52 protein-coding genes are annotated in these 55,243 nt (G+C 72.5%); 28 read left to right on the top strand and 24 right to left on the bottom strand.

The window, feature by feature from the left end; translation table 11 throughout:
* Nucleotides 1-77: 77 nt before the first annotated feature.
* From ACFWTE_RS15165 to ACFWTE_RS15150, 4 genes are all read right to left on the bottom strand, one after another.
* Nucleotides 78-635 (bottom strand): NUDIX hydrolase, encoded by a 558-nt coding sequence (locus ACFWTE_RS15165; RefSeq protein ID WP_378779991.1) that lies wholly within the window; start codon nucleotides 633-635, stop codon nucleotides 78-80.
* On the bottom strand, nucleotides 632-1,762 hold the full coding sequence (locus ACFWTE_RS15160) for an NAD(P)-binding domain-containing protein (protein WP_378779990.1): 1,131 nt from the start codon (nucleotides 1,760-1,762) through the stop codon (nucleotides 632-634). The genes ACFWTE_RS15165 and ACFWTE_RS15160 overlap by 4 nt, the downstream gene beginning before the upstream one ends.
* A gap of 121 nt (nucleotides 1,763-1,883) precedes the next feature.
* On the bottom strand, nucleotides 1,884-2,645 hold the full coding sequence (locus ACFWTE_RS15155) for a GntR family transcriptional regulator (RefSeq protein WP_378779989.1): 762 nt from the start codon (nucleotides 2,643-2,645) through the stop codon (nucleotides 1,884-1,886).
* Nucleotides 2,646-2,647: 2 nt separating this feature from the next.
* Nucleotides 2,648-3,175 (bottom strand): GntR family transcriptional regulator, encoded by a 528-nt coding sequence (locus ACFWTE_RS15150; RefSeq protein ID WP_378779988.1) that lies wholly within the window; start codon nucleotides 3,173-3,175, stop codon nucleotides 2,648-2,650.
* Between the two features lie 444 nt (nucleotides 3,176-3,619).
* Between ACFWTE_RS15150 and ACFWTE_RS15145 the strand changes: the two genes are divergently transcribed.
* From ACFWTE_RS15145 to ACFWTE_RS15135, 3 genes are read left to right on the top strand one after another with little or no spacing between them, the layout of a single operon-like run.
* The gene (locus ACFWTE_RS15145) at nucleotides 3,620-4,558 is read left to right on the top strand and encodes an ABC-three component system protein (RefSeq protein ID WP_378779987.1); all 939 of its coding nucleotides are present in this window, start codon (nucleotides 3,620-3,622) and stop codon (nucleotides 4,556-4,558) included.
* A complete protein-coding gene (locus ACFWTE_RS15140) occupies nucleotides 4,555-4,815 on the top strand; it encodes an ABC-three component system middle component 6 (RefSeq protein WP_378779986.1) in 261 nt (86 codons plus the stop codon). The genes ACFWTE_RS15145 and ACFWTE_RS15140 overlap by 4 nt, the downstream gene beginning before the upstream one ends.
* Nucleotides 4,805-6,538, top strand: a complete 1,734-nt coding sequence (locus ACFWTE_RS15135) for an ABC-three component system protein (RefSeq protein WP_378779985.1) — start codon at nucleotides 4,805-4,807, stop codon at nucleotides 6,536-6,538. Before ACFWTE_RS15140 ends, ACFWTE_RS15135 begins: the two co-directional genes overlap by 11 nt.
* Before the next feature lie 78 nt (nucleotides 6,539-6,616).
* Here ACFWTE_RS15135 and ACFWTE_RS15130 read toward each other — a convergent pair whose 3' ends face one another.
* Nucleotides 6,617-6,979, bottom strand: a complete 363-nt coding sequence (locus ACFWTE_RS15130; protein WP_378779984.1) for a DUF3140 domain-containing protein — start codon at nucleotides 6,977-6,979, stop codon at nucleotides 6,617-6,619.
* Between the two features lie 276 nt (nucleotides 6,980-7,255).
* On the opposite strand from ACFWTE_RS15130, the gene ACFWTE_RS15125 reads away from it, so the two are divergent.
* Entirely contained in the window at nucleotides 7,256-9,130 is a 1,875-nt protein-coding gene (locus ACFWTE_RS15125; RefSeq protein WP_378779982.1) for a glycoside hydrolase family 15 protein, read from the top strand.
* 153 nt (nucleotides 9,131-9,283) lie between these two features.
* On the opposite strand, the gene ACFWTE_RS15120 is transcribed toward ACFWTE_RS15125, so the two are convergent.
* Nucleotides 9,284-9,778, bottom strand: a complete 495-nt coding sequence (locus ACFWTE_RS15120; RefSeq protein ID WP_378779993.1) for a hypothetical protein — start codon at nucleotides 9,776-9,778, stop codon at nucleotides 9,284-9,286.
* A gap of 435 nt (nucleotides 9,779-10,213) precedes the next feature.
* Between ACFWTE_RS15120 and ACFWTE_RS15115 the strand changes: the two genes are divergently transcribed.
* The 4 genes from ACFWTE_RS15115 to ACFWTE_RS15100 all read left to right on the top strand — a co-directional run bounded on the left by ACFWTE_RS15115 (nucleotide 10,214) and on the right by ACFWTE_RS15100 (nucleotide 14,411).
* Nucleotides 10,214-10,957 carry a spermidine synthase gene (locus tag ACFWTE_RS15115; protein ID WP_378779981.1) on the top strand — a complete coding sequence of 248 codons (744 nt, stop codon included), beginning with the start codon at nucleotides 10,214-10,216 and terminating at the stop codon, nucleotides 10,955-10,957.
* A 148-nt stretch (nucleotides 10,958-11,105) separates the two neighbouring features.
* On the top strand, nucleotides 11,106-12,266 hold the full coding sequence (locus ACFWTE_RS15110) for an aromatic acid exporter family protein (protein ID WP_378779980.1): 1,161 nt from the start codon (nucleotides 11,106-11,108) through the stop codon (nucleotides 12,264-12,266).
* A gap of 39 nt (nucleotides 12,267-12,305) precedes the next feature.
* Nucleotides 12,306-13,415, top strand: a complete 1,110-nt coding sequence (locus tag ACFWTE_RS15105) for a PQQ-dependent sugar dehydrogenase (protein WP_378779979.1) — start codon at nucleotides 12,306-12,308, stop codon at nucleotides 13,413-13,415.
* A 225-nt stretch (nucleotides 13,416-13,640) separates the two neighbouring features.
* The gene (locus ACFWTE_RS15100; protein WP_378779978.1) at nucleotides 13,641-14,411 is read left to right on the top strand and encodes a DUF1206 domain-containing protein; all 771 of its coding nucleotides are present in this window, start codon (nucleotides 13,641-13,643) and stop codon (nucleotides 14,409-14,411) included.
* A 148-nt stretch (nucleotides 14,412-14,559) separates the two neighbouring features.
* Here ACFWTE_RS15100 and ACFWTE_RS15095 read toward each other — a convergent pair whose 3' ends face one another.
* Entirely contained in the window at nucleotides 14,560-15,453 is an 894-nt protein-coding gene (locus ACFWTE_RS15095; RefSeq protein ID WP_378779977.1) for a hypothetical protein, read from the bottom strand.
* Between the two features lie 148 nt (nucleotides 15,454-15,601).
* Nucleotides 15,602-16,354, bottom strand: coding sequence for a hypothetical protein (locus ACFWTE_RS15090; RefSeq protein WP_378779976.1), 753 nt, complete (start codon nucleotides 16,352-16,354; stop codon nucleotides 15,602-15,604).
* Between the two features lie 220 nt (nucleotides 16,355-16,574).
* Here ACFWTE_RS15090 and ACFWTE_RS15085 point away from each other — a divergent pair, with 220 nt between their 5' ends.
* From ACFWTE_RS15085 to ACFWTE_RS15050, 8 genes are all read left to right on the top strand, one after another.
* Nucleotides 16,575-17,684, top strand: a complete 1,110-nt coding sequence (locus ACFWTE_RS15085) for a DegT/DnrJ/EryC1/StrS family aminotransferase (RefSeq protein WP_378779975.1) — start codon at nucleotides 16,575-16,577, stop codon at nucleotides 17,682-17,684.
* A gap of 80 nt (nucleotides 17,685-17,764) precedes the next feature.
* The gene (locus ACFWTE_RS15080) at nucleotides 17,765-18,760 is read left to right on the top strand and encodes an ABC transporter ATP-binding protein (RefSeq protein WP_378779974.1); all 996 of its coding nucleotides are present in this window, start codon (nucleotides 17,765-17,767) and stop codon (nucleotides 18,758-18,760) included.
* Entirely contained in the window at nucleotides 18,757-19,575 is an 819-nt protein-coding gene (locus ACFWTE_RS15075; RefSeq protein ID WP_378779973.1) for an ABC transporter permease, read from the top strand. Before ACFWTE_RS15080 ends, ACFWTE_RS15075 begins: the two co-directional genes overlap by 4 nt.
* Nucleotides 19,576-19,620: 45 nt before the next feature.
* Entirely contained in the window at nucleotides 19,621-19,851 is a 231-nt protein-coding gene (locus ACFWTE_RS15070; RefSeq protein ID WP_378779972.1) for a hypothetical protein, read from the top strand.
* 19 nt (nucleotides 19,852-19,870) lie between these two features.
* Complete coding sequence (locus tag ACFWTE_RS15065; RefSeq protein WP_378779971.1) at nucleotides 19,871-21,142, top strand: aminotransferase class I/II-fold pyridoxal phosphate-dependent enzyme; 1,272 nt, start codon at nucleotides 19,871-19,873, stop codon at nucleotides 21,140-21,142.
* Nucleotides 21,139-22,602 (top strand): dTDP-4-amino-4,6-dideoxy-D-glucose ammonia-lyase, encoded by a 1,464-nt coding sequence (gene desII / locus ACFWTE_RS15060; RefSeq protein WP_378779970.1) that lies wholly within the window; start codon nucleotides 21,139-21,141, stop codon nucleotides 22,600-22,602. The genes ACFWTE_RS15065 and desII overlap by 4 nt, the downstream gene beginning before the upstream one ends.
* A 47-nt stretch (nucleotides 22,603-22,649) precedes the next feature.
* Entirely contained in the window at nucleotides 22,650-22,913 is a 264-nt protein-coding gene (locus tag ACFWTE_RS15055; protein ID WP_378779969.1) for a hypothetical protein, read from the top strand.
* A 136-nt stretch (nucleotides 22,914-23,049) separates the two neighbouring features.
* Nucleotides 23,050-24,351 carry an activator-dependent family glycosyltransferase gene (locus ACFWTE_RS15050; protein ID WP_378779968.1) on the top strand — a complete coding sequence of 434 codons (1,302 nt, stop codon included), beginning with the start codon at nucleotides 23,050-23,052 and terminating at the stop codon, nucleotides 24,349-24,351.
* Between the two features lie 80 nt (nucleotides 24,352-24,431).
* Here the strand turns inward: ACFWTE_RS15050 and ACFWTE_RS15045 are convergent, their stop codons facing one another.
* Together ACFWTE_RS15045 and rfbB are read right to left on the bottom strand one after the other, a co-directional pair.
* The gene (locus ACFWTE_RS15045; protein WP_378779967.1) at nucleotides 24,432-25,148 is read right to left on the bottom strand and encodes a class I SAM-dependent DNA methyltransferase; all 717 of its coding nucleotides are present in this window, start codon (nucleotides 25,146-25,148) and stop codon (nucleotides 24,432-24,434) included.
* Nucleotides 25,149-25,276: 128 nt separating this feature from the next.
* Nucleotides 25,277-26,311, bottom strand: coding sequence for a dTDP-glucose 4,6-dehydratase (gene rfbB / locus ACFWTE_RS15040; RefSeq protein ID WP_378779966.1), 1,035 nt, complete (start codon nucleotides 26,309-26,311; stop codon nucleotides 25,277-25,279).
* A gap of 1,825 nt (nucleotides 26,312-28,136) precedes the next feature.
* Here rfbB and ACFWTE_RS15035 point away from each other — a divergent pair.
* The 6 genes from ACFWTE_RS15035 to ACFWTE_RS15010 are packed head-to-tail and all read left to right on the top strand — an operon-like array spanning nucleotide 28,137 to nucleotide 34,596.
* The gene (locus tag ACFWTE_RS15035; protein WP_378779964.1) at nucleotides 28,137-28,751 is read left to right on the top strand and encodes a hypothetical protein; all 615 of its coding nucleotides are present in this window, start codon (nucleotides 28,137-28,139) and stop codon (nucleotides 28,749-28,751) included.
* Nucleotides 28,748-29,788, top strand: coding sequence for a phosphotransferase (locus tag ACFWTE_RS15030; RefSeq protein ID WP_378779963.1), 1,041 nt, complete (start codon nucleotides 28,748-28,750; stop codon nucleotides 29,786-29,788). The genes ACFWTE_RS15035 and ACFWTE_RS15030 overlap by 4 nt, the downstream gene beginning before the upstream one ends.
* A complete protein-coding gene (locus tag ACFWTE_RS15025; RefSeq protein WP_378779962.1) occupies nucleotides 29,785-30,780 on the top strand; it encodes a T3SS effector HopA1 family protein in 996 nt (331 codons plus the stop codon). The genes ACFWTE_RS15030 and ACFWTE_RS15025 overlap by 4 nt, the downstream gene beginning before the upstream one ends.
* Entirely contained in the window at nucleotides 30,777-31,781 is a 1,005-nt protein-coding gene (locus ACFWTE_RS15020) for a hypothetical protein (RefSeq protein WP_378779961.1), read from the top strand. Before ACFWTE_RS15025 ends, ACFWTE_RS15020 begins: the two co-directional genes overlap by 4 nt.
* Nucleotides 31,778-32,428 carry a flavoprotein gene (locus tag ACFWTE_RS15015; protein ID WP_378779960.1) on the top strand — a complete coding sequence of 217 codons (651 nt, stop codon included), beginning with the start codon at nucleotides 31,778-31,780 and terminating at the stop codon, nucleotides 32,426-32,428. Before ACFWTE_RS15020 ends, ACFWTE_RS15015 begins: the two co-directional genes overlap by 4 nt.
* Nucleotides 32,425-34,596 (top strand): prolyl oligopeptidase family serine peptidase, encoded by a 2,172-nt coding sequence (locus tag ACFWTE_RS15010; protein WP_378779959.1) that lies wholly within the window; start codon nucleotides 32,425-32,427, stop codon nucleotides 34,594-34,596. Before ACFWTE_RS15015 ends, ACFWTE_RS15010 begins: the two co-directional genes overlap by 4 nt.
* A 29-nt stretch (nucleotides 34,597-34,625) precedes the next feature.
* On the opposite strand, the gene ACFWTE_RS15005 is transcribed toward ACFWTE_RS15010, so the two are convergent.
* A complete protein-coding gene (locus ACFWTE_RS15005; RefSeq protein ID WP_378779958.1) occupies nucleotides 34,626-35,819 on the bottom strand; it encodes a sensor histidine kinase in 1,194 nt (397 codons plus the stop codon).
* Nucleotides 35,820-35,905: 86 nt separating this feature from the next.
* Here ACFWTE_RS15005 and rfbA point away from each other — a divergent pair, with 86 nt between their 5' ends.
* From rfbA to ACFWTE_RS14990, 3 genes are all read left to right on the top strand, one after another.
* Nucleotides 35,906-36,796, top strand: coding sequence for a glucose-1-phosphate thymidylyltransferase RfbA (rfbA, locus tag ACFWTE_RS15000; protein WP_378779957.1), 891 nt, complete (start codon nucleotides 35,906-35,908; stop codon nucleotides 36,794-36,796).
* Between the two features lie 111 nt (nucleotides 36,797-36,907).
* Nucleotides 36,908-37,540 carry a response regulator gene (locus ACFWTE_RS14995; RefSeq protein WP_378779955.1) on the top strand — a complete coding sequence of 211 codons (633 nt, stop codon included), beginning with the start codon at nucleotides 36,908-36,910 and terminating at the stop codon, nucleotides 37,538-37,540.
* A 171-nt stretch (nucleotides 37,541-37,711) separates the two neighbouring features.
* The gene (locus ACFWTE_RS14990; protein WP_378779953.1) at nucleotides 37,712-37,870 is read left to right on the top strand and encodes a hypothetical protein; all 159 of its coding nucleotides are present in this window, start codon (nucleotides 37,712-37,714) and stop codon (nucleotides 37,868-37,870) included.
* A gap of 260 nt (nucleotides 37,871-38,130) precedes the next feature.
* Here the strand turns inward: ACFWTE_RS14990 and ACFWTE_RS14985 are convergent, their stop codons facing one another.
* The 6 genes from ACFWTE_RS14985 to ACFWTE_RS14960 all read right to left on the bottom strand — a co-directional run bounded on the left by ACFWTE_RS14985 (nucleotide 38,131) and on the right by ACFWTE_RS14960 (nucleotide 44,622).
* A complete protein-coding gene (locus tag ACFWTE_RS14985; RefSeq protein ID WP_378779952.1) occupies nucleotides 38,131-39,840 on the bottom strand; it encodes a dihydroxyacetone kinase family protein in 1,710 nt (569 codons plus the stop codon).
* A gap of 112 nt (nucleotides 39,841-39,952) precedes the next feature.
* A complete protein-coding gene (locus ACFWTE_RS14980; RefSeq protein ID WP_378779951.1) occupies nucleotides 39,953-40,822 on the bottom strand; it encodes a dihydrodipicolinate synthase family protein in 870 nt (289 codons plus the stop codon).
* Nucleotides 40,823-40,872: 50 nt separating this feature from the next.
* Nucleotides 40,873-42,384 carry a tripartite tricarboxylate transporter permease gene (locus tag ACFWTE_RS14975; RefSeq protein WP_378779950.1) on the bottom strand — a complete coding sequence of 504 codons (1,512 nt, stop codon included), beginning with the start codon at nucleotides 42,382-42,384 and terminating at the stop codon, nucleotides 40,873-40,875.
* Nucleotides 42,381-42,884, bottom strand: a complete 504-nt coding sequence (locus ACFWTE_RS14970) for a tripartite tricarboxylate transporter TctB family protein (RefSeq protein WP_378779949.1) — start codon at nucleotides 42,882-42,884, stop codon at nucleotides 42,381-42,383. Before ACFWTE_RS14970 ends, ACFWTE_RS14975 begins: the two co-directional genes overlap by 4 nt.
* 5 nt (nucleotides 42,885-42,889) lie before the next feature.
* Entirely contained in the window at nucleotides 42,890-43,861 is a 972-nt protein-coding gene (locus ACFWTE_RS14965) for a tripartite tricarboxylate transporter substrate binding protein (protein WP_378779948.1), read from the bottom strand.
* A gap of 92 nt (nucleotides 43,862-43,953) precedes the next feature.
* A complete protein-coding gene (locus ACFWTE_RS14960) occupies nucleotides 43,954-44,622 on the bottom strand; it encodes a GntR family transcriptional regulator (RefSeq protein WP_378779947.1) in 669 nt (222 codons plus the stop codon).
* 427 nt (nucleotides 44,623-45,049) lie between these two features.
* Between ACFWTE_RS14960 and ACFWTE_RS14955 the strand changes: the two genes are divergently transcribed.
* Nucleotides 45,050-45,685 (top strand): DNA-3-methyladenine glycosylase I, encoded by a 636-nt coding sequence (locus ACFWTE_RS14955; protein WP_378779946.1) that lies wholly within the window; start codon nucleotides 45,050-45,052, stop codon nucleotides 45,683-45,685.
* Nucleotides 45,686-45,691: 6 nt separating this feature from the next.
* Here ACFWTE_RS14955 and ACFWTE_RS14950 read toward each other — a convergent pair whose 3' ends face one another.
* The 7 genes from ACFWTE_RS14950 to ACFWTE_RS14920 all read right to left on the bottom strand — a co-directional run bounded on the left by ACFWTE_RS14950 (nucleotide 45,692) and on the right by ACFWTE_RS14920 (nucleotide 53,133).
* Nucleotides 45,692-47,527, bottom strand: a complete 1,836-nt coding sequence (locus ACFWTE_RS14950; protein WP_378779945.1) for an alpha/beta fold hydrolase — start codon at nucleotides 47,525-47,527, stop codon at nucleotides 45,692-45,694.
* A gap of 95 nt (nucleotides 47,528-47,622) precedes the next feature.
* Nucleotides 47,623-48,198 carry a TetR/AcrR family transcriptional regulator gene (locus ACFWTE_RS14945; RefSeq protein ID WP_378779944.1) on the bottom strand — a complete coding sequence of 192 codons (576 nt, stop codon included), beginning with the start codon at nucleotides 48,196-48,198 and terminating at the stop codon, nucleotides 47,623-47,625.
* Nucleotides 48,199-48,422: 224 nt separating this feature from the next.
* Nucleotides 48,423-49,190: a hypothetical protein gene (locus ACFWTE_RS14940; RefSeq protein ID WP_378779943.1), complete on the bottom strand. Its 768-nt coding sequence runs from the start codon at nucleotides 49,188-49,190 to the stop codon at nucleotides 48,423-48,425.
* The gene (locus tag ACFWTE_RS14935; RefSeq protein WP_378779942.1) at nucleotides 49,187-49,840 is read right to left on the bottom strand and encodes a hypothetical protein; all 654 of its coding nucleotides are present in this window, start codon (nucleotides 49,838-49,840) and stop codon (nucleotides 49,187-49,189) included. Before ACFWTE_RS14935 ends, ACFWTE_RS14940 begins: the two co-directional genes overlap by 4 nt.
* 207 nt (nucleotides 49,841-50,047) lie before the next feature.
* The gene (gene lanL, locus ACFWTE_RS14930; protein WP_378779941.1) at nucleotides 50,048-52,657 is read right to left on the bottom strand and encodes a class IV lanthionine synthetase LanL; all 2,610 of its coding nucleotides are present in this window, start codon (nucleotides 52,655-52,657) and stop codon (nucleotides 50,048-50,050) included.
* A gap of 84 nt (nucleotides 52,658-52,741) precedes the next feature.
* Nucleotides 52,742-52,906, bottom strand: a complete 165-nt coding sequence (locus ACFWTE_RS14925) for a hypothetical protein (RefSeq protein ID WP_378779940.1) — start codon at nucleotides 52,904-52,906, stop codon at nucleotides 52,742-52,744.
* Nucleotides 52,907-52,971: 65 nt separating this feature from the next.
* The gene (locus tag ACFWTE_RS14920; protein ID WP_330093495.1) at nucleotides 52,972-53,133 is read right to left on the bottom strand and encodes a cinnamycin family lantibiotic; all 162 of its coding nucleotides are present in this window, start codon (nucleotides 53,131-53,133) and stop codon (nucleotides 52,972-52,974) included.
* A gap of 195 nt (nucleotides 53,134-53,328) precedes the next feature.
* On the opposite strand from ACFWTE_RS14920, the gene ACFWTE_RS14915 reads away from it, so the two are divergent.
* The gene (locus tag ACFWTE_RS14915) at nucleotides 53,329-54,315 is read left to right on the top strand and encodes an ATP-binding cassette domain-containing protein (RefSeq protein WP_378779992.1); all 987 of its coding nucleotides are present in this window, start codon (nucleotides 53,329-53,331) and stop codon (nucleotides 54,313-54,315) included.
* Nucleotides 54,312-55,154, top strand: coding sequence for an ABC transporter permease (locus ACFWTE_RS14910; protein ID WP_378779938.1), 843 nt, complete (start codon nucleotides 54,312-54,314; stop codon nucleotides 55,152-55,154). The genes ACFWTE_RS14915 and ACFWTE_RS14910 overlap by 4 nt, the downstream gene beginning before the upstream one ends.
* Nucleotides 55,155-55,243: the final 89 nt, after the last annotated feature.

The following is a 55,243-nucleotide window of genomic DNA, read 5'->3' as shown; positions in this document are numbered from 1 at the left end:
CCACCACCGGGTTCCTGTAGGCCCCACCGGCGTCGGCCGCGCTGGAACGTGGGGCCCAGCGCGGCCGTCGCGGCGACTCAGCTGCCGAGAACGCGGGCAACTTTCTCCGCCAGCCGTGCTGAGGGCACGTCGGTGGGCGGACGCCAGGCGTGGTCGCTGACCTCCTCGGCCTGGAGCCGTACCGAAGGTTCCTGTGCGCGGTACAGGTAGCGGAAGTCGAAGTGCCAGTGCTCGGGCTCGCCCTTCACCGGGTTGGCCGGAATCCGGTGGATGTCCAGGTCGATCGGCAGGGCGTCCGTGATGCCCTCGGCTTCCACCTGATCGGCCGAGATCCCCGTCTCCTCCGCCAACTCCCGTAGAGATGCCTCCTGGAGATCGCTGTCCTCGGTTTCCAGATGTCCGCCGGGCAGCAACCAGGTGTCGAGCGCGTTGTGGTGGATCATCAGCACCGACCCCTGGGGATCGAGGACGACCGCCCCGGCGGTGGCGTGTCCGACGCGGAACTCTTTGCGTGAGGACAGCTCATGACCGGACTCCAGGGCTCGCTCCAGGAGCCCGACCGTGTCGGCCTCACGGGGGAACCGGCACAGATAGCCGTCCAGCACGGTGCGGAGGTGGGTGTTGGGGATGCTCATGGTGCTCCAGTGAAGTGTTCGAGCCAGGTCGCCGCAATCGATTCGCGGATATCAGTGGGAAGTTCGTGATGAGCCGTCTCGTGTTCCTGATCGGCCAACAGGGCGACGGCTGCGAGGATCTCGGCCTGGACGAGGAAGATGAACGCCCCCACGCTGGCTCCGTGCAGAAAGTTCACGGCGTTGCCGCCGTTGAGGACGTAGAAGTAGTGGCCCGTCCGCGAGTAGCGGGTGATGTTCGGTCCGAGATGTTCGCGAGCGTAGGCGCCCCTGATCTCGTCCAGTTCCATCTCGTCGTCGGAGGAGGTGACCGAGGCGACGTAGGCCCCGTTGGGCACACGCTCGAAGTCTGAGCGCCTCAGAGCCAGGTTTCCGGTCGCACCGACGATGATCCCCGCCCCCTGCAGGGCTTCGCGCAGGGAAGACGCGGTGTGGAAACCCTGAGCCATCGCGTGGGTGAGCTTGATCGGATCGGTGTCGTAGACGGTCACACGGACGTTGCGTGAGTGGAGCATGCTCGCCACGGACGACCCGAGCTTTCCGAAACCGATGACGGTGGCGCCCCGTCCGTAGAGGATGTCACCACGCGAGCGGATGAGCGCCTCCGTGGAGAAGACGATGGACTGGCCGACCAGGAAGTCCTCGGGGATCTTCAGCGGGGAGCGGGCAACGCTGTAGACCGGGCAGGGAGGCTTTCCGTGGGAGAGGTAGCGGCGGTGGCCGTTCTCCGTGTCCTCGACGATCCCGAGGATGCGTCCGGAGAACCGGTCGCACACTTGCGGTAGGGCGGGAGCGAAGTAACCGCCGATGTCGAGCAGCACCACCCGTTCCCCGGGAACGGTGTCCTCCAGGTAGGCCAGCAGGTCCCCCGCCGTCGTGAACCTGGCTCGGTCGAGTTCGTCGCACCGCCAGTGACGGGACGCCTCGGAACGCGCTGCCTCGTCGATGCTCTTGGGTTTGGGCAGTACGGCACGCAGATCGGCTATATCAGCCAAGGCGTGCAGGAAAACGGGACGTTCAGGCAGGAGGTGGGTTATGGCGATGGCGGAGGCCCGGCGTCCGTTCGGCAGGCTTGCGGAGATACGGGTGAAGTAGTCGGCGATCCTGGCGCGTTCGAAATCTTCCAGCACGGGTGCGCTCCTGGGAGAAGGGGGTTTGTTCCCAGTGAACTTGTACCTCTCTACCTTGCTACTTAAACCATCAAGGTGATGGTGTGGTTGCGCGGACTCGGATGGCAAGAAGTGGGGGGTCTCAGCCGATCGTGCTCTGGTAGACCAGCTCGTACCGGTGCCCGCCCTTGACCAGTATGGAGACCTCCACCGGAAGAGCGTCGTCGCTGTAGACGGTGCGGAGTGTGCGCAGGACCGGAACATCGTCCGGCAGCTCCAGGGCCTTGAACTCCTCAGGTGTGGCGAGGCGGACGCACACGCGGTCGACGTGTTCGCGTGGCGGGTACCCGAGGCCGGTCAGCAGGGCAGGGGAGCCGCCTCGGATACGTGTTCTGCGCTCCAGAGGGGTGCCGTCGGCAATGTGCAGAGGGTAGTAGTTCCACACCAGTTCAACGGGTTCGTCGTCCAGCAGCAGGACCTGGTGGCGCAGCACCACCTCTTCGCCGGGGTCGGTGCCGAGCGCCTCCTCCACCTGCTTCGGTGGCTCCACCCGCATGACCGCGAGGAGTTTCGCCGCCCCCTGTTGACCGCGTTGGCCGGCGCGGGACATCCACGGGTGGGCTCCATCCCCAAGGGGCGGGGCGAGGTAGGAGGCGACCTGGATCGCCAGCGGAGCCTCGGCCCGGACGAACACGCCCACCCCGGCCCTACCGAAGACGAAGCCTTCCTTCTTGAGGACCTGGAGGGTGCGCTGCACGGTTTGGCCGGTGACCTCGTAACGCTCCATGAGCTGTTGCGTCGTGGGGAGGCGTTCTCCGGGCGCCAGGTCCCCGGACATGATCGACGCGCGCAGGGACGCCGCGATCTGTTGGTGCCGGGGGCGTGTGTCCGCTCTTCGCGCCACGTCTAACCGACCACCCATCGGTAACGCAGGTGGCGCCCTTCGGGTCTCATCACCATGCGGGACACCTCGAAAGGGGAACCGTCCGCTGCTCGTGTGGTTCTCAACAACACGAGGACGCTGTTCCCGTCGCGCAGGTCGAGTGAGGCTGCCTCGACCGCCGTGGCGGGGCGCGCTGACACGTCCTCCGCGACTTCGTGCGCAACGTACCCGAGCTCGGCGAGCAGGGTGGGCGTGCCTCCGCGTACCTTGCGCTTCTCCGCCAGAGCAGTGCCCGAAGCCACGGAGAGCGGATAGTACGAATCAGTGAGTTCCACGGGCACACCGTCGAAGAGCATCACGCGGCGGCGCACCACGAGCCTGCCCTGGCAGTCCAGTGCTTCGGAGACCTCCGCCGGTGCGTCGGTTTCGCCGACCTCCAGGAGCCGCTGTGAGGCCCGGTCGCCCTGCGCGGTCCATGGGTCGGAGGTGGCTGCGGGACGCGCGGTCACATAGGAAACCGAGTCGTCGTTCAGCCCGGATGGTTGACCCATTTCGCCTCCAGGAAAGTCCGGAACCTTGGTGCCTGTGGTGGCAAGGTCGTACGCACTGCCACTGTACGCACCCCGGGGCCGGCGCTTCACTACCCATCCGCATTCCCGCTGTGCCCCGCCCCGGGAAGGAGCCACCGGCGCCCGCTCGGCCCGCTCCGCCGCCGCTTCCACGCAGGTCGGACCGCCCACGCCGTCCGGCGAGCCACCGCAGGCCCCGCCGCCGCGTCGGCTGGACGGCGGCCTGCTACGCCCTCGCCGTCGGCGCCGGGGCCCTCGCCCACCACCTCACCGGGTTGCTGGGCTGAACCGCCGGGTCGTGAGGGTCGCACCGGGGCGGGTGGCCCGGTGCGACCACAAACGGCCAAAGCCCGGCGGCAGAAGACATACGGGTGATACATACGAAGCACAGGACGGGAAAAGGAACCACGCGACGGAGAAGCACGCATGGAGCCCTGGAAACGCTGGTGCGCGCGCACGATGCTGGGCAACACGATCGCCAACCTGCACGGGGAAGGGTTCGAGGACTTCTTCCACCGCCTCATGCAGTTGGGTGAGCCGGGCTTCTTCCCCGTCCGCACGACACGAGGTGACCTGGGTGCGGACGGGCTGGTGATCAGCAAACGCAAGCTCTACGCCTGCTACGGCCCCCAGGTGGTGCGTGAGGACGAGGTCCGCCGCAAGTTTCGCTCGGACCTGGCCAAGGCCGTCGTCAACCGCGGGGACGACTTCGGTGCTTTCGTGTTCGTCCACAACAATCTGCGCGGTGTGGGACCCCAGGTCACCAGGGAGATCTCGTCGGCCAAGGCAGAGCATCCTTCGCTCGATTTCGAGCACTTCGGTCTCGACCAGATGTTCCGCGTCCTCAAGAGGCTCGATGAGGACGAGATCGAGGACCTCATCGGTTCCTTCCCGGTGAGAGAGATGGTCACCGGCATCGGGATGGCCGAACTGGCTCCACTCCTGGCACACCTGTCCACGCGAAGGAAGCAGAGTCCTCTACCCGGTAACATCCCCGTGCCTCCGAGCCGCAAGTTGGAGTACAACCGGTTCAGCGACGAGATGAGGGGCTTCCTCCTGCTGAGCCTGCCCCACGTGCCGCTGGTCCAGGACTACTACGACGGAATGGCCGACCCCGTCGAGCGCGACGAGGTGGCCGCCGCTTTCCGGCAGGAGTACCTGGAACTCGCGGCGACCTACGAGGACCCCGATGCCGTGGTGGCACGACTCCAGTGGTACATCCTTGGCAACGAGGCCAAGGAACTGAAGGATCAGATCGAGGCCAACGTCGTACTCATGCACTTCTTCGGGGAGTGCGAGATCTTCAGGGTGCCGCCGAAGGACTGGCGGGCCGACGACGAAGTTCTGGAAGGAGGGGCCGCGTGATCGCACCGACCAAGGGCATCGCGCCGCAGAGGGCGCTGCTGACCGTGGGCGCCCAGATCCTCATTTCCAGCGAGCGGCAGATGCTCACCGTCGATCAGACCTGGCGCAGACTCCAGACCTGGCGTGCCGACAACCACCACAACGCTCCTGTGCCGTTCTGGTGGTTCGTCCTCGCCCTCGACGTGCTGTACGCACTGGGGGCCGTCGAACTCCGAAACGACGTCCTCGTCTTCCGGGAGGCCCCACGTGCTGCGTGAGTTGAAGGCCAGTGACTCCCGTTTCCGCGCGATCCGCTTCCGTCCCGGCCTCAATCTCCTCGTCGCGGACCGCACCGCCGCATCCACGGACGAGCAGAGCCGCAACGCCGTCGGCAAGACCAGCATGGTGGAGCTGCTCCACTTCCTCCTGGGCGCGGACAAGACAACGTTGGTCACCCGCAGGGAGAACAAGGCGACGGCGTTCGAGCTCGTCATGGACTGGCCCGTACCCAGCGGACACATCAGTGTGCGGCGCTCCGGCAAGGATCCGGCGAAGGTCCACCTCGACCCGGGCATCTTCGACCACGACCCCGGCGCGCTCATCCAGAGGGGAGGGACAGTCAGCGCCAAGGAGTGGAAGAGCGCACTGGAACGCCAACTGTTCGGCATCCGGGAAGCCGACAAGGCGCTCAGCGGAAGGCTCCTCCTCGGCTTCTACCTCCGCAGGACCGAGAAGAACGGCTTCGCCGACGCACTCAAGCCGAATCCGCAGACCTCCCGCCACCTGGCCACCGCCAACCTCTGCTACCTGCTGGGGATGGACTGGGCCCTGGCCGCGCGCTACGGCGATCTGTCCGACAGGGAGCAGACCCGCAGAAAGCTCAGGCAGGCGGCCGACGACCCGGTCTGGAAGGACATCGTCGGCACGTCCGGTGATCTCCGTGGACAGCTCACGGTCGTCGAACGCCGCATCTTCGAACTCAAGGAGCAGATCGCCGACTTCCAGGTCGTTCCCGAGTACGAGGAGATCCGACGCGACGCGGAGCGGGTCAACGCCAGTATCCGTGCGCTGCGCGAGGCGGACGTCATCGCCCAACGCAACCTCGCGGACATCGAGCGGTCGATCGGGGAAGCGAGCGACCCCGGTCATTCCTACCTGGAACGGGCGTACTCGGAGGTGGGGGTGCTTCTCGGTGACCAGGTGAAAGCCCGTTTCGACCAGGTGGAGGAGTTTCACCGGGCGGTCGTGCGGAACCGCAGGCAGTACCTGGACGAGGAAGCCGTCGCCCTGCGCGAGAAGCTCGCCGAGAGCGAGCGCGAACGCAAGGAACTGGGCAACCGGCAGGCCGCTCTTCTGCGCACCCTCAACGAGGGCGGGGCGCTGGACACGCTGACCGTCATGCAGGGGGCACTGGCCAAGGAGGAGGCGCACCGGGAGTACCTCCACCGGAGGCTCGACGCAGCACGGACCCTGGAGCAGAGCCGCCGTCAGATCGACCAGGAGAAGGCCGCCCTGGAGGACGAGGTCCACAGGGACATCGAAGCCAGGCGCGAACAGGAACGGCAGGCCAGCCTGCTGTTCAACCAGTTCGCCGAGCACCTCTACGGCGATGCCCGTGCTCCCTACCTGACCTTCCAGGCGAGGAGGAGCCATCTGGAGATCGAACTCAAACTCGAAGCCGACGACAGCACCGGTATCTCCAACATGAAGCTGTTCTGCTTCGACCTGACGTGGGCGGTCATCGCGCATCGTGCCGGGCGTGGCCCCGACTTCCTCGTACACGACAGCAAGCTCTATGACGGCGTGGACGAACGCCAGGTCGCCCGCGCCCTGGAGCTGGCCGATCGGGTGACCCGGGACGAGGGGATGCAGTACGTCGTGACGATGAACTCCGACGACCTCGCCAAGGCCGAGCGGATGGGGTTCGACGCCGCTCCCCACGTCATCACGCCCCGGCTCGACGACTCCGAGACCGGCGGGCTCTTCGGCTTCCGGTTCTGAACCGATCGGCCGCCGGCCGCACACGGCACTCCCCGGCCCGTCCCGCCGTGAAAACGGGTGGCGCCCCGGCGGGCCCGGCTACGCGAGGTCCTCCTCGTCGGGCCGTACCGAGTCGGGGCTGAGCGGGTCGTGCCCCACCGACATCAGCCGGTGCCGCCACTGCGTGTCCTCACGGCGCGGGTCCGCCAGTTGGCCACGGACGTACTCCGACACCTCGCGCATCAGCTCGACGTCGGCCCCCGTCACGTCGACACGGCGCTTGTTCAGCAGGTTCACGACCGCCTCGCCCCGCTGGTTCACCGTGTTCCCGGCCTCCGGTCGGAAGCCCTCCTCGCCGGAGGCACTGGTCAGCAGCCACTCGCGTAGCTCCTCCCCGGTCATGTTCACCACCGAGTGGAAGTCCTCCCACGCGTCGTCCACCGCCGGATCGTGCTCGGTCATGTTCTGCCTCCCCGCTCCCGCACATGCCCTGTCGGGTTCGCTCCCGCCCCCGCCCGGCCGACGCCCGCACCGGGGCCGACGACGAGCGCCACTCCGCGTCCCCCGGTTCCCGGTCTTCCCACCGACCTCCGGCCCGAACCCGGGTCCTCCCCCTCTGCGCTACCCGGAGGTTCCGCCCCTTATGTGCACATAAGTGCTCCTAAGTGCAGTTTCGTCCCTTCCTTGCCGGGGCAGTCGGAGAGGAAGCGCTCGCGGGAGGACCACGGGGAGGAACCGATGGGGCAGGGGACGCCGGGCATCGGGGACCACGGCTTCCTCTCGGACTGCCACACCGCGGCGCTCACCACACCGGACGGCACGGTCACGTGGCTGTGCGCGCCGAGGTTCGACGGGCCCGCGTTCCTGTCCGGGATCCTCGACCCGGACCTCGGCGGGGGGTGGACCCTGGAGGTCCAGGGGGCGAGCCCCGCGGGCCGCACCTACGTGGACGAGACGCTCGTCCTGCAGACCCTGTGGCAGGGCGAGGGGGTCGAGGTCTCCGTCCGCGACCTGCTCGCGGTCCGGACCCCGGAAGGGGAGGAGGGCCTGTACCGCGAGGGCGTCCTCGTGAGGCTCGTCGAGTGCCGGTCGGGCAGCACCTCCGTGCGCTCCCGGCTGCGCGCCCGCCCCGACTTCGGGCGCTCGGAGCCACGGTGGGAGAGGGCGGGCGGGGGCCTGAGGGAGGCCTCGGGGCCGCTGCTCTCGGGTTCGCCAGCCCCCGCCCCCGCCGAGGACGGGGACCCCGAGTTCCGGGTGGAGCTCTCCGAGGGGGACACAGCGGTGTTCGCGCTGGACTACCTGCGCGGCGAGCGCCACGTCGGTCTGGGGGAGGGCCGCGCGCTGCTGCGGAGGACGGTGGACGCGTGGCGGGCGTGGTCGGCGAAAACCGACTACGACGGAGCGGGAGCCACCCACGTGCGGCGCAGCGCGCTCACCCTGCGCGGGCTGCTGCACGAGGAGAGCGGTGCCCTGATCGCCGCGCCCACGACCTCCCTGCCCGAGTGGCCGGGAGGGGCCAGGAACTGGGACTACCGCTACGTGTGGCACCGCGACGCGGCCCTCGTGATCCTGGCCTTCCTCCGGCTGGGGCACGAGGCGGAGGCGGGGAAGTACCTGAACTTCCTGCTGCGGGTGTGCGGTCGGCCGAGAGGCCGGCTCCGGCCCGTGGAAACGGTCGACGAGGAGCCGCCCCCCGAGGAGGAGGCCTTGGACCACCTCGCCGGGTACGGCGGCGCGCGTCCGGTCCGGATCGGCAACGCGGCGTACTCGCAGCGCCAGCTGGACGTGTACGGGCACATCCTCGACGCGGCCCTCTCCTACGAGGACGCCACCGGGGGCCTGCCACCGGACGAGCTGGCCAGGCTCGCCACCGTGGTCGAGTCGGCGCGCGAGCTGTGGCGGGAACCGGACGACGGCATGTGGGAGGTCAGGTCGCGACCCCGGCACTGGACCAGCTCCAAGGTCTACGCCTGGGTGTGCCTGGACCGGGCGGTCCAACTCGCGCAGATGACCGGCGGGGAGGACCGGGTGCCGCTGGCCGCATGGCGCGAGGACGCCCGGGCGATCCACCAGGACGTCCTCGACCACGGCTACGACCCCTCCACCGGTTCCTTCGTCCAGTCCTACGGCGCGACCAACGTGGACGGCTCGCTGCTGCGGATCCCGCTCCTGGGCTTCCTCGACGGCACCGACCCGCGCGTGCTCCGCACCCTGGAGCGGGTGGAGGCCGAACTCGGCGAGGGCGGCGGCCTGGTCCGCAGGTACGACCCGGAGGAGACCGGTGACGGGATCGGCACCCCGGAGGGCGCCTTCTTCCTCTGCTCGTTCGACATGGTGTCCGCGCTGGTCCTCGCCGGGCGGACCGACGAGGCGAGGGAGAGGTTCGAGCGGTTGTGCGGGAGCGGCGGCGAGCTGGGGCTTCTGGCCGAGGAGATGTCCCCGGACGGCACCCAGCTGGGCAACTTCCCGCAGGCCTTCACGCACCTCGCGCTGATCGAGGCCGCCGTCAACGTCGACGGGGCGGCTGAGAGGGAGGCGCTGCACGGCTGGGCCCGCAACAGGACCGGCAACGGAGGCGGGACCAGGCGGAGGAGGAACGGAGACGACGACTGACAACGCCTCCCGCGCGGAGGGCGTCGCGGAGACAGCCCGGCAGGAGGCGTGAACCCACCGCGGGACAGCGACCGGCCGCCCCTGGGCCACGCCGCTGTGGCCCGGGGGTACGCGGCCCCGTCGGCGTTGTCCGGCCGGGCCCGGCCCGCCCGGTCAGGCGCCGCTGCGGTCCTCCGGACCGGTGGTCCCGGGGCCGTCCTCGCGGGGCTCCCCGTCCGGGCTTCCGTCCGGGCTCCCGTCCGCGTCCGGCTCACCGGAACCCGTGACGCTCGCCTCGGGAGGCGCGCCGACGACGAGACCGAAGACCACGTGGTCGACCAGCAGCGCCCACCGCTCGCGGGGCCGGGACCCGTAAGCGTGGGCGAGCCCCAGCAGCGGAGCGACGCCCACCTCGAACAGGCCCCAGACCGCCACGCCGTACAGCGGACCGGTCAGCCGCGAACGCCGCAGCCCGGCGGGCAGGAGCGCGAACGCGGCGCCCGCCGTCGCACCGTACCCCCAGTGGGCCAGCTCCACGGCGGCCATCCTGCGGTGCTCGGGCACGCTCTCCAGCAGCCGGGGCACACCCTCTCTGAGAACCGCGTCGGGTGGTGTCCGATCGATGGCCCCCACACCGACCGCGACCTGCCTCATCCCGCTCATCGCCATCGCGCCCACGACTCCCCGCAGGGCCCCTCGGAACCAGGGGTGTCGGGGAGGCGCGTCGGCTTTCCTGGTCATCTTCGCCCCCTGTCTCGGACACTGGTCCTCCACTCCTTGCCGTTCCACCGCCCGCCCACACCTCGGGGCGCGCATTCGGTGGGGCGCGGCCGGGCAGGTCCACCCACCTGGACGAGGTCCTGGCGCTCGTGGACCGCGGCGGGTTCTCCGTCGTCGACGAGCCCGCCCGGCAGCCGGAGGGCGTGGATCCCGAGGGCCGCCGGCTGGAGGTGGAGGAGCTGGCGGTTCCCGTGGCCCGGCCGGCCCTGCGGGTGCTCGCCATGGTCCGCCGCGAAGGCGTGTCCCACGCGAAACCGGGGCCGGTGCCGGCGGCGACCCCTACCGTGGGGGGACACCCGTCCCCTCAGGTCTGGAGCACCGACCTTGAACCCTCGTTTCCAGGAACTCGGCTATCGGCCCACCCCGATGGGGGTGATCAGCCTGCGCCGACGGTGGGACCCCCTCGTGGGGGAGGACGTGTACGAGATCAAGCTCGACGACGACTTCCTGATGTCCAGCGCGTTCACCGCCGCCGAGGTGGAGGTGGCCCGGCTCGCCCTGGCCGAGCTGCGCGCGGCCCCCGGCGCGGAGCCGCCGGACGGGTACGACGTGGTCGTGGGCGGGCTCGGGCTCGGCCACACGGCCCTGACCGTGCTCGACGACCCCGGCGTGCGGTCCCTCCTGGTGGTGGAGGCGCTGGGCGAGGTGGTCGACTGGCACCGGGACGGGCTCATCCCGGCCGGGGCCGTGCTGAGCGCCGACCCCCGCTGCCGGTTGGCGTGCGGCGACTTCTTCGCGCGGGCCCTGGGCGCCGAGGGACTGGACCCGCCGACCCCGGGGCGGCGGTTCCACACGGTCGTCGTGGACATCGACCACTCCCCCCGGCACCTGCTCAACCCCTCCCACGCCCCCTTCTACGAGCCGGAGGGTGTGCGCCGCCTCGCCGGGAGCCTGCACCCCGGAGGGGTGTTCGCGCTGTGGTCCAACGACCCCCCGGACGCGGACTACGAGGAGGTCCTGCGGCAGGTCTTCACCGGAGTGCGCAGCGAGGTGGTGACCTTCGCCTCCCCCTACCAGGAGGGGCTCGCGTCGAACACCGTCTACCTGGCGACCGCGCCCGGGGCCTGAATCACGGGGCCTGAATCACGGGGCCTGAACCGCGGGGGACGGACCGCGGCGGGACCGGTGTGCCGGGGAGCGGCGTGGGAAGGGGACGCGGGGACGGTACGCGCCGGGGCCGGTCCCCGGCCCCGGTGAGGGACAGGAGGAGGACGGGGTGAAGCTTCGGCGGTGGGCGGCCGGGGTCGGCGGGCGTCGGCGACAGGGGCTGCGCAGGGTGTTCGAGCGGCGGGGGTACGAGCGCGAGACCGCGGTCGTCATCCTCAAGTGCGCGGCGGCCGCGACCCTCGCCCTGGCGGTGGGCACGCTGCTGATGGACACGCAGCAGATCGGGTTCGCGCCGTTCTCCGCGCTCCTGGTCGTACGCCCCAGCGTCTACGGGTCGGTGCTCCAGTCCGGCCGCTACGTGGCCGCGGTCGTGGCGGGCGCGCTGATCGCGGGTGTGGGAGGGCTCACCGTCGGCCCCGAGCTGTGGGTCTTCGCCGCCCTCGTCCTGCTCGCCCTCGTCCTGGGCCAAGCCGCCGTCTTCGGCTCACAGGGTGCCCAGATCCCCGTCGTCGCCGCGTTCGCGCTGGCGGGGGGCACGGCGGGCAGCCCCGGCGACCTCGGCTCGCTCCTGGCCATGGTCATGGTGGGTGCGGGAGCGGCCGTGGTGACGAACCTGGTCCTGGCCCCCGCCGTCCGCTTCCGCGACGCGGAGAACGCGGTGCTCGACTTCGCCGACGGACTGCGCCAGTTCTCCCGGGAGGTGGCCGACGGGCTCCGGGAGGGCAACGAGGGGCTCGCCCTCGAACGCTGGGCGCGCGTCGCGGACGGGTTCGACGACACCGCCCGCAACGCGCGTTCCGCGGTCGCCAAGCAGGAGGACCGGGCCCGCCTCAACCCGCGGCGGATCCTCGGCGAGCGCGGCCCGCAGGGGAGCCCCGACACGTACCGGGCCTGGATCTCCGCCCTGAGCCGGGCCTCGCGGCACCTCCAGTCGGTCGTCCGCACCCTGCGGCACTCGACCGGCTCCCGGTCGCGCTACCCCGCACCGGACGACGCCTTCCTCCGGGGGTTCGCACCGCTCATGGACCGGGCGGCCGACGCCTTCCGGGCCGTCCGCGACGCGGAGGAGCCGGCGCGCTCCTCCGTCTCCGACGATCTGCGTGCCTGCCTGGACGCCGGGACGAGCGGCGTGGCGCGGGTGCGGGAGGAACTCGGCGCGGACTGGGACCGGGACCGCTGGCCCGTGTACAGCGCGTTGCTCACCGACCTGGAGCGCGTGTTCGACGAACTCACCGAGGGGCAGGAGAACAGTACGCGCGAGGGCGGGTGAGGCGCGCGTACGCGGACCGCCAGGGGGAAGGGAGCGGACATGGTGCACACAGTGACCGCAGGAACGACGATCCGTACCGTTTCCGCCCTCGGCGCCCTCGTCCTCCTCTCCTCGTGCGGCACCCCCGAGGGGGAGCCCACCGGGGCCGAGGAGTCCGCCCCCGCGGCGCAGCCGTCCGAACCCGGCCGACCCGAGGACGTCGCCACCGACCTGGAGGTGCCGTGGGGGATCGCGTTCCTCCCCGACGGCTCCGCGCTGGTCGCCCAGCGCGACTCCGCCGACGTCGTCCGGGTGGAGGAGGACGGCGCGGTCGGCGACGCCGGGACCGTCCCCGGGGTGTCCCCGTCCGGGGAGGGCGGCCTGCTGGGCCTGGCCGTGGACCCGGGGTTCCCGGAGGAGCCCTACGTGTACGCCTACTACACGACGGACTCCGACAACCGCATCAGCAGGATGGAGTACGACACCGGCGGCGGGCTGGGAGAGCCGGAGGTGCTCCTCGACGGCATCCCCTCGGCGTCCAACCACAACGGCGGCCGGATCGAGTTCGGCCCCGACGGCCTGCTCTACGCGGGCACCGGCGACGCCGGGGTCCCGGAGGACTCCCAGGACACCGACTCCCTCGGGGGCAAGATCCTGCGCCTGACCACCGGGGGCGACCCCGCCCCCGACAACCCGTTCGGCAACTTCGCCTACAGCTACGGGCACCGCAACGTGCAGGGCCTGGCGTGGGACGGGGCCGGGAACCTCTACGCCACCGAGTTCGGCCAGAACCGGCTGGACGAGGTCAACCTGGTCGAACCCGGCGACAACTACGGGTGGCCCGAGGTGGAGGGCCCCGGAGGCGGCGACGAGTACGTCGACCCCTTGGTCACGTGGACCACCGAGGAGGCCTCGCCCAGCGGTGCCGCCGTGGCCGGAGGCTCCCTGTGGGTGGCGGGTCTGCGCGGTGAGCGCCTCTGGGAGGTACCGCTCACCGGTGACGGCGGCGTGGGCGAGCCGGTCGACCACCTCGCGGGGGAGTACGGCCGCCTGCGTACGGTGGTGGCCGCCCCGGGCGGGGACGGGCTCTGGTTGGGTACCAGCAACAGGGACGGCCGGGGTGATCCGGGCGAGGGGGACGACCGGGTTCTGCGCCTGCCACTGGAGTAGGCCCCTCGGGGGTGGGGGGCTCGGCCGGAACACGTGGACCCTCGTGTCCGGCTCCGGCAGGGACGCGTTCTCGTGGTGTGTGACCTGCGCGGACGCCGGTCATGGCAGAACGGCCCGTTTTCCGGACCATCGCCGGGGCAATACTCGGACATGTCTGGATTAGGTAGTACAAAACGACCAGTTGCGGAGGCCAAGGCCCAGGGTCGGAAGGCGGGCCACCAAGCGGTGCGGAGCCGCTGGCTCCGCAACCTGGCCCGGGTCGGGTTCGCCGCCAAAGGCCTGCTCTACCTCATCATCGGCTATATCGCGTTCCAGATCGCCTTCGGGGAGAGCGGCGGCGAGGAGGCCGACAACAGCGGAGCCCTCCAACTCGTCGCCCAGAACACCGGCGGCACACTGGTGCTCTGGGTGGCCGCCGCCGGGCTCGCCGGACTCGCGCTCTGGCAGGGCATCCACGCCGCCGTGGGCCCGGACAAGGCGACCAGGCGCGTCTCCGCGGCCTCCAACGCGGTGCTCTGCGCCGTCCTGGCCGTCACCATCACCGCCTTCCTCACGGGCGGGGGCGCCCCGCAGTCCCAGGACAGCCAGTCGGAGAGCATGACGGCACAGCTGATGTCACTGCCGTTCGGCCGCTTCGTCGTGGGAGCCGTGGGGTGCGGGATGATCGCCGTGGGGATCTACCAGCTGTGGAAGGCCCTGACCCGCCGCTTCAGCCGGGACCTGGCCCTGGGCGGGCTGTCCCGCCGCGGACGCCTGGCCGTCCTCACCGTCGGAGTCCTCGGCTACGCCACGCACGGACTGGTCCTCGGCGCGGCCGGGGTGTTCATCCTCCAGGCCGCGATCACCTTCGACAAGGACAAGGCCCAGGGGCTGGACGGTACGCTGCGCGCGTTCGCCGACACCCCCGCAGGGCCTCCCGCGCTGGTCGCGGTCGCCGCGGGTGTCGCCCTGTACGGCGCCTACTGCTTCTGCCTCGCGCGCTGGTCGCGCGACTGAACCGCCCTCCGCCCCGCGGGGAGGATGTCGGACGGGGCCTCGTCCAGGACGTCGGGGACCCTGTTCTCCCGCTCGGGCAGGCGCAGGGCGCAGTCGGGGCGGCAGGTGACCTCGACGCCACCCCGGACCTGCGCCCCGGACCCTTCGCCTACAGGGCCAGGGCCAGGGCCGCGAGGATCAACACCACCAGCACCACCGCCCCGAGGGCGACGAGCAGCCCCGCCGACGGCCTCCTCGGCGCGGGAGGCGGCGGGGGCGCCGCCGAACCGGACAGGGCGCGGGCCAGCCCCGCCGCGTCCGGGCGGTCGTCCGCCGACGGCGCCAGGGCCGCCGCGATCGGCCCGGCCAGGTCCCGGGGCACCCCGAACAGGTCCGGTCGGCCGTTCTCGTGCCGGTGGGCCACCGTGTCCGGTCCGTCGGTGCCGAACGGCGCCCTGCCCGTTGCGGCGAAGGCCACCACCGACCCCCAGGAGAACATGTCGATCCGTGAGGACAGGCGGCCGACGAAGCACTCCGGGTCGACCCATCCCGCGGAGTCGGCGGCGGCCACGTGCGCCTCGAAACCCGTCAGCACGGGGCCGTCCGGGCCCAGGACCACACCGGCCGGTGTCAGGTTCGGGTAGACCGCCCCGGCCGCGTGGACGTCGGCCAAGGCCGCCGCGATCCGGGCGGCGAGGTCGCGGACCTGGCCTCCGGGCATCGGACCGTGCGTGGCGACCATGTCGCGCACGGTCGGCCCGGGGACGTACGCGGTCGCGAACCAGGGCCGCGGGGCGGACTGGTCGGCGGCCAGGATCGGGGCCAGGCCCGGAGAGCGCACCTTCCGGACCAGACCGACGTGGTGCGCGAACCGGGACCGGAAGCCGGGGACGGCGACGTGCTCCTCGCGGACCACGGTGAGCGCGGCCCAGCGGCCGTGCCCGTCGGAGGCGGCGTAGGTGACGCCGGAGCCCCCGGTGTTCATCCGGCCGTGCAGGAGGTACGGGCCGACCCGAGGGGGGTCGCCGGCCACGAGCGGGGTCGTCGGGGGGGTCTCGTTCACGGGTCCTCCGGCGGGGTCCCCGGGCACGAGGGCCTTCCGGGTCCGCCTGTCGTCCGGATGCGGTCCGGGACAGTATGGCGCGGAAGGGACGAAGGCCGTGACCGGGTCTCCCCGGGACGCCGACCGGTCCCGGGGAGGAGCGCGGGCCTCACTCCTCGGAGGGGAGCAGCCCCCGCGTGACGACGGCGTCGGTCAGGGAGCGCCGGATCTCCTCGGCGTCACCGATGTGCCCCTGGTGCCCGGTGGCGGCGAGCAGCCGGTCGCGGATGGCCGCGACCACGGAGTCCTCGCGCAGGACCCCGGCCAGCGGTGCCGCCTCGACGGCCTCCTTCCACTGGCGCAGCGCGTCCAGCCGACCGTGGTCGACGGACTCGCGGGTGAGGTGGAACAGGGCGTCGATGTTGCGCTGGTAGGCGTCCGCGTCCATGAGGTCGACGTCGAGGACCTCGACCGGCTGGTTGCCGCCCTCGCCGTCGGGGCGCAGGTGGTAGACCCGCCAGAGGCGGCCGTTGGTGAGGATGACCCACTCGGCGCCCTGGTCCGCGGCCAGGCGCCGCGACATCTGGATGTTGCGCTGGTCGAGATCCAGGCCGATCCGCCGCACCTCGACGGGGGCGAACAGCTTGCCCTCCAGCATGATCGCGTAGTCGATCGAGTCGCCGCTCGTGCGGTACTCGGTGGTCATGTCCTGGTACTTGCTGAAGTTCAGGCCGACGCTGAAGAAGTCGGCGACGAGCATGCGGGTGTCGCCGTCGTTGGCGTCGCGCTCCAGCAGGTCGGCCAGGGGGCCGGAGAGGCGGTCCACCGCCGCGGCCACGCGACCGCGGACGGGGGTCTCCCAGCTCACCGTGGCGGTGAACTCGCCGGTCCTGGTCATGACCTGGGTGTCTTCAGCGTCCATGAACGTCCGTTTCCGTCTGTGGTGAAAGCCCTGTCGCACGGCTTTCTCCGGGACCGGGGAGCACGCGGACGAGGGGGAGAATCCGGCCACGATGTTACAGCTCACGGGGGTGCCCCCGAGCCCCGGGTTCGCCTTGCCCCGGGGCCGACCGGACGCCGTAGTAGCATCTGGACGCCGAACACCCGGTAGGCCCACCCCCCACACCGAGAAGCGAGGCACCATGGTCATCCGCACCTGGGGATACCTGGACGAGTACCAACGGGAGCGCGCGGACATCCTCGACGCCGTGGACCAGGTCTTCTCCTCGGGCCAGCTGGTCCTCGGGGAGAGCGTCCGCGCCTTCGAGGAGGAGTTCGCGCGGTACCACGGCGTCCCGCACTGCGTCGGGGTGGACAACGGGACCAACGCGATCGTCCTGGGACTGCGGGCCCTGGGAGTCGGACCCGGCGACGAGGTGGTCACCGTCGCCAACACAGCCGCCCAGACGGTCGTGGCCATCGACGCGGTCGGCGCGGTCCCCGTCTTCGCCGACATCGACCCCGGCACCCACCTGATGGACCCCGGGCAGGCCGCCGCGCTGGTCACCCCGCGGACCCGGTGCCTGCTGCCGGTCCACCTGTTCGGCCAGTGCGCGGACATGGACGCGCTCGGTGCGATCGCCGCCGAACACGGACTGTCCGTCATCGAGGACTGCGCGCAGGCGCACGGCGCCCGCCAGCGGGGCCGCACGGCCGGGACCATGGGCGACCTGGCGACCTTCTCCTTCTACCCGACCAAGGTCCTGGGCGCCTACGGCGACGCGGGCGCCGTCCTGACCGGGGACCCCGACACCGACGCCGCGCTGCGCAGGCTGCGCTACTGCGGGATGCGCGAGCGGTTCCACGTCGACGAGCTGCCCGGGTACAACAGCCGCCTGGACGAGGTGCAGGCCGAGATCCTGCGCCGCAAGCTGCGCCGCCTCGACGGCTACCTCGAACGCCGCAGGGAGCTCGCCCGCCGCTACGACGAGGCCCTGGCGGGGACCTCCCTGACACTGCCGACCGTCGCCGACGGCAACGAGCACGTGTACTACCTCTACGTCGTGCGCCATCCGCGCCGCGACGCCCTCGTCCGGGAACTGGAGCGCCGCTCGGTCTTCCCCGCCGTCCACTACCGGTGGCCGGTGCACACGATGGACGGGTTCGCGCACCTCGGCCACACCCGGGGATCGCTCCCCGCCACGGAGGCCGCCGCAGACGAGATCCTCTCCCTGCCCCTGTACCCCAGCCTCGGCGACCAGGACCAGGAACGGGTCATCGACGCACTGCGGGAGGCGCTCGACGCGGTGTGACACGTGCGGGCCGGTGTCACCGCGAATGGGTGACAGCACGTTACTTACGCGTGTGAGAGGCCCGCTGTGACAGTGGAGTCATGTCTACTCCGCCGGAACTCGCCGTCGACGTCAGCGGTCTGTGTTATTCCTACGGCACCTACAAGGCCGTCGAGGACGTGTCGCTCCAGGCCACGAGAGGCGAGGTCTTCGCCCTCCTGGGCACCAACGGTGCCGGAAAGACCACCTCGCTGGAGCTGATCCAGGGCTACCGGCGCCCCGACGCGGGTGAGATCCGCGTCCTGGGTCTGGACCCCTTCCGGCAACGACGCGCCCTGCGGCGCCGCACCGGGTTCATGCTCCAGGAGGCCGGCTTCCTCCCCGAGATGACGGTGCGGGAGATGATCGTGCTCTGGAGCTCCATCTCCGGCCGCCAGGACGACCCCGACTCCGCCATGGCGCGCGTGGACCTGTCACACCGCGCCCACGTCCGGCTGGACAAGCTGTCCGGCGGTGAGAAGCGCCGCCTCGACATCGCCCTGTCCGTCTGGGGCTCCCCCGAACTGGTCGTCCTCGACGAACCCACCACCGGGCTCGACCCGGAGTCGCGCCGACGCCTCTGGGGCCTGGTGGACGAGCTGCGCGCCAAGGGCACGACCATCATGCTCACCACGCACTACCTGGAGGAGGCGGAGGCGCTCGCCGACCGCCTCGCCATCATGCACGAGGGGCGGGTCGCGGTCGCGGGCACCAAACGCGACGTGCTGGCCTCCTACCCCGCCACCATCACCGCGGGGCTGCCCGAGGACGCGGTCGGCGGGCTCCCCGACGTCTCCGGAGCCCTCAGCGTGCAGCGGCGGCCCGACGGGGCCGAGCACCTCCTCCGGATCGAGACCCCCGTGCTCCAGGCCGATCTCACGACCCTCCTGACCTGGGCCGACAACCGGGGGGTCGCCCTGACGGACCTCCACGCCCAGGCGGCGACGCTGGAGAACCTCTTCCACGCCATCCGCGTCGGCGCGGGGCGGCTCGATGAGTCCGGGCCCGCGAACGCCGAGGAGACCACCCACGCGAAAGAGGATGTGACCACCTCGTGACGACCTCCGCCACCCACCACGACGCCGGACGGGCCGCGGCGGGCCCCGGGCGCGGCCCCGGGCGCTTCACCCTGATGTTCGCCCTCACCCGCGCCGAGCTCCGGCTCACCTTCCGGCGCAAGGGCGTGACAGCCGTCGCCCTGCTCCTGCCGATGATGCTCGTCGGCATCTCCTACCTGGGGCAGCGCCCCGAGACCGCGGTCCAGTGGGGCGCGACGCTCGGCGTCTACTTCATGTACGCGCTGATGATGACCCCGTACATGAGCACGGCGACCCAGCTGTCCGCACGCCGGGACACCCTCGTGTTCAAGCGGCTGCGCACCACCGAGCTCGACGGGGCGGAACTGATCTCCGCGAGCCTGCTCGCGATCGCGGTCCTCGGCCTCATCCAGATGGTGCTGATGCTCGCCGTGTTCCTCGCGACCGGAGCGCCCCTGCCCCAGAACCCGTTCCTGGTGCTGCTCGGGGTGGGTCTCGGCCTGGTGCTCGCCCTCGTCCTCGCGACGTTCGTCGTCGCGGTGACCGGCAACCACGAACGCGTCATGTTCACCATGATGCCCCTGCTCATCCTGGCGGTCATCGGGGCCCAGCTGCTCGACTACCGGATCGAGGCCGTCGCGTGGGCCTCGATGCTCATCCCCCTGGTCCCGGCCGCCGACCTGATCGCCAAGGGGTGGGGAGGCCCCGGGGCGGGGCTCGAAACCCTGCCGGTGCCGCTCTCCCCGGTCGCAGCAGACATCCTGCTCCTCGTCGGCTGGACCGTCGTCGCGATCCTCGTCGCCAGGCGTACCTGGCGCTGGGAACCGCGTTCCTGACCGCCCACGGACCCCACCCGAAGCCCCACCCCGCAAGGAGATGACATGGACTTCCTCTACGCGCTTTCCGGCCTCAAGCTCAGCCCCAGCATCGGGCAGGAGATCGTGGTCCAGTTGATCACCGTCGCGGCCGTGGCCGCCGTCGTCTACCTGTTCGCCGCCGACCGGCCCCTGATCCAGGTGCTCGGCGTCGCCGCCATCCTCGTCTACGCGGTGGGGCGCGTGATCGCCGTCGCGGCCACCCTGCGCGCCGACAGCCGTCCGTCCGAGCGCTGACGGGCGGGGGCGAGCCGTCATGAAGACCACGGTCGACGACCTGGCACTGTTCGGGGGGCGCGCCGCGTTCACCGAACCCCTCGCGGTGGGCCGCCCCGGGAGGATCGACCGGCGCGCGCTGTACGAGCGCCTGGACCGGGTCCTGGACAGCGGGTGCCACTCCAACGGCGGGCCCCTCGTGCGCGAACTGGAGGGTCGGCTCGCCGGGATGGCCGGGGTGCGCCACTGCGTGGCGATGTGCAACGCGACCACGGCGATGCAGGTCCTGGCACGGGCGCGGGGCGTCACCGGAGAGGTGGTCATGCCGTCGATGACGTTCGTGGCCACGGCCCACGCGATGCGGTGGATCGGCCTCGAACCCGTCTTCTGCGACATCGACCCCGACACGGGTCAGATCGACCCCGCCCACGCACGCGCCCTGATCACTCCGCGAACGTCCGCGGTCGTCGGCGTCCACCTGTGGGGGCGGCCCTGCCCCGTGGACGCGTTGGAGGACCTGGTCGCCGAGCACGGGCTCGACCTCTACTTCGACGCGGCGCACGCCATCGGCTGTGCGGTGGGGGGCCGCCCGGTGGGCGGCTCCGGGGACGCCGAGGTGTTCAGCCTGCACGCCACCAAGGTCGTCGGCGCCTTCGAGGGCGGTGCGGTCGTCACCGACGACGACCGCACCGCCGAGCGGCTGCGGTCCCTCCAGAGCTTCGGGACCGGGATCGCCGAACTGAGCCCCTTCGGCGGTACCAACGCCAAGATGGGCGAGGCCTCCGCAGCCATGGCCCTGACCTCCCTGGACGCCTTCGCGGACACCGTCCGGCACAACCGGGGCAACCACGAGGCCTACCGGGCGGGGCTCACCGGCGTACCGGGCATCGCCCTGGAGGACTTCGTCCCCGCCGAGTCCCCCAACTTCCAGTACGTCGTCATCCGGGTCGACCCCGCGCGGACCGGCCTGGACCGCGACCTCCTCCAGCGCGTCCTGCACGAAGAGAACATCCTGACCCGCCCCTACTTCTCCCCGGCCTGCCACCAGACGGAGCCCTACGCCTCACTCGGCCACGCCGCCCTCCCCCACACCGAGCACCTCGCCGAGCGCGTCCTCGCCCTCCCGACCGGGACCGCGGTCTCACCCGAGGACGTCGGCGCCGTGTGCGACATCATCCGCCTGACCGCCGCCAGGGGAGCCGAGGTCACGGCGAGGGCGCACGGTGCTGTCAGGGAGAGGGCCATGGCACCGGCCGGCAGGGCGGCCCTACCCGTGACCTGGAAGCGACCAACGACAGGAGCCCCCCGATGACCACGCTGAGCCAGGATCCCGTTCTCGGATGCGCCCTGCCGGGAGGTGACGCGCGGGCCGCCGCCGAGGAGGTCCGCCGACGCATGGACGACCGGGGGCTGACCGTCGGGGAACCCCACGCCACCGCCCCCGGGCGGCACGCCTCCGAGCAGCTGGTCGCCCTTGCGCGCAGGTACGGCAACGACCCCTTCACCACGCTGGAGGAGGCCCGCAGCGACCTCGGCGCCGACCGGGCGCGGTTCGCGCTCCTCCTCGACCTGTTCGGCCGCCTGCCCGAACTCCGCGAGGCGGTCGAGGCGGGACCGGCCGGCCGGTACTGGACCAACACCGTCCTCCCCCTGGAGCGCCGCGGCGTCCTCGACGCGGTCCTGGACGGCGGGCGCGTCCACCCCCACAGCGTGGGCCTCTACCCCGGCCCCACCTGTATGTTCCGCTGCCACTTCTGCGTCCGGGTGACCGGGGCGCGCTACGACGCGGCCGAACTCGGACCCGGCAACGAGCGCCTGGCCGCCGTCATCGACGAACTGCCGACGGACAACCCCGACACCCTGTACGTCTCCGGCGGGCTGGAACCCCTGACCAACCCCGGCCTGGGCTCCCTCGTCACCCGCGCGGCGTCCCGCGGCTTCCGGATCACCATGTACACCAACGCGTTCGCGCTGACGGACGCCACGCTCAACCGCCAGCCCGGCCTGTGGGACCTGGGTGCCGTCCGCACCTCCCTGTACGGGTTGGACGACGACGAGTACGAGGCCACCACCGGCAAGCGGCGCGCGTTCGGCCGGGTGCGCGAGAACCTGCTGCGCTTCCAGGCACTGCGCGCGGAGCGACGGTCCCCCGTCCGGCTCGGCCTGAGCTACCTGATCCTGCCGGGGAGGGCCCACCGCCTCCTCGACCTCGTGGACTTCGTCGCGGAACTGGACCGGGCCGCCCCCGACCGGCCGCTGGACTTCCTGACGCTGCGCCAGGACTACAGCGGGCGCGAGGACGGCCGACTGGACGACGGGGAGCGCGAACGGCTCCAGGAGGTCCTGCACGCCTTCGCCGAACGCGCCGCCGAGCGCACCCCGTCCCTGCACGTGGACTACGGGTACGCCCTCCACGGGCTGATGGCCGGGGCCGACGCCGTCCTCCCGCGCATCACCCCCGAGACGATGCGGCCCACCGCGCACCCCCAGGTCGCGGTGCAGGTCGACATCCGGGGCGACGTCTACCTCTACCGGGAGGCAGGGTTCCCGGACCTGGCGGGCGCCGACCGCTACGTCGCCGGCCGGGTCGGCCCGGGGACCGGCCTCCTCGACGTCGTCGACCGCTTCGTCGCCGACGGGGCGCGGGTGGAGCCGCACCCCGGCGACGAGTACTTCATGGACGGTTACGACCAGGTCGTCACCGGCCGCCTCAACCAGCTGGAGGCGGACCTCGCCGCGGGCTGGGGCCCGGCCCGCGGATTCCTGCGGTGACCGCCGCAGTCCGAGCCCGGGACACCGGGACCGACGAAGGGACGAGCATGCACCGAGACGAACTGCACCCCCGGGTACGGGCCCTGGCCCTGGAGGTCAAGGACATGGCGGTGGGCCGCGACGGCCTGGAGCCGCCCGAGCCCGCGCCGGTGGGGCTCGACTTCATGGACGGGTTCACCCGGTTCCAGTTCGGGGTCTACCTGGAGGAGGAGTTCGACGTGCTCCTGGTCGAGAGGGTCAACCGGCTCTCGGGCGGCAGCACGGAGGACGTCGCGGGCATCGTCGCCGACGCCCTCTCCGAGAGGTCCTGACCGGCGTCCGAGCCAACGGCGCCCCGACCACGGGGAGCCCGGACGCGGCCGGGCCGCCCCGGACTCCCGCCTGACGCCAGGCCGTTCGCCCCGGGGGAACACCGGCGGCCACCGGCCCGAGAGAGAGGATCATGCCTTGCGCGTCCTGTTCGTGACCTATCCGGAAGACAGCAATGTGAAGGGGATGGTCTCCCTCGCGTGGGCGCTCGGGGCCGCCGGCCACGACGTCCTGGTCGCGGGCCACCCCGAGTCGGTCGAGTTCGTCCGCAGGGCGGGTCTGACGGCCGTGTCCCTCGGACGCGACCACGTCATGTGGAGCTACATGAAGCGCCGCTCCCACCTGGCCCAGCAGGACCGGGCCGCGCGGAGCCCCTTCTACACGCGGGGGGACGCCCCCGACGACGAGCTCACCTGGGAGCACCTGGGCGAGCACTTCGGCGCGCTGGTCGACTGGGAGTACCGGATGATCAACGATCCGCTCCTGTACGACCTGGTCGGCTTCTGCCGGACGTGGGGACCGGAGCTGGTGATCTGGGAGTCCACCACCGTCGCCGGGGCGATCGCCGCCGAGGCCTGCGGCGCCGCCCACGGTCGGATGACCTGGGCCCTCGACTTCAAGGGCCGTTACCGGGAGCGGTACGTGGAGCTCAAGGAGCAGCGGCCCGGGGACGACCGGCCCGACGCCATGCAGGAGTGGATCACACGCCAGGCGGCCCGTTTCGGGGTGGGCTTCAGCGAGGAGCTGACCACGGGGCAGTTCACCGTGGACCAGCTGCCGGAGTCGTTCCGGCTCAACACGGACCGGCCGGTCCTTCCCATGCGGTACGTCCCCTACAACGGCTCGGCGGAACTGCCCGACTGGATTCTGGCCCCGTCCGACCGGCCGCGCGTGTGCCTCACCCTGGGTGCCACGTTCAAGGACCGCGTGGGTGCCCCGCTGGCCGACGCCCAGGAGCTGATCGAGTCCCTGGGGGAGGTGGACGCCGAGGTCGTGGCCACCTTCGGCAAGGAGCAGAGGGCCGGGCTGCTGGGCACGGTCCCGGACAACGTCCGGCTGGTGGACTTCGTGCCGTTCAACGCCCTGTTCCCGACCTGTGCGGCCGTGGTCCACCACGGGGGCATCGGGGTGTTCTCCACGGCCATGCTCGCGGGGGTGCCGCAGGTGATCCTGCCCGAGGTCTACGACACGCCCGCCCGCGCCCGCCGCCTGGAGCGCAAGGGCGCGGGGCTGGTCGTGGAGGAGGGACCGGAGGGCCTGGCCGCGCGGGTGCGTGACGCGCTGGGGACCGTCCTGTCCGAACCCGCCTTCGCGGAGGGGGCCGCGGTGCTGAGGGAGGAGGCGCGGACGATGCCGCTGCCCAGCGAGGTCGTCCCCTGGCTCGAACAGCACACCGCCAGGCACCGGGCGGGCACTGCCGGCGCGGTCGTCCCCGTCTGACGGCGGGCCGGGCCGGGCGGAGGGGGCGGTCAGGGGTCCCCCTCCGCCCCGCCCGGCCCCCGATCCCGGGGCGCCGCCGGTCAGCGGCCCTTGACTCCCACGAACAGCCCCCGCCCGGACGGCCCGTCCAGGAACTCCACGGACAGGCCCGCGCCGGTGAACGCCGCCTCGTACTCCTCGCGGGTGAACAGCGTGATCTCGTGGACGTCGGTGAAGTGCCGCACGCCGACACCCGGCTCCGCCACCACGAAGTGGACCTCCATGTGCGTGGCGTCGCCCTTGAGCACCGAGTACGACACGCGTGACACCGTCCGCCGGTCGTCTCCGACGACGTGCGCGGAGACGTAGTCGCCGAGGAAGGTGTCCGGGAACCACCAGGGCTCCACGACGGCCACCCCTCCGGGGTCGAGGTGGTCGGCGAACGCGCGCAGGGCGGCACCGAGCTCGGCGGTGTCGCGCATGTAGCCGATGGAGCTGAACATGCAGACCACCGCCGTGTAGGTGCGGCCGAGGTCGAAACCGCGCATGTCCCCCTGGTGCAGCCCCGCGGAGGGGGCGCGGCGCCGTGCCAGGTCGAGCATCTCCCCGGACAGCTCCAGCCCGTCCGCGTGCCCCACCCCGGCGGCGAAGTGGCGCAGATGGGTGCCCGTGCCGCAGGCGACGTCCAGGAGGGACTCCGCGGGCGCGCCCGCGCGCTCCTCCACCAGTGCGAGCACGTCGGCGGCCTCCGCCTCGTAGTCCTTGCCCCGGCCCTCGTAGACGAGGTCGTAGACCTCGGCGTGGTCTGCGGTGTACATGCGGCTCCTCGTGTCGGTCGGGTCGGTCGGGTCGGTCGGGTCGGTCGGGTCGTGTGGGCAGGGTGGGCAGTGCGGGCAGGGTGGGCAGTGCGGCGGGCGCGTGGAGCGGCCCGGGGGGGCGGAGCCGGTCAGAGGGTGGCGGTCAGCGGTTGCGTGGACGGCGCCGCGTCCTCGGCGCGCACGGGGCCGGAGGCCGCACGCAGGGGTTCCCACCAGTCCCTGTTGATCCGGTACCACTCCACGGTCTCCGCGATCCCCGCCGCCAGCCCGTACCGGGGGCGGTAGCCGAGCGTGTCGCGGATCTTCGTCCAGTCGACGGAGTAGCGCCGGTCGTGCCCCGGGCGGTCGGCGACCCGCTCGACCATCTCCGGACCGGCGCCGCAGGCGTCGAGCAGGAGGGCGGTCAGGTCGGTGTTGCTCAGCTCCGTGCCGCCGCCGATGTTGTAGACCTCGCCCGGGACGCCGCGGGTCCGCACGAGTTCGATGCCCCGCGTGTGGTCGTCCACGTGAAGCCAGTCGCGGACGTGGGTCCCGTCCCCGTAGAGGGGTACGCGCAGGCCGTCGAGCAGGTTCGTGACGAACAGCGGGACGATCTTCTCCGGGTACTGGTGGGGTCCGTAGTTGTTGGAGCAGCGGGTCACCCGGACGTCCATGCCGTGGCTGGCCGCGTAGGACAGGGCGACCAGGTCGCCGGCGGCCTTGGACGCCGAGTAGGGGGAGCTGGGCAGCAGGGGGGAGTCCTCCGTGCTGGAGCCCGCGGACACGGACCCGTACACCTCGTCGGTCGACACGTACACGAACGGGCCCGTGCCGTGCCGGAGGGCGGCGTCCAGCAGGGTCTGGGTCCCCAGGACGTTGGTGCGCACGAACGCGCCCCCGTCCGCCAGGGAGCGGTCCACGTGTGACTCGGCGGCGAGGTGGACGACCTGGTCCACATCCCGTGTCAGCGAGTCCACCAGGTCGGCGTCGCAGACGTCGCCCCGGACGAAGGCCAGCCTCGGGTCGTCGGCGACCGCGGCCAGGTTGGCGGTGTTCCCCGCGTAGGTGAGTCTGTCGAGCACGACCACCGACACGTCGCCGGGGCCGCCCGGACCCAGGAGGCCGCGCACGTAGTGGGAGCCGATGAAACCCGCTCCTCCGGTCACCAGGATTCGGGTGGACATCTGGTGGATACCGCCTCTCCGCAGTTGTGGTGGGGCGCCCTACCGGGAATACGGAAGGGCCGGGCCGGGCCGACACTCTCGTGCCGGGGCGCCGGCACCGTACTTTCCCCGCCGAGGGAGGAGTGCGGAACGCGGTTAATACGGTCCGCTCTGCGGGTCCGGCCATTGTGGGACGGCGGTCCCCCGGAACCCCGGCACCTGCGTTTCTAACACGGTGTCACCGCCGGGGGTAAGGGGGAGCTGTCATGACAATGGATTACATCACGGTAAGTTAGAATTCGTATTCATTGTGCGAAGGGCCGCCTGTCCGGGGCGGAGTTCCGGGATTTACCGGTGGATTCCGCAGGGTGTCCGGTGGAGGCGGAGAACGGCCTCCGGCAGGAGGGGTGGGGAAGGGGCGGTGGGGATAGTTCCGTTCGGGGTCGCGGATCCGGGCCGGGAATGACACCGCCCCTTTCGTTGTACCGTCGAACGAATCGGGTGGCGCGCGCCGTACCTGGCCGAAGCCCTTGCCCTTTGTTTCGACCCGGACCGGTCTCTTCCGGTGCCGTGACCCCTGTTTTGCGGCGACTTCGCGCCGCCTTTTCCTTGTCCGCCCTTCCCTGATGCCTCTTCCGGCCTTTTCTGTGCCCCTCGTTCCTGAATCTTTTTCGTGTTTTCCGCTACCGGGCGTCAGGGTGGACGAATCCGAGGCCTGCGCGTGTGTTTTCACTGCTCGGTGTCCCCGCAGGTTGCGGTGGACGCTGCGGGGCGGCCTGCGTCGCCGGGGGCGGTGTCGGCGGGTGGGCTCGGGTTCCACGCTGGTCACCTAGCGCGTTCCCGGGAGGAGGGGCCGCTCACGGCGGTGTGGCGGCTGTCAGGTGGCGGCATTACACCTGCACGCATGGGATGTATCAGCAATTATCGTCTTTTGGCATAGTTGGAAGATTTTCGTCCGATAGGTCTGAAGTGTCGGATTGCGCTCGTCCGGCGGTGTCGGCGGGCAGACTGGCCGGGGCAGGGCCGCCTCGCCGCGGATTCTCCTTCGACTCCAGGTCGATCGCGGGTTGCCGGTGCGTACGGAACGGTGGGGAGCGTGCTTTACCAGTTTTTCCCCTGCTGGTAGGAGAACAGCCTTATCGGGTGCCCCGTCTCCGTGCGCACGTGGCGAACCAACTGAGGGAGGAGTGCACAGATATTTGACGTCCAAGTTTTTTTGCGCTGTCACGAACCCGCACGCGGAAAAGGTCGTCACGGCGCGCTCCGCCGAATCCGGTTCGGGAGGTTCCGTCTTCTCCCTGGTGGGTCGGTCGGCGGCGGTCGGGTGGCGGCCCGCCGGGCGCGGGTGGCTCTGTGTGGAGAGGTGCCCTTGCAGCTCAGGCGTGGTGACCGGTGGGCGGCGGGCGGCGGTTCGGTGACGGAACCGAGGCGCCGGCGAAAATTCAAAAACGCCGGACCATGCCATTTATCCCAACGAAATAATGCGGTCATCATATTCTTCTTACACTGTCATGCCCGGCAGTCGGCAGTCCTGCTGATTCGCCACTGGGAGTACTCGGATTAGAGGGCGTGAACTGTTGAGGGGGTTGAATTGCCGGGAGGCTCGCGGCTATGGTGTGCCCTGCCGGTCACCAGGATTCCCCCATTGGGTTTCCGGTCCTCCGGTGGTGTTTATGGAACTACCGTGCCGTCGGAGGAGAGGAGATTCGACTTACGTCCTGGCCCCCGTCCGCGTAGCAAAGGCCGGCCGATGGTCCGGCCAGCTCCTCACGGAGGATGCATGGTTTCTCATGAAGTACCGAAACACGTCCCCGGTGCTTTAACGACCTTTCCCTCCACGATCAGCATGGACACGTTCCTCGGAACCCTGGCCCGTGACAGCGCCCGTGAGATCAGGGTCTTCTACCCCGCCACCATCGGGGCCCGGACGGCTCTGCGCACCGCGTCCGCGAGGACGCTCGCCTCGGGCCTGAAGGTCCAGGTGGTGAGTGACCGGAGGAACCTGGCGGACGCCGCCCTGCGCGGCGCCATCCGCCAGCAGCGGGACTGCGGCGCGCGCATCCGCGTCGCCGACTCCGTTCCGCACTACCTCGCGCTCGTCGACCACACCCTCGCGGTGATCGCCTCCCAGGGCAAGGGCGACAACGAACGCGTCACCGTGCTGCGTGAACAGACGATGGTCTCCGGAATGCGTACCCTGTTCGACCTCGCCTGGCGGTCGGCCACCCCCCTCGACGCCGTGCCCGAGAACGCGGACGACACCTGCGAGACGATCTCCAACGTCCTGACGAACGAGATCATCCGACTCCTCAGCGAGGGGCTGAGCGACGAGGACGCCGCCAGGGAGCTGGGCACGTCCCTGCGCACCTTCCGCAGACACGTCGCGGGGATCAAGGAGATGGTCAACGCCCGCAACCGCTTCCAGACCGCGGTCAGACTCACCCAGAGAGGCCTGCTGTGAGCCGCACGGTCGTACACGAACCCACCCTCCCGGGGCCCGCGCCCCTGGTGGACGACATCGGCGCCGTGCTCCGCAACGCACGCGCGATCCCCTTCCACCCGCGCGTCTTCCGGGTCGAGCACGAGGGGCGGCACCTCGTCGTCAAACGCGCCCGCGGACACGCGGCCGGAGCCGAGTCCCTGCTCCGCGAGCGCCTGGCCAACGAGCTTGCCGCCTCCGCCCGCACCCCCGACGGGGCCGCCCTCTGCTCCGCCCCCGTCTGGCACGACGACGCACACCTGGTCTTCGAGGCGGGGGCCGAGGACACCACGCTCCAGGACGCACTCGCCAGGGAGGGGGACACCTCCTCCGCGCGCCTCTGCGGCGTCCTCACCGCGACCCTGCACGGCCTCGACCCGGCCGGCCTCGCCCCCGCCGCCCCCGAACGCCCCCGCCTGTTCCCCCTCGGACCGGACGAGTACGCCACCACGTCCGACCAGGTCATCGCGATGCTCCGGGCACTCGACCGCCACCCGGGGGCACGCCGCGCACTGGAGTCGGTCGCCGAGGCCGGACAGGACGGGACGGTGTTCGTCCACGGCGACCTCAAACCCGACAACATCCTCGTCCGTCCCGGCGCCGGGCTCACCCTCATCGACTGGGAGCTGGCCGGGCGGGGCGACCCGCACGAGGACCTGGCCGCGTTCCTCGCGGGCGTCCTCGCCTCCTCGCTCCACCACCGCATCCTGAACGCGCGCGCGGAGGACCCGGGCGAGGTCCGCGCGGCCGTCACCGCCGCAGCGGAGGAGACCTTCGCGTACTTCGCGCTGATGCTCGACGGCTACCGGGAGGTACGCGGCCTGGAACCCGACCTCGAACGGCTGCTCCTGCTCACGGGATCCCGGCTCTTCTGCCGGGCCCAGTCCCTGGCGACGATCGGCAGCCAGGTCGGCACCGTGCCCGTCGTCCTCCAACACGCCGTGGTCGGCATGCTCGGCGACCTGCCCGCGGCCGCCGCCCGACTGCGGGCGGTCCTGGACGAGGGAGGGGCGGCGTGACCGCCGGACGGACGGAACCGAGGACCGCCACCCCCGGAACGGCCGGGGCACCCGCCTCCCGGTCCTCCGCCGCGGACCCCCTCGGCCCCGCAGCCCCCGCCGGTGACCCGACCGCGGTGTCCCCGGAGGCCGTCCGCGCCTGGTGCGCGCTGGTCACCGGCGCGGTCCGCCCGGCGCAGGAGCGCGGGCGCTGGAGGCGCGGGACCACCGGAGAACTCAGCGAGGAACCCGGGCACCCCCGCCTCGTGGCGCGGCTGCGCAGCTGGATCTACCGCGACGTCCACCTGGCGGGGGACCCCGAACCGCCCGACACGCGCACCGACTCCGCGGCCCTCGCCCTGCTCACCGAACTCGCCGCCGGAACCTGGCCGGACGGCGGATGGGACGTCCGGGGCGCCGACGGCACAGGGGTGCTCGCCGAGAAACGGGGCGTCCGACTGCGGATGCCCGAGGCGGACGTGGACCACCGCCCCGACGGCACCGCAGTCCTGCGACTGCCCCGCGCCCGGCCGGGGGCGCTCTTCGGCTGGTTCGGCTACACCGGGCCGAACGGTCCGGCCCTTCGACCCCGCGCCCGCCTCTACCTGCACCTGCCGTCCCTCACGGACCGGAAGGTGTTGGGTGCCGTCCTCGAAGCCCTCGAACGGCTCGACGCCCCCTGGCAGGCCAAGGCGGCGATCCGGGGCACCGCGCGGCCCCGGCCCGACTCCTTCGTCCTCTACCTGGACGCCGCCGACACCGGGCGCACCGTCGAAGCCCTGCGCGACTCGGGCCTGCCCGAGACCCTCGTGGACGCCGTGCCCGGGTTCTCGACGCGGGTGGCCCGGGGGACCGGCCTGGCCGTGCACCCGCCGGGCCTCACCGCGGGCAGTTTCGGGGCCGGGCTCGCCGACCTCTTCGCACGCTCCCTGGCCGCCCACGGGACCGACGGGCTCGACGCCAGGATCCTCGCCGCCCTCGCCGGCCCCGCCGAAGGAGGCCCGACGCCGTGACCGCCGAACCGCGCACCCCGCCGCCCGCCAGAAGGGTCGAGCCCCGCGACGGGGCCTGGGACTGGTTCCTGCCCGCGCCGCCCGCGCCGCCCGGTACCTCGGGGCCGCCGCCCCCCGCGGAACCGGGACCCGTGGTGTTCGCGGAGGCCCGGTGGGACGCGGCCCGCCGGGGGTACGAGGCGTTCCCCGCAGTTCCGGGCGAGCGCGCGGTGGCCGACGTCCTCCGCGTCCCCGCCCCGCTGCCGTCGGAGGCCGAACGCGAGATCCCCGCACTGGTCCACCTCGCGGTGGAGGGCCGCCCCCGACCGGACGGGCCCGTACCGCAGGAGGACGGCTCCCTCCCACCGGTCTGGGAGACGGCACGTGCGTTCCTGGGGGAGTGCGCCGATGCTGGGATCGCGGACGCGCGCCACGTCCTGGACCTGCTCGGCGGCCGGGCGCCGCACCCGGCGTTCCTGGACCACGGCGCCCACCGCACGCTGGGACTCGGACGCCTGGTCCTCACCGGGGCCGCCGACCCCTCCGGGAACCCGGACACCGGAGAGACCGCCGTGCCCGCAGGCGCGGCGCCGCCCCGGGCCACCGACGCCGACGGGGAAGGCGGGGGCCCGGACCCCGGCCGCCTCACCGTCCTGCTGCCCGCCGCACCCGCCCCACTCGTCCTGGACACCTGCCGAGTCCTCGCCGAACTCGCCCTCGTCGCCCGCCTCTTCTCGGTGGCCGGCAAGGCCAGCGCCCCCTCCCTGAACCGGGTCGCCTCCGGCTACGGCGTCCTGGCCGCCGGCACGGGCCGCCACTCGCCGCAGGTGCTGCGCACCGGGACCGCCGTGCTCATGGTCGACCACGCGCGCAGGCTGGCCGCCGCCGTCGGCCTGAACCCCGCGACGGTCACCCTGGAGATGGCCGTCGTCCAGAGCCTGCTCGAACAGGGCGGATCCGGGCCGCGCGACGCGGCCCCCTCGCCCGGCACAGACCGACGCCAGAGGAGCGTGTCACCGTGAACACCCCCCGACTCTCCCTGCCCCGGGGCAACGTCCTCCTGGTGGGGACGGGCGCGCTGCCCGTCGCCCTGCTCCCGGGCTGGGTCCTGTACCTGCGTGAGCTCTACGGCTGGAACGTGAGGGTCTGCCTGACCCACGCGGCCACCCGCCTGGTCTCCGCCGACGCCCTCGCCGCGCTCTCCACCAACCCCGTGCTCGGCCCCGACTGGCGGCCCGGCGGAGGATCCGTCGAGCACCGCGAAGCCGCCGAGTGGGCCGACCTGGCGATGGTGGTCCCGGCCACCGGCGCGTTCGTCGCCAAGTGCGCCCACGGCATCACCGACAGCCTCGCGCTGGCGACGGTGTCCTTCACGGAGGCACCGGTGTTCGTCGTCCCGTCTTTGGGCGGCCCCCGGATGGGCTCGCAGGCGGTGCGACGCAACCTCGGCCTCCTCGCCGAGGACGGGTTCCACGTGGTCGCGACCGAGAAGGGCGTCTCGGCGCACACCGGGAAGGGCGACGACGGGGCCATGCCGTCCATCTTCTCCGTGCTCAAGGCCGTGGCGTCGTCCGGCGCTGTGGCCACCGACCCGTCCGCCACCGATCCGACGGCCGCCGATCCGACGGCCACCGACCCGACGGCCGCACCGACGGGGAGCGCGGCGTGACCGCCGCCCCGGAGCCCAGGGCCCCCGTGGTCCCCCGGGACGGGTCCCCCGACCCCTTCCGCTGGTTGGAGGACGGCGGCGCGGCGGTGGCGGAGTGGGAGGCCGACCAGGCCGACCTGCTCGACCGCCACCTGGACCGCGGCGGCCTGCGGGCCGCCGTGCGCCGCCACCTCGACCCCTTCCTGGACGTCGGCGCCTACGGGCTGCCGCAGTGGGGCGGCGGCCACGCCGTCTACCTGCGCCACACGCCCGGCCGCGACCACCCGGTCCTGGTGCGCGTCCGGCGTCCGGACCCCGGGTCCGACCGCCGCGCCCGCACGGTCTTCGACCCGGCCGCCTGGGACGGGACCGGGACCACCGTCCTGACCGGTTGGTCGCTCTCGCCCGACGGTGCGCGCCTGGCGGTGTCCCTCGCCTCCGCCGACGGCGGCGACGGGCGGATCGCCGTGATCGACGCCGACTCCGGTGAGGCGGTCGAACCCCCCCTGACCGGGTGCCACCACCTTCCCGCCGCCTGGCTGCCCGGCGAAGGCCTCTGCTACGTGCGGGCCGCCACCGACGGACGCGCCGTCCGCAGGCGCGCCCACGTCCACACGATCGGTGCCCCCCAGGACGCCGACACCGCCGTCGAGGGGGTCCCCGGGGACTGGCTCGCCCAACGGGTCGCCGTCGACCCGTCCGGACGGTGGTTGCTCGTCCAGGCCAGAGGCGCACAGGGCACGGGGGTGTGGGTCGGCGAACTGCCGCCCGAGCCCTCCGCGGCCCCGCGGCTCAGCGCGGTGCACGCCGCGTCCGGGTGCACCGCGTCCTTCCGGGCCGGAGGGCTCCTCGACGTCCTCACCGACCACGGGGCCCCGCGCGGACGGCTGCTCACCGCGCGGCTCGGGGAGGGCGGGGACTGGTGGGAATCGGTCCCCGAACGCCCCGACGAGGTCCTGGTCCAGGCGGTCGGCGCGGGTACGGGAGCCGACGCACCCCTGCTCACGGTCTGGCGGGCGGAGGGGGCGTCCCGGCTCCGGCTGCACCGCTCCGGCACCCGGCCCCCACCCGCGTCCGACCCGGCACCCGCGTCCGACCCGGCACCCGCTCCCGGGCCGGGCGCGGGGCCCGGCGGAGCGGCGGACCCCGGACCCGCGACCGCCGAGGAGGTCCTGCTCCCCGGGACGGGCACCGTGTCCGGGATCAGCGTCGACGGCACCGGGGACGCGTGGATCGGGTGGACCGACTTCGTCACCCCGCCCTCGCTCCTGCGGTACCGGGTCGGGGAACCCGCCGCCCTCCCGGCGCTGTCCGCCCCGGGCGCCGCCGCCCCCGGCACGGTCGTCTGCGAACGGCTGGAGGCGCCCGCCGAGGACGGGGTCACCGTCCGGGTCTTCGTCATCGGCGCCGCGGACGCGACCGGGCCCGCGCCGACCCTGCTCACCGTCTACGGCGGCTTCGGCCTGGCCAACACCCCGACGTTCTCGGCCGCGGCCCTGGCCTGGGTCGCGGCGGGGGGCCGGTGGGCGATGGCCGCCGTACGCGGCGGGGGCGAGGAGGGAGGGCAGTGGCGCGAGGCGGCACGCGGGCGCGCCAAGTACCGCTCCGTCCTGGACCTGCACGCCGCCGCCGACCACCTGGTCGACGCGAAGGCCGCGGAACCCGGCAGGCTCGGACTCCTGGGTTCCTCGCACGGCGGGATGCTCGCCGCCGCGGCCGTCGTGGACCGCCCCGGCTCCTACGCCGCAGCCGTGTGCGTGGCGGCTCCCCTGGACATGCTGGGGTTCCACCGCCGATCGGCGGGGCGCGCCTGGATCTCCGAGTACGGAGACCCGGACGACCCGGGGGACCGGGCCGCGCTCCTGCGGTACTCGCCGCACCACAACGTCCGGTTCGGCACCCGCTACCCGCCGACGCTGCTGACCGCCTTCGAGCTGGACCGCCGGGTGGACCCGGCGCACGCCCGCAAGTTCTGCGCCGCCCTCCAGATCGCGGCCCGCGCCCCCGGGGCCGGCGACGGGGAGGGGACGGGAGGCCGGGACGGCGCTGCCGGACCGGCCCTGTACGCCCTGCGGCCCAGCCTGGGGCACACGACCGGGGCGGCGTCGGCCAAGCGCGCCCAGGCCGCGGACGAGTTCGCGTTCCTGGCCGGGGCGCTCGGACTGCTGCCGACGGGCACGGACCGGTGAGGGCGGTCGTGTCCGGCCCCGGCGCGGCCTCAGCCCTCCCGCGGCCCGGCCCCGGCGGCCGGCGGGAGCCTGGCCGTGAGGGTGAAGGTCGCGCCCTCCTCCTCGGAGGTGAGCTCGCCCCCGAACTCGGCGATGTGGCGGTGCAGGCTGTCGATCCCGCTGCGGGACCCGCGGTGCGGGGTCGCGCCCGCCCTCCGGCTGACGCCGTCGTTGCGGACGACCAGCTCGAAGCCGTCCGGGTCCCTGGTCAGATGGATCTCGCAGGTCGTGGCGTTGGCGTGCCGCAGCATGTTGGTGATGCCCTCCCGCACCACGCGGCCGAGCGGGTTGGCCAGCTCGTCGGGGACCTCGGCGAACGATCCGCGCACGGAGCTGCGGATGGAGGCCGACCGCAGCAGCCGCTCGGCGGACTGGACCTCGTCGGCGACGTGGGTGGTCTGACGGGCCCGCACGAGCTCGCGCACGTCCTGGACCGCGCCGCGCGCCACCACCTGCATCTCCTCCAGCTCGTGCTCGGCACGGTCGGGGGCGGTCCGGATGAGCCGCGAGGCCAGTTCGCCCTTGAACGCGACCACCTCCAGCGCACGCCCGAGGATGTCGTGCAGGTCCTCGGAGATCCGCAGCCGCTCCTCCGTCAGGGCCAGACGCAGCGTGGTCTCCTCGGCGTCGACGGTCCTCCGCCACAGCAGTGGCCCGGTGGACTCCCAGTAGCCGATGAACATCACGACGAAGAAGGCCAGCAGGGACTGCTGCCACGCGCTGCTGCCGCCCAGTTCCGGCCACATGACCAGGTAGACGCACGTCGCCATCGTCACCGCGATGAGGGCGGCGTACACGGAGGCGTTCCGGTTCTCGCGCAGGGCGATCACGTCCGCCGTGGCGGTGCCGGGCAGGACCAGCCACAGCCACGGCTCCGTGGTCCCGGCCGCCGCCAGCGTCGCGGCGGACACCCCCACCAGGGCCAGGGACCACACCAGTACCGCCCGCCAGGGGTCGGGGGGCAGCTCACCCGTCAGCCCGATGGTGAACGCGCGCAGGACCACGAAGGCGAGCAGCAGCCCCGCGAGGTACACCGCGTCGGTGAGCCCGGGGGAGCCGGTGACCAGCCCGATGACCGGCAGGAGCACGGCGAACCCCATGGTCAGGTACTGGCTCTTGCGCACGTGGCTCAGGACGATCCCGTCCGGAGTGGTGGCTTCGACGGGCCGTTGACGGACGTTCATACGGCTCGCTCCCTGCGGCTCGACGAGTAAGGACCGATCGTACAGATGATCCGCCGGTGCGAACCGGTGCGAAAGAGAGGCCTTGTATGAAGGGGATACTCCTCGCGGGCGGGAGCGGCAGCCGCCTGTACCCGCTGACCAGGTGCACCTCCAAACAGCTGCTCCCCGTCTACGACAAGCCGCTGATCTACTACCCGCTCTCCGTCCTCATGATCGCGGACATCAGGGACATCCTGGTCATCTGCGCGCCCGAGTCCCTGGACGCGGTGCACGCGCTCCTCGGCGACGGCTCGCACCTGGGGCTGAACATCACGTACGCGCGCCAGGACGAACCGCGCGGGATCGCCGAGGCGTACGTCATCGGTGCCGACCACGTGCGGGGGGAGGACTCGGCGCTGGTCCTGGGCGACAACGTCTTCCACGGGTCGGGGTTCTACGACCTGCTCGCCTCCGCCCGGGAGAGCTTCCCGGGGTGCGCGCTGTTCGGCTACCAGGTGTCCGACCCGGGGCGCTACGCCATCGGTGAGCTGGACGCGGGCGGCTCCCTCACGTCCATCGAGGAGAAACCGCTGAACCCGCGCTCCGACAACGCCATCACCGGCCTCTACTTCTACGACCAGGACGTCGTCGACATCGCGGCGCAGATCAGGCCCTCCAAACGGGGGGAACTGGAGATCACCGACATCAACCGCGAGTACGTCAGCCAGGGAAGGGCCCGGCTGGTGCGGCTGGGGCGCGGGTTCATGTGGCTGGACGCCGGAACGCACTCCTCCCTCCTGGAGGCCAGCAAGTACGTGGAGATCCTGGCGAACCGGCAGGGGGTGCGGGTGGCCTGTGTGGAGGAGGTGGCGCTCCGCATGGGGTTCATCTCCCCGGAGGACTGCTACGAGCTGGGGGCCCGCATGGCCGGCTCCGAGTACGGGACCTATGTCATGGAGATCGCCGAGGACCTCACGCGCTCGCCGCAGCGGGCCTGACCTGGCCGCGCCGGGAGTCCGGCCGCGCCGGCGCCCCGGGAGCGCGCAGCCGCGCTGTCACGGGAGGCACCGGGGTGCCGCGATAATGGGGCGTGTGTCACGCAGACGCACGTGGCCCCAACACGTTCGGAGGCGAAGGCCCTGATCCGCGTACTGCTCGCCGAGGACGAGGCGATGACCCGGGAGGCGATCGCCGCCCTGCTCGACCTGGAGCCGGACATCTCGGTGGTGGCCCAGGCCGAGAACGGGACAGCCGCCCTGGCCGCCGCGCTCGAACACCGGCCCGACATCGTGATGCTCGACGTGGAGATGCCCGACGGCGGTCTCGTACTGCTGGAACGGCTCAAGAAGCACTGCCCGACCACCCGCTGCGTCATCCTCACCCGACACGCCAACCCCGGGGCGCTGCGCCGCGCGCTCAAGGAGGGTGCCAACGGGTTCATCGCCAAGAGCACGTCGGCCCAGGTGCTCTCCGACGTGATCCGGCGCGTGGCCGAGGGCGACCGCTACGTGGACCCCTACCTCGCCGCCGACGCCCTGGCCGAGCCCAGCTGCCCGCTGAGCGAGCGCGAGCTGAGCATCCTCGCGGAGGTCAGCCAGACCTCCACCACCGGGGACATCGCCAGGAAGCTCCACCTCGCCAACGGGACGGTGCGCAACTACCTGTCCGCGATCCTCGACAAGCTCAACGTGCGTACCCGCTACGAGGCGGCCGAACTGGCCCGCGAGTCCGGCTGGATCTGACCCTCTCCGCCCCTCAGGGACGCCGGATGGCACGAAGTTGCCAAATTCCCGTATCCCCTTGGACAGCCGACGCGAAAAAGAGATGCTCGTATTAGTCCAGACAGGGCGCCGGAATACCGGAGAAACCGCGCGTTTTCCGGATTCCGGAAGTAGTCACACAAGGAGAATGGCATGAACCAGCCCGCCAGCATCTTCGGCGACCTCGACCTGCTCGCGACCGCCGGCGCCCAGGTGGCCCACGACGACATGAGCGTCACCATGGACGAGGGCACCGACGCCCCGACCAGCGTTCCCTGCGGCATCACCATCTCCATCACCCTCGACTGCTAGGACGCACGAGGGCCGAGAGCTGGTTCAGCGCGGGTCGACAACTCCCACCGTCGACCCGCGCCCTTTCTTTTGTGCTCAGAGTGAGAATATGAACGAGCCCCCGGGGGCGGCGCCCAAAGCGAATCCCGGGGGCTTTCCCCCTTTCTCCGATTTCCGTCCGGGCGGCCCCGCAGGGGGTGCACAAGGCCCCGGAGGCCCGGCCCCCGCCCGCCGGGGCGCCCCCGTGGTGCGACCCCCACAGAGGCACCACGGGGACGCGTTCAGGAGAGGACGTCGCGCAGCTCCTCCAGGAACCGCAGGAGGGCGACGGACCCGGGGTCGCGCTCTCCCGCCCCGCGCTCACCCACCCAGGCCGCACGGCCCTTCGCCGACGTCAGCCCGCTGGTCTCCTCGACGGCGCGCCCGGCCGCGGACGCGGCGGCCCGTGCGGCTGCCGCCGGGTCGTCCGCACCCTCCAGGGCCCCCTCCACCAGGAGCAGCCCGTCCACGAACGTCTTGTCGCCGGGCCCGGCCCCGCCGCGCTCCCGCACCCTGCGGGAGACCGCGGCGGTGAGGCGTGCGGCGTCACGGACCGAGACGGACGTGAGCTCCTCCGACTCGGCGGCGGCGGCGAGCACGCCCGCGCCGGTCAGCGCGGCGAACGTCGAGGGGTTGGCCGCCGCGAACGCCGTCGCCGCGGCGCGCAGCACATCGGCGTGGTGGGCGTCCTCGGGCAGCGCGAGCAGCGCGTCGCGGACGGCCGCGGCCCCGGAGGCGACCGTGATCCCCAGGTCGCCGTCACCGAGCCGCGAGTCCAGCAGCCGCAGCTCCTCCGCGTGCGGCGGCATGCGCTCCATGGTCGCGACCAGCGTGCCGCGCAGCGCCCCGGCGGTACCGGTGCGGCGGACGGCGGGGGCCGGACCGCGACCGGGCTCCGCGTCGGAGGCCCCGACCCCGTCCACGCGCGCACTCGGCGCCTCCGTGTTCCCCTGGCCGAAGAACGGGGACGCGGCCGGGGCGTCGAGCAGCGCGGCCAGCTCGTCGTCGAGCAGGAGCACGGAGACCGAGGCCCCCGCCATCTCCAGGCTCGTTGCGAACTCGCCCACGTAGCGCCGGTGGATGACCACGCCGCGCTCCTCCAGCACCTGGTGGACCCGGCGGTACACCAGGTACAGCTCCTCCAGGGGGGTGGCGCCCAGGCCGTTCACCAGGACCGCGACACGGTCCCCGCGCACCGGCTCCAGCTCCCCGAGGATCTCGGCGAGGAAGCGGTCGGTGATCTCGTCGGCGGTCTCCAGCGCACCCCGGTGGCTCCCCGGTTCGCCGTGGATGCCGATCCCCACCTCCATCTCCCCCTCGGCGAGTGTGAACGTGGGCTCACCGGCGGCGGGGAGGATGGTGGGGGACAGCCCGACCCCCATCGTGCGCGTGGCGTCCACCGTGCGCTGGGCCACCGACCGCACCGCCTCCAGGTCGTCGCCGCGCTCGGCGCAGGCCCCGGCCGTCTTGTAGGCGAAGAACAGCCCCGCCACGCCGCGGCGGGTGTGCTCTTTGCCCCGGGGCGCGGACAGCACGTCGTCGGTGCCCAGCACCGTCGCCGTCCCGATGCCCTCCGCCGCCACGACGTCCGCGGCCAGGTCGAAGTTGTAGACGTCCCCGCCGTAGTTGCCGTACAGGTACAGGACGCCGGCGCCCCCGTGGCTGGCGCGCGTCGCCGCGGCGATCTGCTCGGCGGAGGGGGAGGAGAACACGTTCCCCACGGCCACCCCCGTGGCCAGCCCCTGCCCCACGTAGCCGAGGAACAGCGGCAGGTGGCCGGACCCGCCCCCGGTCACGATGCCGACGCGGCCCTCGACGGGCGCGTCGGCGCGCACCAGCGCCCTGCGGTCGCCGGTCGCGGCGCGCAACCGGTCGGGGTGTGCCATGAGCAGCGACTCGGTGACCTCGTCGACGAAGTCCTCCGGCCGGTTGATGATCTTCTTCAGCGCCATCCGCGCTCACTCGCCTCTCGGTCTGCCGCCCCCGGGGCGGCTTCTGCGGACGCCGCGCGGGCGTCGGGTCTCCGGTCGCGCACCCGAGGGGCCGGCCCTCGGGCCCTCGGGGTCAGGACAGGGCCTCCGCCGTCTCCCTGAGGACGTCCAGGTCGGCCTCGGAGACGGCGTCGCCGCAGACCCTCGCGGGCCCCGCGGCGATCCCCTGGACCTCCAGACCCGCCTTGAGGTGCGGGATGCTTCCGCTTCGCACCGCCGCCACCGCGCGCGCCACGAGCGGCTGCGCGGCACGCACCCCGTCGGTGTCACCGCTGTTGAGGGCGTCGCGCAACGCCACGAACGGCCGGGGGAAGACGGAGGAGACACCCGAGACCACACCGAGGCCGCCCGCGCGGACGAACTCCTCGAAGGCGATGTCGTTGCCGGACAGGACGTCGAACCCGGAGGGGGCCTGCGCCAGGTAGGCCGACACCGAGGCGTCGCTCTCGCCGCTGATCTTCACCCCGCGGACGCCGACGTCGCGGAGGCGCCGGAGCACCGAGGGCGCGGCCGGGGTGGTGGAGCGCGCCCGGAACAGGTAGGCGTGCACCTCCGCGCCGTCGGCCGCCGCCACGAGGCGCTCGTAGTAGCGCACCAGCGCGTCCTCGGGTGCGGGCAGGAAGTAGGGCGTGACGGCGGCGAGCCGGGTCGCCCCGGCGCCGACGGCGGCCCTGACCAGGGACTCGGCCTGCCGGGGCGCGGCCGCACCCACGTGGGCGTAGACGCGCTCCGGTCCGAGGACGTCCAGCGCCAGGCCGATCACCCTGGTCCGCTCCTCGTCGTCGAGGGCGGTGAACTCGCCGGTGGTCCCCGCGACGAACACGCCGTCGACCCCCCGGTCGCGGACCGCCGTGAACAGCGCGGTGGCGCCGTCGGGGTCGAGGGACTCGTCCCGGGTGAACGGGGTAGGGAGGGCGGTGATCACCTTCGCGTGGGCGGACATGCGTGGTTCTCCTCGGGTGGGGAAGGGGCGGCTGCCGGGCGTTACCCGGGTCAGGACGCCGTGGTGATGGTGCTCTCGGACGCGCGGGCGCGGCGTGCGCGCCACGCGGTGCGCAGCGGCGGCACGACCAGGGCGAGCGTGCTCACCGCCAGGAGGCCGAGCGCGATGGGGCTGGTCAGGATGTTCTCCGGGCCGCCGATCTCCAGGGCCCGGCGGAGGTTGCCCTCGGCCAGGGTGCCCAGGATCAGGCCGAGGACGACGGGGCCGGGCGGGATGCCGAAGCGCTTCAGGAACAGGCCGACGAGGCCGAACACGAGCATCACGGCGACGTCGAAGACGCTGTTGTTGACGGCGTAGGTGCCGACCATGCAGAACACGAGGATGACCGCCCACAGGAAGTGCTGCGGGAGCTCCAGGAGCTTGGCGACACCGCGCATGCGCAGGATGCTGACCACGAGGGCGACGACCGTCGCGATCAGCATGATCCCGGCGATGCTGTAGACCAGGTCGGGCCGGTCGGCGAACAGGGACGGGCCCGGCTGGATGCCCCAGACGACCATGGAGCCGATCATCACGGCCATCACGGAGTCGCCGGGCAGGCCCAGGGCCAGCGTCGTCGTCACGGATCCGCCGAGGGTGGCGTTGGACGAGGTGTCCGCGGCGGTGATGCCCTCCAACGACCCCTTGCCGAACTCCTCGGGCCGCCTGGACACCCTGCGGGCCTGGTCCCATCCGAGGATGCCCGCGATGTCCCCGCCGGTGGCGGGCACGATGCCGACCACACCGCCGACGCCGCTGCCGACGGCCATCGGCTTGAGCATGGTGCGCCACTCCGAGCGCCGGGGGAACCAGCGGCCGAAGTCCTTGATCGGTTCCACACCGTGGCCCCGGCGGTGCACGAGGACCTGGTTCATCACCTCGGCGATACCGAAGAGGCCGATGATCGCGGCGATGAACGGGATGCCGTCGGACAGCTCGGGTGCGCCGAACGTGAACCGCGGTGTGCCCGTGATGGGGTCGCGGCCGACCGCCCCCAGGAGCAGGCCGAGCCCGCCCGCCATGAGCCCCTTGACGATCCGGCCGCCGGACACCCCGATCATCATCGTCAGGCCGAACACGACCAGCGCGAACATCTCGGCGGGGCCGAAGTTCAGGGCGAGCCGGGACAGCGGGATCGCGGCGACCATGAGCAGGACGACGCCGACGAGCGTCCCCCACGCGGAGGCGAAGGCCGACGAGGTCAGGGCCAGCCCGGCCCTGCCCTGGCGGGCCATGGCGTAGCCGTCGAAGGTCGTGGCGATGGACGCGGGCGTCCCCGGGGTGTTGATGAGGATCGCCGGGACACGGTCGCCGAAGTTCGCCGCCACGTAGATCGTGAGCAGGACCGCCAGACCGGGAAGCGGTTCGAGCGAGAGCGTGAAACCACTGGCCAGAGCGACGGCCATGGTGGCGGTCACACCGGGGAAGGCCCCGACGAGCATGCCCAGGAGGGCACCCGCGGCGATGCACAGCAGGACCGTGGGGTCCAGGAGGGCGCCGAAGCCCTCGACGATCGGATTCATAGTGGCACTCTCAGGAGGACGCCGAACAGGAGGTAGAGGAGCGCGGTCACACCGATCGGGAAGAGGATGAGCGCCTTCCACCCGCGTCCGCCGCCCAGCCAGGTCAGGGCCGCGAACAGGATCGCGGTGCAGACCCGGAAGTCGACGAAGTACCAGAGGACCCCGTAGCCCGCGATCGACGCGAGCATCGCGGCGAGCCGCCACGCACCCTGGCGGGTCGCGGACCCGGGGTCGTCCTCCTCCACCGTCACGGACGGTCGGCGGAGCACGCTCGCGGCCAGGCACGAGCTCAGCAGCAGGAGGAGGACGGCCAGGATCTCCGGCCACCACCTCGGGCTGAACTGGGTGAGGCGGGCCCCTTCGGGGATCTGCGTGGCCAGGGCGAAGGCACCCGCGGCGAGCACCGCGCCGGTAGCGGCGGGGACCAGGTCCCTCAGCCTGCGTCCCGGACGTGCCCCGCCGGAGGGGGGCGCGTCCGAGGTGGTGGTCGTCTCGGCCACGGTGCTCAGTCCTGGCCTTCGAGCAGGGCCCCGAAGCGGGTGTACTCCTGGTCGACGAACTCGACGAACTCGTTCGAGGGCACGTTGACCGGGACGTTCCCCGAGTCGGCGATGATCGTCCTGAACTCCTCGGAGTCGGCCGCCTCCGAGAAGGCGTCCTCCAGCGCCGTGCGGACCTCGTCGGAGAGGCCGGTCGGCGCGCCGATGCCGCCCCAGCCGCCGATCGTGACGTCCACGCCCTGCTCGGCCGCGGTCTGCACACCGGGCAGCGAATCGGAGGGCTGGGAGTCGAAGACGGCGAGGACGCGGAGCTGCTCGTCCGCGTGGGCGGGCGCGGTCTCGGAGATGCCCGCGACCACGGCGTCCACCTGGCCGCCGACGGCGGCCGTGACGGCGGGGGCGCCGCCGTCGAAGGGCACCGGCTGGAACTCGGCACCGGTGGCCTGGCCCAGCTCGGTGGTGGCGGCCTCCCAGATGGAGCCCGCACCGGAGTTGGACACGGAGACCGATCCTGGCTCGGCGGTGGCGGCCTCGACGAGGTCGTCGAGGGACTGGTGGGGGCTGTCCTCGGGGACGGCGATGGTGGCGGGGACCGACACCATCTGGCCGACGAGGTCGTAGTCGGCCGGGTCGACGTCGTAGCCCTGGTAGCCGAGCATGACGGTCTCGACCGGCAGGTAGCCGATGGTGTAGCCGTCGGGTGCCCGCTCGGCGAGGTCCTCCAGGCCCACGGATCCGGCGCCGCCGCTGCGGTTCTCCACGATGATGCTCTGCCCCAGGGAGTCCTCCATCTGGGAGGCCAGGGTGCGGGCCGCGAGGTCGGACGCGCCTCCGGCGTCGTAGGGAACGACGAGGGTGATGTCCTGGCTGGGGTAGTCCGCGGCGTCCTCGCTGACGCCGCCCCTGTCGGCGCAACCGGCTGTGAGGGCGGTGACCGCCAGTGCGGCCGCGGTCAGGCGGAAGGTGGTGGAACGCATGGTGCTCTCCGGTGATTCGGTGGAATCGGCTCCGTGGGTCGGTCGCGGGACTTGAGCCGAGGGACGGCGGGACGCGGTGTGCGCCCGCCGGATCAGTGGGACGCGGTCTGCGTGTAGGGAGCCCGGAGCCTGAGCCTGGCGTTGTCCAGGTGGCCGCGGAGCTCGTCGAGGACGGCTTCGGGCTCGCCGGACTCGACCAGTCCGGCGAGGATCTCGTGTGCGCGGACGGAGGGACCGAGGTCCTCGTAGCGTTCGTTGGAGGCCAGGAGGAGCACCTCGATGGTGGGCCGGTACTGCGCCCACACGTCGGCGAGGCGGCGGTGCCCGGCCACGTCGTAGAAAACCGAGTGGAAGCGCACGTCGGCGGTGGTGAAGGCGTCGGGGTCGCGCTCCTCGCGGGCCCTGCGCATCTGCTCCAGGGGAGCCCGCAGGCCTTGGGTGAGCCCGGCCCGGTCGCGGCCCAGGCCGATCTCCAGCGCGAGCTGCTCCAGGGAGCCCCGCAGTGAGAAGAGCTCGTCGATGTCGTCCCCGCCCAGACCCACGACTGTGGCGCTGCGGCGGTTGGTGTCGATGAGTCCCTCGGAGGCGAGGGTCTTGAGCGCGTCGCGGATGGGACCGCGGCTCAGGTCGAACTGCTCGGCCAGGTGCCCCTCGACCAGAGACGTGCCCGGCGCGTAGCGCCCGGTGATGATCAGGCGCCGGAGTTCACTGGCGACCTTCTCGCCGAGTGCCCGCTGCTTGATGGGCAGGATCTCCGACATGTCGTCCCTTCGGTTAACTGTTAACTGTTAACCAGATTGAATCACGGTGTGACCTGTGTCAATCCCTGGTGTTGCCGGTGTCTCTTGGGTCGGTTGTCTGTTTTTCGGGATCCCTTGCCAGGCCGCGGGTCCGGTGTGCCGGGCGGTCGAAAAAAACCGGAGCCGGAGGACATTCCACTATGACGGAGGGTATTCGTCCGTGCACTCCTGGTTCGCAAAATGTGTCCCGGGGATGGCCGGCCGGTGTCCCGTGGAGTTCCTCGGGGCCTGGGGATGTCCACGGTGTTCGGCGTTCCCGTGGATTCACGCGGCGTGAGCCGCGTATTTTCGAGGGCGTACCAGCCGCGCTGCCCGCGCCATGGGGCGCCCACCCGGTGGCGGACGGGCCGGTCGGCACCGCCGCTGCTGCACGGAGAGGTCACCCGAGATGCCGGAGGAACCCGGACAGGCGCCGTTTACCGCCACGGCGAGCGGCGCGCTGGTGTGCGAGGACGGGTTGGTCCGTCCCCCCTGGGCCGCCAGGGACCCGCTGCTGCGCGCCTACTACGACACCGAATGGGGCATGCCCGTCCGCGACGAGCGCGGAGTCTTCGAGCGAATCAGCCTGGAGGCGTTCCAGGCGGGGCTCTCCTGGGCCACCATCCTGCGCAAGAGGCCCGCCTTCCGCGCCGCCTTCGACGACTTCGACCCCGACACGGTCGCCGAGTACGGGGAGGACGACGTGGAGAGGTTGCTGGGCGATGCCTCCATCGTGCGCAATGGGAGGAAGATCCGCGCCACGGTCCGGAACGCGCGGGCCGCGGTCGCGCTGCGCGCCGAGGGAGGGCTGGCCGATCTGGTGTGGTCCTTCCGTCCCGGGCGGACCCCGGCCCCCGCGCGGGTCGAGGACGTCCCCACCGTGTCCCCCGAGTCGGCCGCCCTTGCCGGTGCCCTGCGACGGGCCGGGTTCACCTTCACCGGGCCGACGGGCATGTTCGCCCTCATGGAGGCGATCGGCATCGTCGACACCCACCTGGTGGACAGCCATCGCCGGGGGACGTCGGGGGTCTGGGCGCGTCCCTGACCGGGGCTACCGGACCCGCGGCTGCCCTGCCTCCCCCACCTGTTCCGGCAGCACCGGGAGGTCGCGGACCGCGTCGGCGACCGTGCGCGGTGCGACCAGTTGGGGCCAGTGGCCGGCACCGGGGACGCGGACCACGGGGAGGGCGGTGTCCACGGGGTCGTGCTCCCCCTCGACCACGGTCACCGGGACGGGGCAGGACGCGAGCAGTGACCGCTGCTGCTCCCTCGCGGCGGGCCGTTGCGCGTCCGACAGCCACGCCGCGACCCGTGCGGCGACCCCGGGCCGCCGCAGGTGGGCGGCCGCGCTCGTCACGGCCCTGTCGCGGGCACCGGCCCCCACCATCGCCCCCAGCCTCGCGGCCGACATCCGGCGCAGGGCTGCCCGGACCAGGGGACGCAACCGCATGAGCCGTGGGGCCGCCTCCTGGAGGAAGGGCGGTGCGACCAGGACGAGTCCGCCGACCCGGCCGGGATGTGCGTGCGCGTACCGCAGGAGTGGGGCGCAGCCCGCGGAGTGCCCCACGAGGACGGGCTGCGTCACCACCGGGGCGAGGAGTTCGGAGAGCCAGGAGTCGACGGAGACCGGCACGGGGCCCGACCGTCCCGTCCCGGGCAGGTCCGGGACCAGGACGGGTCCGTCCAGGAGGTCCGCCACCGGGCGCCAGGACTCGCCGTCCAGGGGCAGGCCGTGCAGCAGGACGTAGGCGGGGCCGACCCGGTCGCCCACCAGGTAGGTGCGGCCCCCGGCGACCGTGTGCAGGCCGCCGGGCACACCGCCGGGCAGGGAGCCGAAGTCCTCGGCCACCAGCCGGTCGGCCCAGCGTGCGAGGGAGGTGGAGACCGGCGGGTGGGCCAGCCCCGCTGCGTGGGCGAGGGCGTTGGCCGACGCGGTGTCGTAGCGGTCCCCGCTCAGGAACGTGAGGGCCTCGGGCTCGACGCCGGTCACCGCGCGCGGCAGGCGGCGCAGCAGCCCCACGGGCACGGAACCGCGCGGCGGGCGCACCCCCAGGTGCGCGGCGAGGCCGCCGACGAGTGCGGGTAGGTGAGGGGTGCTCTCGTCGAGCAGCCAGTGGGCGCGCACGTCGCCGGTGTCGTGCGCGGGGACTGCCGCCAGGAAGCGGGCGAGGTGGTCGACGGTGACCACCGGGACGAAGGTCTCGGGGCCGCCGGGCACGAGCGGTAGCCGCCCCCGCCACAGGTCGCGGACGATCTCGGCCAGGCCGATGTACTGCCCGGCCTCGCCGGTCTCCGAGTCACCGATGACCGATGCCGGGTTGACGACGGTCAGAGGTACCCCCTCCCGTTCGGCGAAGTCCCGGACAGCCGCGTCCGCCTCGATCTTGGAGGCCTCGTAGGCGCCGTACCGCCGGTAGAGCCCTTCGGCTCCGCCCGCCAGCGGGGCGCCGGGGACCCGACTCACGCGGTAGCCGGCGATGTGGACCATACGCCGCAGGTCTCGACGGCGGGCTGCCCAGGCGATGGCGTGCAGGGCGCCGTCGACGTTGGCGGACCGGGCCTCCTCCCGGTCCAGGCCGAAGCGGAACACCGCCGCGCAGTTGTAGACGTCGCGGACGGCTCCCAGGTCCGGGGCGCTGTCGCCGTCGGTGAGGCCGAGGTCCGGCCGGACGAGGTCGACGCGGACGGTGGTGAGCCGGTCGACGGGCACGGCGTGTCCCCGCAGCCAGGAGAGGAGCTGCTCCTCGCGAACGCCGCCCCGGGTGCCGGCCGCCACGGACTGTCCGCCGAGGAGCAGTTCGGCCAGGAGCCGTCGGCCGATGAGCCCGGTCGCTCCGAGCACGAGGGCGGTGGGCGGTGTGACGTCCGCGGAAGGTCGTGATGACATGCACACTCCTATATAGATCGGTCTACATATTTTTTGGACGAGGCAGATTCCCCGATACTGGCCCCCGACACCGGCCCCGGCGTGCGGGACCGGGGTCACTCCCCTCCGAGGAGTCGCGCGACCGAGTTCCGGGCCCGGTCGAGCGGCTTACGGCTGCGGTTCGCGCGGGAGAGCAGGAGCGCGCCCTCGACGAGGGAGAGCGCGGACCAGGCGTCCGCGTCCGCGTCCTCGGGGTCGCGCCCCTCGGCGACCAGGCGGTCCGCGAGCCTGGCCTGCCACGACGAGTAGACCTTCTGGCATACGGTGTGCACCAGGTCGTTGGTGGCCGCGACGTCCAGCGCGGTGGCGGCCAGCGGACAGCCCTTCGTGAACGCCGACTCCTCCAGCCTCGCGGTGAAGAGGTCGATCATCGCCTGCACGAGGGAGACCGTGTCGGGAGCCTCCTCGGAGAGATCCCTGATCAGGGCGCCGATCTCGGCCCCGGCGGACTCCAGGGCCGCCGCGACGAGCTCGTCCTTCCCTCCGGGGAAGTGGAAGTAGAGGGAGCCGCGAGGGGCCCCGCTGGCGGCCAGGACCTGGTTGAGGCCCGTCCCGGCGTAGCCGTGGGCTTCGAGCAGTTCGCGTGCGCCGTCGACGAGCCGAGTGCGCGTGACCGTCCCCTTGGTACCCATGGCAGCGACTGTAGACCGATCTACATATTATGTACAGCAAGACCCGCTGGACACGCGGAGAGTCCTGGCCCGCGATGAGACGCGGGGAGCCGCCCCGCACGGCGGACCTGCTCCTGGACACGCACCCTCGCGACCGCAGCGGCCGGGGCACACCGCCCGCCCGGCGGGGCCGCCGGAGACCGGCGACCCCGCGCCCGGGGCGGCTCGCGAAAGCCCGCCCCCGGTCAGGTGCCCTTGCCGACCAGCTCCTCGACGAAGGAGCGGTAGTCGCGCAGGGCGACCCGCAGCACCTCGGTGTCCGAGCCGTCCCCGTCGCTCCACGCGGAGCGGAGCGCGGACCGGCGGGCCTCGATCTCGGCGACCAGGGCGTCGGCGACCTCCGTCGCCAGCGCCTCGGCCTCCTGCACGGCCCTCCGGGGGTCGTCGACGAACCCGCCCTGGGTCTCCCTCCAGCGCTCGCGCACCTCGCCCGGCTCCACGCCTCGCGGCCGGAGCGTCCAGGCCCCGTCGGCGCGGCCCGGACCGGGACGGTCCGTACCCGTGCGGCCGTGCTCACGGCCCGCACCGGCGCGGCCGGACCCGGCGGACGCGGTGGGGGGCACCGATTCCGAAGCGTGAGGGGGCGCGGTCGCCGGGGCGGGCTCCGTGGCGGGCGGGGGCGCGGGCGCGGGGTCCGAGACCTCCGCGTCGACCGTCACCACCCGCGCGGGGTCGGTTCCGGGTCCGTCCGGACCAGTGCCCTCCGGGCGGGGCTCCTGCGGCGGAGCCTCCGGGCCCGCTCCGGGGCCGGCCACGCGTGCCGCCCCGGCACGGGTGCCGCTCCGTTGCCGGGGCTCCGATGCCTCACCGCCGACGGGACGCGGCTCCCCGCCGGTCCCGGGCGCCTGCCGTCCGCGGGGGCCGCTGTGACCCTGCGCCCGCGGGGTCCGACGGACCCCGCGCTGGTCCTGGTCCTGCTTCGTCCGTCCGGCGGTGTCGTCGTGATCGCTCACCGGTCCACCTCCGTTTCGGTCTCACTGCGCGGTCGTTCCATCACGGTTCCCTCGGGCCTCGCGGCCGGGGCCGTGCCGGGGGTCTCGGGCAGCCCGCCCAACAGGGCCTCCACCAGGCCCCGGTAGGCCACGAGCTCCTCGCGCAGACCCTCGGTGTTGCCCGGGTCCGCCCCGGCGGGGCGTCCGGCACCGCGCACGCGGTGGAACTCGGCCACGGCGGCGGGATGGTCCACGGACAGGTCCGCGGCACTCTGCTCGAAGCCGCCGTCGGGGGACGGGCGTCCGGCGTAGCCGAGATCGGACATGATCCCCTCCACCAGCCCGCGGGCGCTGCGCACGGCACTGACGGGATCGTCCACGAAGTCCTGCTGTACCGCGGCCCACGTGCCGGCGTGCGCCTCGCGCTCGCGGTCGGTGAGCCGGCGGAGCGTCATGCCCTCACGGCGGCTGAGCCGTTCGGACAGGTCCCGCTCGGCGGCGGCCTTGTCGCCGTGGGCCTCCACGGCGCGCTCGTACTCCGCGCCGAAGCGCTTCTTGAGCCGGGCGGAGCGCTGAGCTGGGAGAAGGGAGGAGCGCGCGACGAGCGCGACTCCTGCGGCGATGATGACGACCGCCGCGATGACGATGATGACAACGGTTCCGGTCTCCACGGGGGGCACCTCCTGTCGTCTGGTTCGTCCTGCACTGCCCGGATGACTTGCCCCAAAACGCCCGCCGAGCCCGATCGGCCTCCCGTCGCAGGTGAGAGCTCCGAGAGAGTTGGAGACCGTTGCGGCGCAGCACCCCGTGAGACCCGGAGCGACGGTGACGGAAACCACTCGCGCACCGTGCGGCACACACGCGGTCCCCGGCCCCGCTCAGCCCCGGACGCCCAGGAGTTCGTCACCGAGCCAGTCCCGTCGGCCGCCCCGGTGGAGCCGGCGCAGGAAGGACAGGACCCCGGAGGCCCCCGTCGCCCAGCCGCCGCCCGGTTCGCGGGTGTGGTCCAGGAAGACCGGGGCGTCCGGAGTCCCGGCCGAACGCACCAGGACCAGGCCCGCGACGTCGAGGGCCGCGTCCCGAGGGGCGGCCCCGCCCGTGATGTCGGCGGTGTCGAGCAGGAACTCCCCGACCCCCGCGAGCCCGCAGCACTGGCAGGCGACCTGCATCTTCGGGGCGTGGGCGCGGCAGCGCGCCGCGGCCGTCGCCGCCAGCTCGGTGTAGCGCGGCTCGTCCCACACCGCGCCGGCCCGGAGCAGGACACCGCCGATCCCCGTGAGCCCCTGGCAGAAGGAGGCGACCATGGGTCGGGCCTCGGGCGCGGAGGCGGCCGAGACCAGCCCGGGGACGAGACCGGCCAGCACCTCCAGACAGGCCGCGGCCTCCGTCCCGGCGTCCGCGTCCCCTGCGCAGGCCTCCAGGCACAGGAGGAAGTGGGCGACACCCGCCACGCCGTGCGAGAACCCCAGCCGGGTCGTCACCTCGTCGTGGTCGCGGGGGTCGGCCGGGCACGAGCGGAGCCCCTCCGCCGGGGACGAGGCGACGAGCTGCTCCGCGCAGTTCCGTGCCAGGGCGAGGCGGGAGTCGTCACCGCAGAGCCTCCACAGCTGGAGCTGGGCGAGCCCGATCCCCGCGAGCCCCGAGGAGTGGTCGGTTCCGGGAACCGTCTCCGGAGCGGTACGCGCCAGCCCCCGCACCGCCTCCGCGAGGACCGGTTCGTCCAGCTCCCGGGCGGCCGCGGCCAGGAACAGGGCGGTGCCCGCCTCCCCGTCCTGGAGACCGGGCAGCTGTCGGCGCAGGGCGAGGAAACCCGTGGTCCAGTGCGCGAGGGCACGGGCCAGGTCCCGAGACTCGGTGTCCTCCTGGCGCAGCAGCTCCATGCCCACGCCCGCCGCGCCCCGGTACAGGTTGGTGGGACTGGGCCGCCCGCCCGGTGAACCGCCGCGCCCGGCCAGCAGGTCACGGGCCACGCCACGGGTCTGTTCCAGGGCGCTCGCCACCAGCGCGGGGAGGGCATCGGGGGTGACCGTGTAGCGCGGATCGGCGTGGAGCGGCGGGTGGTCCGCACCCGTACGGAGCAGGTCGGCCGCCGCCCTGCGCTCGGCGGGGTCGGGGGACATCAGAGCCGGCACCGCGCGGGCACAGGGAGGGACGCCGCCCTCCAGGGCGGCCAGCGTGGTGCGTGCGCGCCCGTCGTCGGGGACGGCCCTCGTGGAGCGGGCGGCCGGGTCGGTGCCGGTGGCCGCGTACAACAGCGTGGCCCCCAGCGAGTAGAGGTCGTCCTCCACGCACGCGGGTTCGCCGAGTTCCTGGGCGGGAGAGGAGTAGCCCGGGGTCCAGCCGTGCACCTGCTCCCCGTCGAGGTGACTGATCTCGAAATCCACCAGGAAGGGGGTGCCGTCGTCGGCCAGGACGATGTTCTTGGGCGCCAGGTCGCGGACGAGCACTCCGCGCCCGTGGACGGCGTCCAGCAACCCGAGCAGGTCGCGGCCCAGGCGTGCGAGGTCGCGCCCTGCCGTGGTGTACGGGCCATTCTCGGCGACGTCGGTACGCAGGTCGCGGGGGCCCACGTCCGTGGTCGCGAGGAACTCGTCGGCACCGTGCCGGAAGTGGTCCACGACGCGGGGGACCCCGGTGACGTCCTCCAGACGGTGCAGGACGGCGGCCTCGCCGCGCAGCCGGTGGCGGGCGTCGCGGGAACCGTCGGCGTCCTCGCCCGTGTACGCGCGGCGCTCCTTGACGACCACCCCCGTCCCCGACTCCCGGTCGGTACCGCGGTAGACGCCGCCGACGGCGGTGTGGGCGATCGCCCCGGGCACCAGGAAACGGCCGCCGAGCAGGACGGGCCCCCGGTCGCCGCCGACGGGAGCGGGGGGCTGTCCCGTGAACGGGTCGGGCAGCCAGTCCGGCGCCTGGTAGCGCCCGTCCGCGGCACCGGGCCGCTCGCGTCCGTGGGCGTCGTGCAGGACCAGTTGGAAGTCGCCGTTGCCGTCGATCCCGTAGACGCCGGCGAACGGCGCGTAGCGGTAGTAGACCGGTGAGTCCGGGCGCAGCCTGCGGTCGCTGGGGATACCCGGCCCCTCCATGCCGACCAGTTCGGCGGCGAGCTTCTCCGCCAGGTCCGCGAAGTCGTCCGGGCGGGTGTAGACGGTGACGCCCTTGCCGACCGCGCCGGGGCGGTTGTGGTGGGAGTTGAGCTCGCGCATCACCTCCGTGGTGCGCGCGAACTTGAACCGGCACGGCGTGCGCAGCAGCAGGGGGAGCACGCGCTCGACCGTGGCCAGGAGGGTGACCGGGCGGGCGGACACGTGGATCTTCCACCCCTGGGGCGGCAGGTCGAGGCCGGGAAGCGCCACGTCCGTCCAGGGGCCGTAGTCGGAGACCACGCGCCCCGCCGCCACGGCCCGCTCCCTCGTCTCGACCGTGCACGTCCGTGTGCCGGCGTACTCCCGCACCCTGGTCCCCCTCGTGTCGTCCGTGTTGTCCATGGCGTCGGTGCCGGTGTCGGTGCCGGTGCCGAAGGCGGGGCGGTCGGCCGAGCGGCCGACCGCCCCGTCGCTGAAGCGGTCAGGTCACGGGGTGACCCCGTCGTCCAGCAGGGTGAAGGGACCCCGGTCCCGGGTCTGCTGACAAGCGGTGCCGTCCACCCCGGTCGGCAGCGCTCCCTCGTGGCGCAGGTGGATGAGGGCGATCGTCCCGCGGCGGCCCGCTCCGGAGGTTCCGGCGCTCGTGCTCATGGCTCCTCGAAGGGGGCGTCGTGGTCGGATCGGGCTGTCGGCAGACCAGCGAGGGCCCGCGACAGCTAGAGCGAGTAGCCGTCGCAGCGGATGGTGAAGCCGGAGACGCAGGTGTTCCTGCACTCCAGGTTGAGGCGCTCGGAGGCGAGCTCGGTCTCGGCCCCGAGAGAGATCAGAGCGGTGGTGTCGAGCGATCCGGCGTCGCGGGGGAATTCCTGTGCGGACATGTGCCCTCCAGATCTAGCAACTTTTTGTTAATGGCCGACTACCTTGGGTAGTCTTGCCGGGAGTAGTGATCCCCCGCCCCCCACCGCGAAAACGCCGGTGAGACGGGACAGCCCGACCTGGCCCCCAGGACGGATGGTTCTGCCCCGATGAGGAGCGAATTGGAACCAGGAACACAGGCCGAAGTTCCGATCGAAGTGACACCCCCAAAAGCGGCGGAAGTTCGGTCCGAATCCCTTTCACCGGCGGCGATCAGGACCGAGGCGCTGGTCAAGACCTACCCGGGCGTCGAAGCCGTCCGGGGCTTGGACTTGCTCGTACACCCCGGGGAGATCTTCGGTTTCCTGGGGCCCAACGGGGCGGGCAAGTCCACCACCATCTCGATGCTCTGCGCGCTCACCCGACCCACCAGCGGAGAGCTGTGGGTGGCCGGCCACGACGTCCGCGCCTCCCCGGCCGCCGTGCGGCGGTCCATCGGCGTGGTCTTCCAGGGCTCCACCCTGGACGACAAGCTGACGGTCGAGGAGAACCTGGCCATCCACGCCGCCCTCTACGGTGTCCCCCGGCGCGAGGTCCGCGAGCGCGTCGTGTCGATGCTGAGCCTGTCCGACCTGCTCGACCGGCGGCGCAGCCTCGTGCGTACGCTCTCCGGCGGGATGAAGCGCCGCCTGGAGATCGCGCGCGGCCTGCTGCACCGCCCCCGCGTGCTCTTCCTGGACGAGCCCACGGTCGGCCTCGACCCGCACAGCCGGGCCGAGGTCTGGCGGCACGTCCACCGGATGAGGCACGAGTCGGGGGCCACGGTCCTGCTCACCACCCACCAGCTGTCCGAGGCGGACAACTGCGACCGGCTGGCCATCCTGGACCACGGACGGGTCGTGGCACTCGGCACCCCGGGCGAACTCCGCTCACGGATCGGCCGCGACCGCATCAGACTGGTCGCCTCCGATCCCGAGGAGTGCGCCCGTCGACTCACCGCATCACTCGGGTTGAGCCCGTCGGTCGCGGACGGCGCCGTGGTCGTGAGGGTCGAGGACGGCGCGGCCCTGCTCCCGGCGATCATGGCCGCCCTCGACGGCTCCGTCACCTCGGTGTCCCTGGTCCGGCCGACCCTCGACGACGTGTTCCTGCACTACACGGGCCGCAGCATCGGTGCGGAGTCCGAAGGGGGGGCCGCCGAGTGAGCTACGCACCGACCGCTCCGCTGGCCGCACGGCTGGGCGCGGAGGGACGCGCGGTGGCCGCGGTGTGGAAGCGCGAGATGATCACGTTCCGGCGTGAGCGCCTGCACCTGGTGGTCAGCCTGCTGCAACCCCTGCTGATCCTCGTGGCCCTGGGGGTAGGGCTGGGGACGGTGGTCCCCGACGACGGTTCCGGCGTCGGCTACGTGACGTTCCTCTTCCCCGGCGTCCTGGTCATGGCGATCCAGCCACCGGCGTTCGCCACCGGCGCCTCCATCCTGTGGGACCGCGAGTTCGGCTTCCTGCGGGAGATGCTGGTCGCGCCCGTGCGCCGGGAGTCACTGCTGCTGGGGAAGGTACTGGCGGGCACCACCATCGCCACGTGCCACGGCGGAATCCTGCTCGTCTTCGCCGGGGCCGCGGGTGTGCCCTACGATCCGGCCCTGTTCGCCGGGTTCGTCGCGGTGCTCGCGCTGGCCTCGTTCGCGATGACCTGCCTCGGGGCGCTGCTGGCGGTCTGGGTGCCCAGCCCCAAGAGCTTCCAGGCCGCCACCGGCCTGCTCCTGGGCCCACTGGTGTTCCTCTCGGGCGCGTTCTTCCCGCTCGGCGGGCTGCCGCCCTGGCTCACCGCGCTCACCGCCCTCAACCCCCTGACGTACGCGGTCGACGCCGCCAGGCGCACCCTCGTCGCCCACCTGCCCGCCGACTCCACCGGTGGCATGTTCCACGGCCTGGAGCTGGGGGGCGTGCAGCCGGCGGTCTCCGCGGAGCTGGCGGTGCTGACGGTCTTCGGAACGGTGTTCCTGCTGCTGGCGGCGCGGCGCTTCGCCCGCCCCGACTAGGGAGTGTTTTTTGGAGGTTTTCGGGTCGGCGAGCGGCCGTCCAGGCGATCTCTCGCAAGACGATGTGCGAAGTTCAGCCTGGTTGTGCT

The organism is Nocardiopsis sp. NPDC058631 (assembly GCF_042716955.1).
Lineage (GTDB): Bacteria > Actinomycetota > Actinomycetes > Streptosporangiales > Streptosporangiaceae > Nocardiopsis.
Note: the sequence above shows the minus strand (reverse complement) of the source record. Positions and strands in the feature narration are given on the sequence as shown.

What these genes read in the sequence shown, in the direction of transcription:
- ACFWTE_RS15145 (WP_378779987.1), top strand. Translation starts at nt 3,620, where the DNA reads ATGGAGCCCTGGAAACGCTGGTGCGCGCGCACGATGCTGGGCAACACG.
- ACFWTE_RS14960 (WP_378779947.1), bottom strand. Translation starts at nt 44,622, where the DNA reads ATGTCGGAGATCCTGCCCATCAAGCAGCGGGCACTCGGCGAGAAGGTC.
- ACFWTE_RS15105 (WP_378779979.1), top strand. Translation starts at nt 12,306, where the DNA reads ATGGTGCACACAGTGACCGCAGGAACGACGATCCGTACCGTTTCCGCC.
- ACFWTE_RS14990 (WP_378779953.1), top strand. Translation starts at nt 37,712, where the DNA reads ATGAACCAGCCCGCCAGCATCTTCGGCGACCTCGACCTGCTCGCGACC.
- ACFWTE_RS14965 (WP_378779948.1), bottom strand. Translation starts at nt 43,861, where the DNA reads ATGCGTTCCACCACCTTCCGCCTGACCGCGGCCGCACTGGCGGTCACC.
- ACFWTE_RS14955 (WP_378779946.1), top strand. Translation starts at nt 45,050, where the DNA reads ATGCCGGAGGAACCCGGACAGGCGCCGTTTACCGCCACGGCGAGCGGC.
- ACFWTE_RS15070 (WP_378779972.1), top strand. Translation starts at nt 19,621, where the DNA reads ATGGACTTCCTCTACGCGCTTTCCGGCCTCAAGCTCAGCCCCAGCATC.
- ACFWTE_RS14985 (WP_378779952.1), bottom strand. Translation starts at nt 39,840, where the DNA reads ATGGCGCTGAAGAAGATCATCAACCGGCCGGAGGACTTCGTCGACGAG.
- ACFWTE_RS15085 (WP_378779975.1), top strand. Translation starts at nt 16,575, where the DNA reads ATGGTCATCCGCACCTGGGGATACCTGGACGAGTACCAACGGGAGCGC.
- ACFWTE_RS14920 (WP_330093495.1), bottom strand. Translation starts at nt 53,133, where the DNA reads ATGTCCGCACAGGAATTCCCCCGCGACGCCGGATCGCTCGACACCACC.
- ACFWTE_RS14975 (WP_378779950.1), bottom strand. Translation starts at nt 42,384, where the DNA reads ATGAATCCGATCGTCGAGGGCTTCGGCGCCCTCCTGGACCCCACGGTC.
- ACFWTE_RS15005 (WP_378779958.1), bottom strand. Translation starts at nt 35,819, where the DNA reads ATGAACGTCCGTCAACGGCCCGTCGAAGCCACCACTCCGGACGGGATC.
- ACFWTE_RS14945 (WP_378779944.1), bottom strand. Translation starts at nt 48,198, where the DNA reads ATGGGTACCAAGGGGACGGTCACGCGCACTCGGCTCGTCGACGGCGCA.
- desII (WP_378779970.1), top strand. Translation starts at nt 21,139, where the DNA reads ATGACCACGCTGAGCCAGGATCCCGTTCTCGGATGCGCCCTGCCGGGA.
- ACFWTE_RS15045 (WP_378779967.1), bottom strand. Translation starts at nt 25,148, where the DNA reads ATGTACACCGCAGACCACGCCGAGGTCTACGACCTCGTCTACGAGGGC.
- rfbB (WP_378779966.1), bottom strand. Translation starts at nt 26,311, where the DNA reads ATGTCCACCCGAATCCTGGTGACCGGAGGAGCGGGTTTCATCGGCTCC.
- rfbA (WP_378779957.1), top strand. Translation starts at nt 35,906, where the DNA reads ATGAAGGGGATACTCCTCGCGGGCGGGAGCGGCAGCCGCCTGTACCCG.
- ACFWTE_RS15055 (WP_378779969.1), top strand. Translation starts at nt 22,650, where the DNA reads ATGCACCGAGACGAACTGCACCCCCGGGTACGGGCCCTGGCCCTGGAG.
- ACFWTE_RS15120 (WP_378779993.1), bottom strand. Translation starts at nt 9,778, where the DNA reads ATGGCGATGAGCGGGATGAGGCAGGTCGCGGTCGGTGTGGGGGCCATC.
- ACFWTE_RS15165 (WP_378779991.1), bottom strand. Translation starts at nt 635, where the DNA reads ATGAGCATCCCCAACACCCACCTCCGCACCGTGCTGGACGGCTATCTG.
- ACFWTE_RS15080 (WP_378779974.1), top strand. Translation starts at nt 17,765, where the DNA reads ATGTCTACTCCGCCGGAACTCGCCGTCGACGTCAGCGGTCTGTGTTAT.
- ACFWTE_RS15130 (WP_378779984.1), bottom strand. Translation starts at nt 6,979, where the DNA reads ATGACCGAGCACGATCCGGCGGTGGACGACGCGTGGGAGGACTTCCAC.
- ACFWTE_RS14950 (WP_378779945.1), bottom strand. Translation starts at nt 47,527, where the DNA reads ATGTCATCACGACCTTCCGCGGACGTCACACCGCCCACCGCCCTCGTG.
- ACFWTE_RS15125 (WP_378779982.1), top strand. Translation starts at nt 7,256, where the DNA reads ATGGGGCAGGGGACGCCGGGCATCGGGGACCACGGCTTCCTCTCGGAC.
- ACFWTE_RS15065 (WP_378779971.1), top strand. Translation starts at nt 19,871, where the DNA reads ATGAAGACCACGGTCGACGACCTGGCACTGTTCGGGGGGCGCGCCGCG.
- ACFWTE_RS15090 (WP_378779976.1), bottom strand. Translation starts at nt 16,354, where the DNA reads ATGGACGCTGAAGACACCCAGGTCATGACCAGGACCGGCGAGTTCACC.
- ACFWTE_RS14980 (WP_378779951.1), bottom strand. Translation starts at nt 40,822, where the DNA reads ATGTCCGCCCACGCGAAGGTGATCACCGCCCTCCCTACCCCGTTCACC.
- lanL (WP_378779941.1), bottom strand. Translation starts at nt 52,657, where the DNA reads ATGGACAACACGGACGACACGAGGGGGACCAGGGTGCGGGAGTACGCC.
- ACFWTE_RS14925 (WP_378779940.1), bottom strand. Translation starts at nt 52,906, where the DNA reads ATGAGCACGAGCGCCGGAACCTCCGGAGCGGGCCGCCGCGGGACGATC.
- ACFWTE_RS15035 (WP_378779964.1), top strand. Translation starts at nt 28,137, where the DNA reads ATGGACACGTTCCTCGGAACCCTGGCCCGTGACAGCGCCCGTGAGATC.
- ACFWTE_RS15150 (WP_378779988.1), bottom strand. Translation starts at nt 3,175, where the DNA reads ATGGGTCAACCATCCGGGCTGAACGACGACTCGGTTTCCTATGTGACC.